General features: G+C 43.2%; 53 protein-coding genes and 6 pseudogenes (2 of these 59 running past the window's edge). 25 read left to right on the top strand and 34 right to left on the bottom strand.

Annotated features, from left to right (window positions below; genetic code table 11):
- Positions 1 to 392 carry the beginning of an ABC transporter ATP-binding protein gene (locus BLT29_RS02785; RefSeq protein WP_090774796.1) on the bottom strand. It extends 631 nt beyond the left edge of the window, so 392 of the gene's 1,023 nt are visible here — the first part of the coding sequence; the start codon lies at positions 390 to 392; its stop codon lies off the left edge, out of view.
- Positions 393 to 881: 489 nt separating this feature from the next.
- Here BLT29_RS02785 and BLT29_RS02780 point away from each other — a divergent pair, with 489 nt between their 5' ends.
- Positions 882 to 1,895 carry an LCP family protein gene (locus tag BLT29_RS02780; RefSeq protein WP_090774795.1) on the top strand — a complete coding sequence of 338 codons (1,014 nt, stop codon included), beginning with the start codon at positions 882 to 884 and terminating at the stop codon, positions 1,893 to 1,895.
- 111 nt (positions 1,896 to 2,006) lie between these two features.
- On the opposite strand, the pseudogene BLT29_RS02775 reads toward BLT29_RS02780, so the two are convergent.
- Positions 2,007 to 2,233 (bottom strand): annotated as a pseudogene (locus BLT29_RS02775) (IS3 family transposase); the annotation flags it as partial.
- A gap of 75 nt (positions 2,234 to 2,308) precedes the next feature.
- Between BLT29_RS02775 and tnpA the strand changes: the two are divergent.
- Both tnpA and BLT29_RS02765 read left to right on the top strand, forming a co-directional pair.
- Positions 2,309 to 2,563 (top strand): annotated as a pseudogene (gene tnpA, locus BLT29_RS02770) (IS200/IS605 family transposase); the annotation flags it as partial.
- Between the two features lie 228 nt (positions 2,564 to 2,791).
- Positions 2,792 to 4,530: pseudogene (locus BLT29_RS02765) on the top strand (IS1182 family transposase).
- 198 nt (positions 4,531 to 4,728) lie between these two features.
- On the opposite strand, the gene yqgA reads toward BLT29_RS02765, so the two are convergent.
- Complete coding sequence (gene yqgA, locus BLT29_RS02760) at positions 4,729 to 5,172, bottom strand: cell wall-binding protein YqgA (protein WP_090774794.1); 444 nt, start codon at positions 5,170 to 5,172, stop codon at positions 4,729 to 4,731.
- 483 nt (positions 5,173 to 5,655) lie between these two features.
- On the opposite strand from yqgA, the gene BLT29_RS02755 reads away from it, so the two are divergent.
- The gene (locus BLT29_RS02755; protein WP_090774793.1) at positions 5,656 to 6,471 is read left to right on the top strand and encodes a polysaccharide deacetylase family protein; all 816 of its coding nucleotides are present in this window, start codon (positions 5,656 to 5,658) and stop codon (positions 6,469 to 6,471) included.
- A gap of 184 nt (positions 6,472 to 6,655) precedes the next feature.
- Here BLT29_RS02755 and galU read toward each other — a convergent pair whose 3' ends face one another.
- The 8 genes from galU to BLT29_RS02715 all read right to left on the bottom strand — a co-directional run bounded on the left by galU (position 6,656) and on the right by BLT29_RS02715 (position 16,630).
- Positions 6,656 to 7,543 (bottom strand): UTP--glucose-1-phosphate uridylyltransferase GalU, encoded by an 888-nt coding sequence (galU, locus tag BLT29_RS02750; protein ID WP_090774792.1) that lies wholly within the window; start codon positions 7,541 to 7,543, stop codon positions 6,656 to 6,658.
- Between the two features lie 22 nt (positions 7,544 to 7,565).
- Positions 7,566 to 9,128: a glycosyltransferase family 2 protein gene (locus tag BLT29_RS02745; protein ID WP_176763767.1), complete on the bottom strand. Its 1,563-nt coding sequence runs from the start codon at positions 9,126 to 9,128 to the stop codon at positions 7,566 to 7,568.
- A gap of 108 nt (positions 9,129 to 9,236) precedes the next feature.
- A complete protein-coding gene (locus tag BLT29_RS02740) occupies positions 9,237 to 11,390 on the bottom strand; it encodes a bifunctional glycosyltransferase/CDP-glycerol:glycerophosphate glycerophosphotransferase (RefSeq protein ID WP_090774790.1) in 2,154 nt (717 codons plus the stop codon).
- Between the two features lie 63 nt (positions 11,391 to 11,453).
- A complete protein-coding gene (tagD, locus tag BLT29_RS02735; RefSeq protein WP_090774789.1) occupies positions 11,454 to 11,849 on the bottom strand; it encodes a glycerol-3-phosphate cytidylyltransferase in 396 nt (131 codons plus the stop codon).
- Positions 11,850 to 12,086: 237 nt separating this feature from the next.
- Complete coding sequence (locus BLT29_RS02730) at positions 12,087 to 12,836, bottom strand: CDP-alcohol phosphatidyltransferase family protein (protein WP_090774788.1); 750 nt, start codon at positions 12,834 to 12,836, stop codon at positions 12,087 to 12,089.
- Between the two features lie 2 nt (positions 12,837 to 12,838).
- A complete protein-coding gene (locus BLT29_RS02725) occupies positions 12,839 to 14,035 on the bottom strand; it encodes a CDP-glycerol glycerophosphotransferase family protein (protein ID WP_090774787.1) in 1,197 nt (398 codons plus the stop codon).
- A gap of 73 nt (positions 14,036 to 14,108) precedes the next feature.
- The gene (locus tag BLT29_RS02720) at positions 14,109 to 15,485 is read right to left on the bottom strand and encodes a sugar transferase (RefSeq protein ID WP_245701010.1); all 1,377 of its coding nucleotides are present in this window, start codon (positions 15,483 to 15,485) and stop codon (positions 14,109 to 14,111) included.
- Between the two features lie 143 nt (positions 15,486 to 15,628).
- Entirely contained in the window at positions 15,629 to 16,630 is a 1,002-nt protein-coding gene (locus tag BLT29_RS02715) for a glycosyltransferase family 2 protein (protein ID WP_090774786.1), read from the bottom strand.
- Positions 16,631 to 16,912: 282 nt separating this feature from the next.
- Between BLT29_RS02715 and nrdI the strand changes: the two genes are divergently transcribed.
- The 5 genes and pseudogenes from nrdI (at position 16,913) to BLT29_RS02690 (ending at position 21,613) form a co-directional block, all read left to right on the top strand.
- Positions 16,913 to 17,299 carry a class Ib ribonucleoside-diphosphate reductase assembly flavoprotein NrdI gene (gene nrdI, locus BLT29_RS02710; protein ID WP_090774785.1) on the top strand — a complete coding sequence of 129 codons (387 nt, stop codon included), beginning with the start codon at positions 16,913 to 16,915 and terminating at the stop codon, positions 17,297 to 17,299.
- Entirely contained in the window at positions 17,262 to 19,364 is a 2,103-nt protein-coding gene (gene nrdE, locus BLT29_RS02705; protein ID WP_090774784.1) for a class 1b ribonucleoside-diphosphate reductase subunit alpha, read from the top strand. Before nrdI ends, nrdE begins: the two co-directional genes overlap by 38 nt.
- A 57-nt stretch (positions 19,365 to 19,421) precedes the next feature.
- The gene (gene nrdF / locus BLT29_RS02700) at positions 19,422 to 20,414 is read left to right on the top strand and encodes a class 1b ribonucleoside-diphosphate reductase subunit beta (protein WP_090774783.1); all 993 of its coding nucleotides are present in this window, start codon (positions 19,422 to 19,424) and stop codon (positions 20,412 to 20,414) included.
- Positions 20,411 to 21,034 (top strand): hypothetical protein, encoded by a 624-nt coding sequence (locus tag BLT29_RS02695; RefSeq protein WP_090774782.1) that lies wholly within the window; start codon positions 20,411 to 20,413, stop codon positions 21,032 to 21,034. Before nrdF ends, BLT29_RS02695 begins: the two co-directional genes overlap by 4 nt.
- A gap of 5 nt (positions 21,035 to 21,039) precedes the next feature.
- A pseudogene (locus BLT29_RS02690) lies at positions 21,040 to 21,613 on the top strand (DUF3885 domain-containing protein).
- A 171-nt stretch (positions 21,614 to 21,784) separates the two neighbouring features.
- Here BLT29_RS02690 and BLT29_RS13540 read toward each other — a convergent pair.
- From BLT29_RS13540 to BLT29_RS02675, 4 genes and pseudogenes are all read right to left on the bottom strand, one after another.
- Entirely contained in the window at positions 21,785 to 21,886 is a 102-nt protein-coding gene (locus BLT29_RS13540; protein WP_245701008.1) for a putative holin-like toxin, read from the bottom strand.
- Between the two features lie 191 nt (positions 21,887 to 22,077).
- The gene (locus BLT29_RS02685; protein WP_090774780.1) at positions 22,078 to 22,623 is read right to left on the bottom strand and encodes a GNAT family N-acetyltransferase; all 546 of its coding nucleotides are present in this window, start codon (positions 22,621 to 22,623) and stop codon (positions 22,078 to 22,080) included.
- Positions 22,624 to 22,662: 39 nt separating this feature from the next.
- Positions 22,663 to 23,217, bottom strand: a pseudogene (locus BLT29_RS02680) (GNAT family N-acetyltransferase).
- Positions 23,218 to 23,244: 27 nt separating this feature from the next.
- Positions 23,245 to 23,790 carry a cysteine hydrolase family protein gene (locus BLT29_RS02675; RefSeq protein ID WP_090774779.1) on the bottom strand — a complete coding sequence of 182 codons (546 nt, stop codon included), beginning with the start codon at positions 23,788 to 23,790 and terminating at the stop codon, positions 23,245 to 23,247.
- Positions 23,791 to 23,899: 109 nt separating this feature from the next.
- On the opposite strand from BLT29_RS02675, the gene BLT29_RS13250 reads away from it, so the two are divergent.
- The gene (locus BLT29_RS13250; protein WP_176763766.1) at positions 23,900 to 24,076 is read left to right on the top strand and encodes an SE1832 family protein; all 177 of its coding nucleotides are present in this window, start codon (positions 23,900 to 23,902) and stop codon (positions 24,074 to 24,076) included.
- 148 nt (positions 24,077 to 24,224) lie between these two features.
- On the top strand, positions 24,225 to 25,529 hold the full coding sequence (locus BLT29_RS02670; protein ID WP_090774778.1) for a glycoside hydrolase family 18 protein: 1,305 nt from the start codon (positions 24,225 to 24,227) through the stop codon (positions 25,527 to 25,529).
- Positions 25,530 to 25,531: 2 nt separating this feature from the next.
- Here the strand turns inward: BLT29_RS02670 and BLT29_RS02665 are convergent, their stop codons facing one another.
- From BLT29_RS02665 to BLT29_RS02640, 6 genes are all read right to left on the bottom strand, one after another.
- Entirely contained in the window at positions 25,532 to 26,533 is a 1,002-nt protein-coding gene (locus BLT29_RS02665; protein ID WP_090774777.1) for an agmatinase family protein, read from the bottom strand.
- Positions 26,524 to 27,795, bottom strand: coding sequence for an imidazolonepropionase (gene hutI, locus BLT29_RS02660; protein WP_090774776.1), 1,272 nt, complete (start codon positions 27,793 to 27,795; stop codon positions 26,524 to 26,526). The genes BLT29_RS02665 and hutI overlap by 10 nt, the downstream gene beginning before the upstream one ends.
- The gene (gene hutU, locus BLT29_RS02655; RefSeq protein ID WP_090774775.1) at positions 27,792 to 29,462 is read right to left on the bottom strand and encodes a urocanate hydratase; all 1,671 of its coding nucleotides are present in this window, start codon (positions 29,460 to 29,462) and stop codon (positions 27,792 to 27,794) included. Before hutU ends, hutI begins: the two co-directional genes overlap by 4 nt.
- 141 nt (positions 29,463 to 29,603) lie before the next feature.
- Positions 29,604 to 31,058 carry a helix-turn-helix domain-containing protein gene (locus tag BLT29_RS02650; RefSeq protein ID WP_176763765.1) on the bottom strand — a complete coding sequence of 485 codons (1,455 nt, stop codon included), beginning with the start codon at positions 31,056 to 31,058 and terminating at the stop codon, positions 29,604 to 29,606.
- Positions 31,059 to 31,118: 60 nt separating this feature from the next.
- Positions 31,119 to 31,649, bottom strand: coding sequence for a GNAT family N-acetyltransferase (locus BLT29_RS02645; protein WP_176763777.1), 531 nt, complete (start codon positions 31,647 to 31,649; stop codon positions 31,119 to 31,121).
- A gap of 384 nt (positions 31,650 to 32,033) precedes the next feature.
- Entirely contained in the window at positions 32,034 to 32,879 is an 846-nt protein-coding gene (locus BLT29_RS02640) for an NYN domain-containing protein (protein WP_245701004.1), read from the bottom strand.
- Between the two features lie 240 nt (positions 32,880 to 33,119).
- Between BLT29_RS02640 and BLT29_RS02635 the strand changes: the two genes are divergently transcribed.
- The 7 genes from BLT29_RS02635 to BLT29_RS02605 all read left to right on the top strand — a co-directional run bounded on the left by BLT29_RS02635 (position 33,120) and on the right by BLT29_RS02605 (position 38,988).
- Positions 33,120 to 33,944: a hypothetical protein gene (locus tag BLT29_RS02635; protein ID WP_090774772.1), complete on the top strand. Its 825-nt coding sequence runs from the start codon at positions 33,120 to 33,122 to the stop codon at positions 33,942 to 33,944.
- Positions 33,945 to 35,126 carry a hypothetical protein gene (locus tag BLT29_RS02630; protein ID WP_090774771.1) on the top strand — a complete coding sequence of 394 codons (1,182 nt, stop codon included), beginning with the start codon at positions 33,945 to 33,947 and terminating at the stop codon, positions 35,124 to 35,126.
- Between the two features lie 28 nt (positions 35,127 to 35,154).
- Positions 35,155 to 35,535 (top strand): GntR family transcriptional regulator, encoded by a 381-nt coding sequence (locus BLT29_RS02625; protein ID WP_090774770.1) that lies wholly within the window; start codon positions 35,155 to 35,157, stop codon positions 35,533 to 35,535.
- The gene (locus BLT29_RS02620; RefSeq protein WP_090774769.1) at positions 35,528 to 36,217 is read left to right on the top strand and encodes an ABC transporter ATP-binding protein; all 690 of its coding nucleotides are present in this window, start codon (positions 35,528 to 35,530) and stop codon (positions 36,215 to 36,217) included. The genes BLT29_RS02625 and BLT29_RS02620 overlap by 8 nt, the downstream gene beginning before the upstream one ends.
- A complete protein-coding gene (locus BLT29_RS02615; RefSeq protein ID WP_090774768.1) occupies positions 36,214 to 37,032 on the top strand; it encodes a hypothetical protein in 819 nt (272 codons plus the stop codon). Before BLT29_RS02620 ends, BLT29_RS02615 begins: the two co-directional genes overlap by 4 nt.
- Before the next feature lie 188 nt (positions 37,033 to 37,220).
- Entirely contained in the window at positions 37,221 to 38,360 is a 1,140-nt protein-coding gene (locus BLT29_RS02610; RefSeq protein WP_090774767.1) for a GAF domain-containing sensor histidine kinase, read from the top strand.
- Positions 38,341 to 38,988 (top strand): response regulator, encoded by a 648-nt coding sequence (locus BLT29_RS02605; RefSeq protein ID WP_090774766.1) that lies wholly within the window; start codon positions 38,341 to 38,343, stop codon positions 38,986 to 38,988. The genes BLT29_RS02610 and BLT29_RS02605 overlap by 20 nt, the downstream gene beginning before the upstream one ends.
- On the opposite strand, the gene BLT29_RS02600 is transcribed toward BLT29_RS02605, so the two are convergent.
- The 3 genes from BLT29_RS02600 to BLT29_RS02590 are packed head-to-tail and all read right to left on the bottom strand — an operon-like array spanning position 38,985 to position 41,065.
- Positions 38,985 to 39,338 (bottom strand): hypothetical protein, encoded by a 354-nt coding sequence (locus tag BLT29_RS02600; protein WP_090774765.1) that lies wholly within the window; start codon positions 39,336 to 39,338, stop codon positions 38,985 to 38,987. The genes BLT29_RS02605 and BLT29_RS02600 overlap by 4 nt on opposite strands.
- A 3-nt stretch (positions 39,339 to 39,341) precedes the next feature.
- Positions 39,342 to 40,334, bottom strand: coding sequence for an S-adenosylmethionine:tRNA ribosyltransferase-isomerase (locus BLT29_RS02595; protein WP_218123995.1), 993 nt, complete (start codon positions 40,332 to 40,334; stop codon positions 39,342 to 39,344).
- Positions 40,334 to 41,065: an SDR family NAD(P)-dependent oxidoreductase gene (locus BLT29_RS02590; protein ID WP_090774763.1), complete on the bottom strand. Its 732-nt coding sequence runs from the start codon at positions 41,063 to 41,065 to the stop codon at positions 40,334 to 40,336. The genes BLT29_RS02595 and BLT29_RS02590 overlap by 1 nt, the downstream gene beginning before the upstream one ends.
- Positions 41,066 to 41,348: 283 nt before the next feature.
- Between BLT29_RS02590 and BLT29_RS02585 the strand changes: the two genes are divergently transcribed.
- The 4 genes from BLT29_RS02585 to BLT29_RS02570 all read left to right on the top strand — a co-directional run bounded on the left by BLT29_RS02585 (position 41,349) and on the right by BLT29_RS02570 (position 45,938).
- A complete protein-coding gene (locus BLT29_RS02585) occupies positions 41,349 to 42,614 on the top strand; it encodes a sugar ABC transporter substrate-binding protein (protein ID WP_090774762.1) in 1,266 nt (421 codons plus the stop codon).
- Between the two features lie 94 nt (positions 42,615 to 42,708).
- Complete coding sequence (locus BLT29_RS02580; RefSeq protein ID WP_090774761.1) at positions 42,709 to 44,004, top strand: carbohydrate ABC transporter permease; 1,296 nt, start codon at positions 42,709 to 42,711, stop codon at positions 44,002 to 44,004.
- Positions 44,004 to 44,846 (top strand): sugar ABC transporter permease, encoded by an 843-nt coding sequence (locus tag BLT29_RS02575; RefSeq protein ID WP_090774760.1) that lies wholly within the window; start codon positions 44,004 to 44,006, stop codon positions 44,844 to 44,846. The genes BLT29_RS02580 and BLT29_RS02575 overlap by 1 nt, the downstream gene beginning before the upstream one ends.
- Positions 44,847 to 44,894: 48 nt before the next feature.
- Positions 44,895 to 45,938 carry a LacI family DNA-binding transcriptional regulator gene (locus BLT29_RS02570; protein ID WP_090774759.1) on the top strand — a complete coding sequence of 348 codons (1,044 nt, stop codon included), beginning with the start codon at positions 44,895 to 44,897 and terminating at the stop codon, positions 45,936 to 45,938.
- 42 nt (positions 45,939 to 45,980) lie between these two features.
- Here the strand turns inward: BLT29_RS02570 and BLT29_RS02565 are convergent.
- Positions 45,981 to 46,184: pseudogene (locus tag BLT29_RS02565) on the bottom strand (N-acetyltransferase); the annotation flags it as partial.
- Between the two features lie 12 nt (positions 46,185 to 46,196).
- Positions 46,197 to 46,469: a hypothetical protein gene (locus BLT29_RS02560; RefSeq protein WP_090774757.1), complete on the bottom strand. Its 273-nt coding sequence runs from the start codon at positions 46,467 to 46,469 to the stop codon at positions 46,197 to 46,199.
- Positions 46,470 to 46,586: 117 nt separating this feature from the next.
- Between BLT29_RS02560 and BLT29_RS02555 the strand changes: the two genes are divergently transcribed.
- Positions 46,587 to 46,916 (top strand): SCP2 sterol-binding domain-containing protein, encoded by a 330-nt coding sequence (locus BLT29_RS02555; protein ID WP_176763764.1) that lies wholly within the window; start codon positions 46,587 to 46,589, stop codon positions 46,914 to 46,916.
- A gap of 559 nt (positions 46,917 to 47,475) precedes the next feature.
- Here the strand turns inward: BLT29_RS02555 and BLT29_RS02550 are convergent.
- The 4 genes from BLT29_RS02550 to BLT29_RS02535 form a co-directional block, all read right to left on the bottom strand.
- Positions 47,476 to 47,988: a hypothetical protein gene (locus BLT29_RS02550; RefSeq protein WP_090774755.1), complete on the bottom strand. Its 513-nt coding sequence runs from the start codon at positions 47,986 to 47,988 to the stop codon at positions 47,476 to 47,478.
- A 96-nt stretch (positions 47,989 to 48,084) separates the two neighbouring features.
- Positions 48,085 to 48,879: an alpha-helical endospore appendage domain-containing protein gene (locus BLT29_RS13245; RefSeq protein WP_176763763.1), complete on the bottom strand. Its 795-nt coding sequence runs from the start codon at positions 48,877 to 48,879 to the stop codon at positions 48,085 to 48,087.
- Between the two features lie 348 nt (positions 48,880 to 49,227).
- On the bottom strand, positions 49,228 to 50,046 hold the full coding sequence (locus BLT29_RS02540; protein ID WP_090774754.1) for a DUF8832 domain-containing protein: 819 nt from the start codon (positions 50,044 to 50,046) through the stop codon (positions 49,228 to 49,230).
- Between the two features lie 21 nt (positions 50,047 to 50,067).
- Positions 50,068 to 52,491 (bottom strand): heavy metal translocating P-type ATPase, encoded by a 2,424-nt coding sequence (locus BLT29_RS02535; RefSeq protein ID WP_090774753.1) that lies wholly within the window; start codon positions 52,489 to 52,491, stop codon positions 50,068 to 50,070.
- Positions 52,492 to 52,653: 162 nt separating this feature from the next.
- On the opposite strand from BLT29_RS02535, the gene BLT29_RS02530 reads away from it, so the two are divergent.
- Complete coding sequence (locus BLT29_RS02530) at positions 52,654 to 53,328, top strand: hypothetical protein (RefSeq protein WP_090774752.1); 675 nt, start codon at positions 52,654 to 52,656, stop codon at positions 53,326 to 53,328.
- A gap of 10 nt (positions 53,329 to 53,338) precedes the next feature.
- On the opposite strand, the gene rfbD is transcribed toward BLT29_RS02530, so the two are convergent.
- Genes rfbD through rfbA form a run of 4 tightly spaced genes read right to left on the bottom strand, consistent with a single transcriptional unit; the run spans position 53,339 to position 56,606 of the window.
- A complete protein-coding gene (gene rfbD / locus BLT29_RS02525; protein ID WP_090774751.1) occupies positions 53,339 to 54,181 on the bottom strand; it encodes a dTDP-4-dehydrorhamnose reductase in 843 nt (280 codons plus the stop codon).
- On the bottom strand, positions 54,178 to 55,173 hold the full coding sequence (gene rfbB / locus BLT29_RS02520) for a dTDP-glucose 4,6-dehydratase (RefSeq protein WP_090774750.1): 996 nt from the start codon (positions 55,171 to 55,173) through the stop codon (positions 54,178 to 54,180). The genes rfbD and rfbB overlap by 4 nt, the downstream gene beginning before the upstream one ends.
- The gene (gene rfbC / locus BLT29_RS02515) at positions 55,170 to 55,730 is read right to left on the bottom strand and encodes a dTDP-4-dehydrorhamnose 3,5-epimerase (protein WP_090774749.1); all 561 of its coding nucleotides are present in this window, start codon (positions 55,728 to 55,730) and stop codon (positions 55,170 to 55,172) included. The genes rfbB and rfbC overlap by 4 nt, the downstream gene beginning before the upstream one ends.
- Positions 55,731 to 55,733: 3 nt before the next feature.
- Positions 55,734 to 56,606 carry a glucose-1-phosphate thymidylyltransferase RfbA gene (gene rfbA, locus BLT29_RS02510; protein ID WP_090774748.1) on the bottom strand — a complete coding sequence of 291 codons (873 nt, stop codon included), beginning with the start codon at positions 56,604 to 56,606 and terminating at the stop codon, positions 55,734 to 55,736.
- A 346-nt stretch (positions 56,607 to 56,952) separates the two neighbouring features.
- On the opposite strand from rfbA, the gene BLT29_RS02505 reads away from it, so the two are divergent.
- Positions 56,953 to 57,671, top strand: the 5' portion of a protein-coding gene (locus BLT29_RS02505; protein ID WP_090774747.1) for an ABC transporter permease. It continues 94 nt past the right edge of the window; 719 of the gene's 813 nt are visible here — the first part of the coding sequence; its start codon is at positions 56,953 to 56,955; its stop codon lies off the right edge, out of view.

Here is a 57,671-nt window from a genome sequence, read left to right as displayed (position 1 = left end):
TTCCGCTCATGCTGGTTTAAGCTCGTGTGCAGGTAGAGTGTTTCACTAATTTGATCCCCCACCCGGTGTAACGGATTCAACGCTGACATCGGGTCTTGAAAGATCATTCCGAGATCGCCACCTCGAAGTTTTTGCATCTTTCTCTCTGATGCACCAGCAATGTCGTCACCTTTGTAATAAATGTGACCTTCAATCTTTGAATTCAGTTTCGGGTGCAAGCCCATAATCGAAAAAGCAAGTGCGCTTTTTCCAGAACCGGACTCCCCTACAATGCCGAGAACTTCATTTTTACGTACATCGAGTGTAACATCATCAACCGCCGCATAATATTGATCGTTAATACGAAACGACGTTTTTAAGTTCTCTATTCGTAGTAATTTGTTCTCCTCCATGGCAGCTCCACCTCTATTCCATCATCAACTTAACTACAGATCCCGTTCATTCATTAACTATGTATTTACATATGCATCGCACTTAAGTACACACAGCGTAAAGACTTGTTATGAATTTACAAAAATATATTGTGTGTTTATGGGATACTTTGAAAATGATACTAAGAATAAGTATAAAAGACGGCCCTTCAAATTGCAACATAAAATTTATAAATGCACGCTTGACTTTCCTATTATTCGACATCCATACTTTACGAGCGTAACCTCTCCGTAAAGAACATGTAACATCTTTTACCATATCCATACGCTACCTTCGCATATCATTTTGTGTTATAATTTGAATTTGAACATCACCGTTGTAGAGGATGCTTTGCTAAATCTACCGAATGATGCCCGTTCAAATAAACGGTATTGCTTTTCATATGCTTAGAGTCTATTATCCCATTACCCATTTACAATATTTTTTTCTTAATGTAGGAGGAACATCTTATGACCGATTATACACGGAATGACCGACGGAAGAAGCGTCGCTCTAAAAAAATCTTAAAAACCATCCTGATCACAATTATTGTCGCTTTTCTCGCGCTCGGTGGCGGGATCGTTTATTTTGTCAAACAACTGCAAGACACTGCTGCCGGGTCTTACAATGAGCTTAAGCGCGGAGACAAATCTGCCATGCGCGCAGAACCTATTGATATTGATAAAGATAACTTTTCGGTATTGTTACTCGGCAGTGACGCCCGCGAAGGCGAGGACATGGAAAATACGCGAACAGATTCCATTATTGTTGCTACATTTAACAAATCCGCGCATTCAGTTATTTTAACAAGTATCCCGCGTGATTCTTATGTAGAGCTTTCAGGACTTGGTATTATGGACAAAATTAACCACGCGAGCGCCAAAGGTGATGGCATTGATTCAACCATTGAAACAGTCGAGAACTTACTAGGCATTCCCATTGATTACCATGCGCTAATTAATTTTGCCGGCTTAGAACGAGTTGTTGATGAACTTGGAGGCATTGATGTTGATGTCACATACACATTTGACTTCACAGAAGGTGGTCGGACGTTACACTTCAAAGAAGGTCCAGCAACATTAGACGGTGAACATGCATTAGCATACTCACGCGAACGGAAATCCGATTTAAAAGGGGATCTTGGACGTGGACAGCGCCAACAACAAGTCATTAAAGCGATCATTCAAAAAGCCACTTCATTTTCTAGTATTACGCGCTTTCAAGGTGTAATGGATGCGATTGGGGATAACTTGAGAACTGATTTACAATTTGGTCATCTTCTTTCTCTACACGGTTATGCCGGTTCTCTTGATAACATTGAAATGCTTCAGTTAGAGGGAGACGATTGGTGGGATACTTCTACCGGCAAACGTATTTATTACTTTAAAGTTTTAGATGAATCTCTTGCTGAGGTGAAGCAACGTTTGTGGGAGCATTTGGAGTGGGTACCAACAAATTCGCCTGCAAATGCGGCAGGGTTTTAAACAACGTTTTATTAATCCATAGATTTAATATGTTCTCCATAGTAATATGGAACAAAAGACAGCATCGCAAATGAGGTATTCCATGTTGTTTGCGGTGTTTTTTGTGATATTCGCAGCTTCTAAGGTGTGGATACGGTATTGTACCGGATTCATGCCTTTTAATCTTGCTTTAATGCGTTTGTTGTTGTAGTAATGGGTATGTTGTTCCAGTTATTGCTTGAAATGAGAGATACTCTCAATTTTTTTAGGTAAAGAAATTCCGTCTTCATGATTCCGAAAAAGTTTTTGATGACAGCGTTGTCATAACTGTTCCCATTTCGTGACATGCTCTGTGTAATCCCGCATTATGAGCTAAGGCATGAAATTCCGGTGAAAGCTCTTTTACGGATCGCTAATTAAACAGTGTTGAATCAGAAGGGAGTGTAGGGAAAGACCATATTCATTTGTTATTGTCGTGCCCTCCAAGTTTGGCACCAAGTAAAATCATGCAGTATTTGAAAGGTAGATCATCAAGATTGCTTCAAGAAGAATTTTCTTGGGGGCAGCATTTATGGGCGAGAGGCTATTTTTGTGCAACCGTAGGAAGTGTAACGGAAGAGGTAATACGGAATTATATAGAGAACCAATCTGGTAAAAAGAGAGACGACATTTTCAAGATTGAGGAATGAGTTTAGTCATGTGGAGTGTGCTTAAGCACAGGGGCTTTGAGAAGACTTTAGTCTTGAATGTGACTTTCAGTCGCGGACATTTATGTCCAAATCAGGGCTGTCCCAAAAGGTCATAAAAAATGACCTTTAGGACAGCTTTTTCTGTTTTTAAGCCAAAAAAGCACAAAAAAATCGCCCACTCTGTTAAAATGGAGTTACCCAACAACCATTAGAAAAGAGGCGATTTTTTTGAGCAACCAAAAGGCTACTTTCCAACAGTATAACATAAATCAACTGAATCTTCCTATGGATTTCTCAGATCTTATCCCAGAAAATCATATTGCCCGTGTGATAAACGATATGGTCAACCAACTGGATGATCAACTTTTTTATGAAGTGTATAGAGGAGGGGGACGCCCGGCGTACCACCCAAAAATGATGACAAAGATTGTTTTGTATGGTTACACGCAAAAGTGGTTCTCCTGCCGTGACATTGCGAAATCACTGACAGAGCAACTGCCGATGATGTGGCTAGCTGCTATGCAGACTCCGGATTACCGGACAATCAACCGATTTCGCTCTGAAAGATTGAAACCACTTATTCATACATTGTTTTCGAAACTTACACAGCTACTCATCACCGAAGGTTATGTAGATGGGTCGACTTACTTTCTCGATGGAACGAAAATCGAAGAGAATGCCAATAAATATACGTTTGTCTGGAAAAAGAGTGTGCAAAGTTATGAAGAAAAACTTCAGGTGAAGATCCACAAGATGATTGAAGAAATTGAAAAACACGTTGAACTTGATCACACTCAAATCCAACAATATGACGAGAAAGATACAAAACAGATATCCAGCGCAGCACTTCAACGCGTGGTCGAGTCTACAGAAAAGGAACTCTCTACAAAAGAACAACAACTTGAAAAAACGACAAACAAAGAAAAAAAGAAAGAACAAAAGCAAGCAATCAAACCACTTCGAAAACTTCATTGAAAGATGAAAACAGATGCATTGCCACGTTTAAAAAAGTATGAAACATCTTTTCGCTTATTTGATGGACGCAATAGTTATTTCCAAGACCGATACTGACGCTACATTTATGCGTATGAAAGATGATCACATGAGGAACGGACAATAAAAAGCGGGATACAACTGGCAAGTTGGCACACAAGATCAATTTATTCTTTTTTACACAGTACACCCGAATCCTACGGATACAAGGTGTCTTCTTCCGCATGTCGAAGCGTTGAAAGAAAGCGGTCTTCCACTCCCTGAAACACTCATCGCCGATGCTGGTTATGGCAGCGAATCCAATTATGTAGCGATGGAAGACGAGCCCTTTGACACATTAATTCCTTTAAATACGTTCCGTCAAGAACAAAAGCGTTCTTTTGCGAAGAAGCAGTTCCATCCATATAACTGGACGTACGATGAATATAATGATGTGTATTGGTGTCCAAACAAACGGAAAGTAATGTTCCAACGGTACGCGAGACGAACCGATACATACGGCTATACACGAGACTTTAAGATCTATGAGTGTGAGTCATGCACAGAATGTCCGTTCAAAAGTGCGTGCACGAAAGCGCGCGGAAACCGGCAGATTCATTATAATCCCGTGTACGAGGAACTAAAAGCGAAGCAACATCGAAAATTGAACACAGAAGATGGACGAACACTCTACCAAAAAAGAAAAACAGATGTGGAGAGTGTATTTGGTCATGTCAAACAAAACCTCGTCTTCCGAAGACTTTATCCCCGAGGCAAAGAAAAGGTACACATCGAGCTCGGGCTTGTCGCCCTCGCACATAATTTAAGGAAAATAGCGGCGCGGAACCGTCTCTCCAAGAAAATTCCTGACAATAAAAACAAAAACTCACTGATCAGACGTCAAAAGCGTCAATCAGTGAGTTTGTTTTTCATGGGGCTTTTGGGACAGCCCCTCGTTTAAGTACCTTGTCACCACTTGTAAATCTAGTCAATGAAAAAGCACCTCCAAACTTTAGACTGTGTCTAAGATTTGGGGTGCAGTTCATGAAATGTGAAGGTTCCTTCATTTTGTTTAATAAGGACCTTATCAGTGGCTGGACGACCTGAAAAAAAGATATCCGTGATTTGTGCTTGGAAAAAAGAAAAACCTTCTCAAAAATCATATGACTTTTGGGACAGCTCTTCATCATATTTTATCTGTAAATCGTAAGGCGATCAGAGTTAAGCCAAGCTACCTGGCCCTTGCCTTTTTTATTCACCCCAACACTTACAATACCAGTTGCCTTACCACTCACTCCAAGTGCGCTTATCTTAATTTTCTTAACTGGAGTCTTTTTCTTAAAAGAACCCTTTACATACCCGTAATACTTTCCACCACGCTTTCCGTCATGTTCAAAAGCACCCCAGTAAGTCACTTCTCCGCATTTCCCATTTTGCTCAACCGTAAAATCTATAGTTGTTGCTCTTTTCGTGTATGTAGTAGCATCTGTCCACAATCTTACCTTACAACCTGAGCCTGCTCCAGGAGCACTAATCCATGGTCCTGTAGACGCCTCAGCAGTATCAGGAACTAGAGATGCTGACAAAGCTAGTGTTAACACCGAAATAACCGAAAATCTCTTAATCCTTTTCATCATAATGAAATCTCTCCTTTAAAATTTAAAATAGGACGCTGTTTCACATAAATAACTTAATACCTGTGTCAGCGACACAATTAATCTTACATCATTTTAATAGTGCTGTCAACCTACATTATTGACAGGCTCTCCTAGAAAAAGACACACCTCACTGCAATACAAGCTTTTCAGCTCATGAGTTGAAAGTATGCACAAAATAGATCCGTCTGGTTGTTTAAGTTGGTACCAAAACAAATTTGTTTTCAGTTTTGAAAGGGCATCCTGAATTTGAACCAGAAAGACAAATACCGAGATTCTAGTAATCGTTCTCTCGTGTAAGATAAATCTCGCCTACTAATTTAAAGTAAGTACTTTCTGTTGCTAAGTGAAAATAATATTTGTCTATGAAATTACTTGCCCTTCTCCTCCAAAACATCTACAATACAATTAGTGGAACTTCGACACTAAACAACAAAATGTCCACACATTTTAGGAGGAATTTTCTTGAAAAAGATATTTATTATTTTGACCTGTCTAAGCTTCCTTATCGGTTGTAATCAAGCCCAGAGCGATTCCGGTTCTGACTCCACTAAACCTACAGCTCCACAGCCGAAAGCGCCCGTAGAGCAAAAAAAGCTCGTATCCAATGAAAAAAGCGCAAAAATATTATATGAAGTAAATCCAGACAACAGTTATGTGCTCGAGCCAATTGCAGGCTCAGGCATAGAAGCTGATGAGAAAGCCGTCTTATTAACATTTGACGACCCTTTTCGCTTCAATGATCCAGACCAAAATAATGTCCTTGAAATGGCAAAGACACTAAAAGAACTGGATGTCCCTGCGATTTTCTTTGTAAATGGCACTTATCTTCATACCAAAGAAGGAAGACAAACACTCAAAACAGTCGCTGACCTTGGGTTTGAAATTGGTAACCATACGATGACACATGTAAAATTAGAGCCACTACGAGAAGAAGACCAAACTGGGAACATTTTATCATTAAACAATTTAGTTGAAGACATCATTGGGAAGCGTCCACGCTTCTTCCGTGCTCCTTATGGTAAACACACCGAGCATGCACAGAAAGTAGCTGAAGAAGAAGGTATGACGTTAATGAATTGGACATATGGACGTGATTGGAAAGAGGGCTACGATACACCAGAGGCCATTACAGATTACATGGTCAATAGTAAACACCTGCAGCCCGGAGCAAACTTACTTATGCATGATTTAAAGTGGACTTCTGATGCGCTTAAAGATATTGTTACTGGATTACGTGAAAAAGGCTACGGTTTTATTGATCCCGCTACAATAAAATGATCTATTTATTGTTTGGTCATCACACACCCTCTATCTTAAAGTTAGATTGAGACTAACTGGTGGATGCTTAGGTGCGCCACCAGGTTCCATCAATGTCAAAACACTGTTGTTACGATCATAGATTCTTTCCTTATAAATCATCATCAACAAGAGCTATGAGGATTCCTCATAGCTCTTGTTGATTTTAATTCTTCAACATCTCTTCTAGTTCCACATACTGTTTCATCTTCTTCAGCAATGCTGGTTTCAAGTCTTCTCGCTCCAGCGCAAATGCGAGCGTCGTTAACACAAATCCGATCTTCTCACCCACATCATAGCGCTGTCCTTCGAAATCATATGCATAGACATCTTGCGTCTCATTTAACGCACTGATCGCATCCGTCAGTTGAATCTCGCCACCAGCACCCGTTTCTTGCTTATCAAGGAAGTGAAAGATCTCCGGAGTCAGAATATAGCGACCGAGAATCGCCAAATTTGATGGTGCTTCTGCTACTTTTGGTTTCTCAACAAAGCGATTGACACCGTAAAGACGACCCTCTTGCACTTTTGGATCAATAATGCCGTACCGATTTGTTTCTTCATGCGGCACTTGTTGCACACCAATAATGCTCGCATGTTTCTGCTCATATTGCTCAATTAACTGTTGTAAGCATGGATTTTCATGCCGAACAATATCATCTCCAAGCAAGACAGCGAATGGTTCATTTCCGATAAATTTCCGCGCACACCAAACTGCATGTCCTAAACCCTTAGGTTCTTTTTGACGGATATAATGGATATCAACTTTCCCCGCCTCCTGCACAGCTTCAAGCAACTCGTATTTTTCTTTCTGAGCTAAATTTTGTTCTAACTCATGCGCATGATCAAAATGGTCTTCAATCGCACGCTTTCCTTTTCCTGTCACAATAATAATGTCTTCAATTCCTGAATGCACAGCCTCTTCGACAATGTATTGAATCGTCGGCTTATCAACAATCGGTAACATTTCTTTCGGCATTGCTTTTGTCGCTGGCAAAAACCTTGTTCCAAGCCCAGCAGCTGGGATGATCGCTTTCTTTATCTTTTTATTCATACACTAGAGCCCCTTGTCACCATCATTTTTCTGCAATGATTTTTAAGGATAGATTTCCATTGATGGTCTGATAAAATTGATATTTTTTGCCGTTAGCAATCCACTCAACCTTCTTTTCATCGACCTTCTTTAACATCGTCTTCTCATACCCATTGTATATGGCATACATCACATATCCACCTTCTGGGAGAAGTTCTATCTTTTCTTTCTTGAGTATCATCTGCAAACCTTTGTTGTCACTTACGCATTCTCCGTCCAGATAAACAGTATCGGGGGCAGCGCGACTTGCAAATTGAATCGTCTCAAGCCCTTTAGCAACACTCTTTTCTGGATCTAAAGAAATGTGGATATTTCCGCCATGCATTGACACATCCTTAGTTTCAACATGAAGAAGTACTTTTAACCATGAAAAAGCTGTATTTTCTAACGAGGTCTTACAATAAAGCGTGCCATCTTTCATCATGAAAGTCGCTTCTTCATTGCTTTTCGACCATTTTGCTAGCTCAACTAATTGATCATACTCTTTTTGCATGAAGAGACGAAAGTACGCTTGGGCCAATGGCTTTATCAGAATATCTTCTAGTTCATAACTTCGGCGATAGCCTTTGAAAATTTTTATAGCTTTTTTAAGTTTGCTGTAATATGCAGATTTATTTTTGCTCTTGATAAAATGCTTACGGTCAAATAAGCGCGCAATACAGTCAAACTCGATTAACCGGTTTACAATCATTTTCTCTTGTTCGACTGGTAAGTTTTTGTCAAGCACATGACGTAATACAGTTAAGTTTGTGTCCATCTTCTCCAGCACATTTGTTTTCGTTGTTAGCGAAACATTGTCTTCTCGCCTATTCACATAATAAATGGTCTTTGTTGTTGTCGAAATTTTTCCCGCAACAGAAAGGACATCAATAAAAAATTGTTTGTCCTCAGCAAATTTCATCTCTGGGAAAAAAATCTTATGTTGTCGCAACAAATCTAATTTAACCATACGTGAAGGCGGTCCCAAGTGATAAAACATATGTCTGATAGAAAAAGGCGACACGCCTTCTCTGTCCGCGCACGATGTATAAGGCGCAACAATCTTTTGACGTTTACTTTCTACTTTCATTGTTTTTCCAGCCGCATAGTTCACACCCGTTTTTTCCATTAAATCGTACAAGGTCTTTAATCCTTGACGAGAAAGCCAATCATCCGCGTCTAAAAACAGCACATAAGAGGAGTTTGCTAAGTAGATACCTAAGTTTCGCGGAAATGCGGGTGTTCCTGTATTTTCTTCTAAGAAAATGGCAACGATATTCGGGTAAAGCTGAGCGTACTCTCTCATAATCTGTTTTGAACGATCGGTTGATGCATCATCTACTAGAATAAGTGTTACGTTTTGAAAACCAATATGTTGCACGACAACAGAATCAATCGTCTGTGACAAATATTTCTCGGCGTTATATACAGGCACGATTACTGTTACCGCCGTTTTTGTGTTCAATGCATCCTCGTTTACCACATTGTAATCAATCTTAGAAAAGTATTCCTCTTCAGTACTTTCGTCCTTATTTTTAAGCCTCAGTTTCTCCAACAGATTTCGCATCATGACCCTCTTCTCTGTTTTTTATAAAAGGTTGGTTGGATCCCATCCGTCTTACAATGATGGTGCGTGAGCAGTACAAAAAAGATTGCCTGCTCTGGCACCTGCTACTTACTTTTTAAATACGCGTTCAACCACATGACGAGATGCTTGTCCATTGTCCAGATGGCAGTATTGGTTATAAAAGTCATCTCTTTTTTGTTCGAATTCGGCCGAAACCGACTCAATGTTTTCTAAAGCATCCATCACTTGCTCGGATGTCTCTAGTAATGGCCCTGGTGCCTCAGCGGCAAAGTCAATATAAAATCCCCTCAAGTCATCGCGATATTTATCAAGGTCATACGTATAAAAAACAATCGGACGCTTTAAATTGGCATAATCGAAAAAGACAGAGGAGTAATCTGTAATTAAAACATCCGAGATCAAATATAACTCCGCAATATCGTCATAATCAGAAACATTATAGACAAATCCCTCTAACCCATCTACATCTAGATTGTCGGCAATTAAATAATGCATCCGTAACAACACCACATACTCATCTGCAAAACGTGCCTGCATTTCTCGAAGATCCAATTTCACTTCAAATTTATATCGACCTCTAGCATAAAACTCATCATCTCGCCAAGTCGGTGCATAAAGGACCACTTTTTTATTTGAGGGAATGTTTAAACGCTGTTTCAATCGTTGGATATTGCTCATGTCTGTCTTAGCAGGATCATAAAACAAATCATTACGCGGATACCCAATATCTAGCATCTCTTTTGTAAAGTTAAAGGCCCGTCGAAAAATCTTCGAGGAGTACATATTTGGAGAGATCAAATAATCCCAACTCTGCGTTTCCTCGTAAAAGTTTCGCTTATACGCCGTTGTTGACGTTCCAGGCATTTTCACTTCCTTCATATCTGCTGCCAAACGTTTTAATGGCGTCCCATGCCAAGTTTGCACATAGATCGTATCCGCACGCTTATCTAATGTCTTCTCTTTTCGCGCGTTCATCACCCAATATTGAGATGTCGCTGCGTAGTAATAATACTTTAAACTTAGTCGCTTTACTTTTCGATGCTTTCCTGGGATGTCCTTATCCTTTGGCTGATTGAATGCCCAAATACATTCGTACGAATCATCGTTTTTTTGCAGTTCCTCATAAATATAACGCGGGTTACAAGCATACGTCTTACCACCAAAGCTTTCAAACAACACGCGCTTTTTCTTAAGCGGACGTCGGTGAAACCATACCCTTGAAATTTGCTGATATAATTTTGTGCGGCTTTTAAAGCCATTGCGCCATTGATTCGCGTTCAATCGTCGATCGATCCATTTGCATGCTGATGCTTGACTCCCTTTGAGGTGTGTCGCAATCTGTTTTCGCCCCAGCCAGCCTCTCTTACGAATCGTGTCCTCACGCACTAACGCTAAACCAGATTGAATTTGCGTAAAGTATTGTTTAAATAATACATGGTTTCGGTAATCAGCAAGTTCCTGGAAATATACTTTTAAAAACCATTCTTCTAGTTCAGTGCGTAGCCAGCCATTTTTTTCCAAACATCCATCTTCCATCACCTGCTTGAAAAAGCGAAGCCACTCCTCAATCTTATTGGAAAATGGTTCTATATTTAATGATGGTTGCTGAATTGGGTCGTAACATTCCCCTTTGATGTAGAGGGGAAGATTGATATAGGATACTTGTGAAGCTACTTTTAATGCATCTATTGTAAACCCATCATCAGCATAATAATGGCGTGATTCCTTAAAACTGAGTTCGAAGCAGTCTATAAAATCTTTTCGGTACAGCACCCCTGCAACAGAGTGTCGTTTCATTGCCTTTACTAAGTTTTCAGCTGTCCATCGACTTGTGCGTAAATTCAATTCCTCTAAAGGCTTAACATTATGTGATTTTTGCATGCGGCTCATCATAATAGGTGAATCGGTCATCTCAGCAAGTACACCCCATAAACGAAGTGCATGTTCCTGAATATAATCATCACCGTCTAAGAAGAGACACCAATCTCCAGTGACCTTCTCTAAACCGGCATTGCGCGATACACTTACATTCTTAGAAACGTCGCACGTAACTAACGCTACATCGTGTATCTCATGCGTTTGTATTGTCTCTTTTATGATACGTAAGCTATCATCTGTTGATCCATTATCAACAATGATTAGCTGTTTATGCTTATAGTCTTGTTTTGCATAAGAAATTAAACACCGTTCAATGTAGTCTTGCTTATTGTATACTGTCACAATGACACTAAATTTAACCATTGATGCTACGATTCACCCCTTTCGACTCGCTTGCCTCTAAAACAATACGCACTTTTATTTAGTTCATTGATTCACAGCACTTAATCCTTCTTTAATCTTCGTCGTTGAAATGCCCGCTGTTCGCGGTAAATACACAACCTCACAGTGTTCTTTGAGGAAATCGAACTTTCCTTCCCAATCGTCTCCCATCACAAATACATCAATATCATGTTTCTTCACATCTTCAACTTTTTGTTCCCAATTATCCTCTGCAATCACTTCATCCACATACCGAATCGCTTCCAGAATCATTTTTCGGTTTTCAAAGCTATGGAAAGACTTCTTCCCCTTTAAATCATTAAACTCATCCGATGAAATGGCAACAACTAAATAGTCGCCTAAATCTTTTGCTCGTTTCAATAAATTAATATGACCCCAATGTAATAAATCAAATGTACCGTACGTAATCACTTTTTTCATCGCGTGTTTCTCCTCTCTTATGATTTTTATCAAATAAATTCGTTGTCATTTTCATACTCGTATTCTACAGCCGTGCTTCGTCTGTCTTCAACGTTCATTTATGTTTATATACAACACGCTACGCGCCATTGAATTTCCCTCGACAGTCATTTTCCTATTATAACATAAATCTTCATCTTTACATAGTCTTTACATAACGACACAGCCTCATTATAGTACAATTATCAAACACTTCCCTCATTGAAACGTACGCAAAGTCACGACAAAACGTGCTCCTACTTTACATACCATCAACAATAAAAATCCCACCAAATACCAGCCTGTCAACAACATTCCTACACTCACTGACAAAAGAGCGCTAGTGACAAAAAAACCAGGGAGACCGAGCAACACACCAACAAATTGCCATAATAACGCCTTCGTCCGAATTTGATTAACTGGATCGCGCTGGTCAGCATGTGTGGCATGTGTTAATTGGTAAGAGATTGGAATGAATAATGCCATAATGATACACGTAACGACACCGTAAACTATGACGGATTCAGACGATGACAATTGTAAACGATCGGCCATCGTTAAGATCGCAAGCAAAATCGATAAATAAACAGGCAACGTAGCTCCTTGAATAAGCAAATCGATAAAATAACCTTTTCTGGACGTTTTTCCCGTCAAACGTGCCATTTCACCATCTACACAGTCGAATAAATAGCCGATGTTATAACAAAAAAAGGCAATCACAAAACTGAGCGGTGTGGCTTGCATTACCCAAACCCCTGATGCAACAACGAAAAAAGCACTGAGCCAACTAACGGCATTCGGTGTTAAGCGGCATTTCAAAAATACGATGGTGACAAAGATAGATAACCGCCGCAGCACATACCATGACCATAAGTCTTCTTTTGTACTATATGCTTGTGATTGCGCACGCAACGTGCGAACTTTCGCTGTATCAAACCACGTCGTCGCTAACTTTTGCTCCGTTGTCATTACTACTCGGCTCCTTTATATGGAAACACGCGCTCGACGACGCGCTTTGTCGCTTGCCCATCTTCTAGCGCACAAAACTTCTCTTGAAAGCGCGTATACGCGTCCTCGTATAATCCTAATCCTTCTTCCTCAAACCGACCAATCGCAGCAAGCAATGCTTCTGTTGTCCGCACAATCGGTCCCGGCGCTTCTTCTTCCAAAGAAAAATAAAATCCCCGTACTTCATCACGATAACGCTCTAAGTCATACGTAAAAAATATGATCGGCCGTCCTAAATTCGCGTAATCGAAAAACACAGACGAGTAATCGGTAATGAGCATGTCTGAAACCAAATAAAGCTCATTAATATCGTAATAGGTAGAAACATCCTTTACACAATCATTATAGGACGAAAGATCCAGTTTCTCACTTATAAACGAATGAAGTTTGACGAGCAACACTGCGCGGGCGCCATATGTTTCCCTAAAAGTGTCTAAATCTATTTGCAACTGAAATGTATAGGCACCTGGTCCAGCATGTTCATCATCACGCCATGTTGGGGCATATAAAAACACTTTCTTGTCTGTTGAGATGGCAAACTTTTTCTTTAACGCCGCAATGGCGTCAGGATGGCTTTTCGTCGTTAAAACATCGTTACGTGGATACCCTGTCTCAAGCATCTCTTTTTTAAATTGAAACGCCCTCCGAAAAATATCGCTTGAATAACGGTTGGGTGAGATCAAGTAATCCCAATGGCTTGACTCCGCATGAAAATGCTTTACATACGCTTGTTTTGTGACGCCTGGCATTTTGACATCTGTCATGTCAGCGACAAGTTTTTTTAAGGGCGTCCCGTGCCATGTTTGCACGTACACCGTATGAACTGGTTTTGGGACCCAATTTGGCATACGGCTATTTATCACCCAAAACTTCGCTCGTGCCATGAGCAAAAACCACTGCAAACTCAACCTTCGCACATAACGAACCCCATTCTCCTCAAATAAACGTTCGTGTTGCTTTTTCACACTCCAAATCAGTGTATAATCCATCTTCTGCTCGCGCATATATTCATAAATTGCCCGGGGATTGCAACTATATTGCTTACCCGAATAACTTTCGAACATGACTAATCGCTCATTCACTGGCAACTTTGCAACTAGCCAAAAAACAAAGCGCGTCAGCATTTGAACCGCATTGATTCGTTTTAATCGTTTCAGCATGGATCCATCTCCTTACAATCAAACAGCGAACCCCACAACCATAATCATTTGTGGGGCAACTTTATACTAACTTCTACTGTGTCTTACGTGCAACATAAGGCATCTGCTGACTGCTTTTTGTCTTTGGTAGCTCTGCTCCTTCTGATTTCGCTTTATTAATGACAACCAAGATCGTTTGCATCAAAATAATGAAATCAAGCCAAAGTGAGTAATTACGAATGTAGTGTAGGTCAAACGTTAATTTTTTATCGACGCTCGTCGTATATTTACCCATCACTTGTGCGTAACCAGTAATGCCCGGTTTGACAGCATGGCGGTAGTTAAACCATTTGTTTTGCCGTTGAAACTGTGTCGCAAAGAAAGCACGTTCCGGTCGTGGACCGACTAAAGACATATCACCTTTTAACACATTTATTAGTTGTGGTAATTCGTCAATCCGCGTTTTACGAATAAATTTACCCATTTTCGTGATCCGAGCGTCATTCGTTGTCGCAAGCGTTGGTCCCGTCTTCGCTTCTGCATCAATGACCATGGAACGAAATTTTAATATATGAAATGGACGATGGTTTTTCCCGAGCCGCTCTTGTTTAAAAAAGATTGGTCCACCATCTCCGCACTTGATCGCAATCGCACAAATCACCGTCACCGGCAAAGTGAAAAGCAATAACACGAAGGAAACAGCTACGTCAATCATTCGCTTTAAGCCAGCTTGGAAAAGTGTTAACGTAAACGGCTTTACTTGCATGACCATCGTATCATCGACCGTCGTCACTGACGTATTCATTAGCAACATATCATTCACTTTCGGCACGACATAAACGAGTTTTTCATTTTTCATCGCACAAAACATGAGCCGTTCTTTTTTCGCTTCTTCAATTCCTGAGCCAAGAAAGATGACATCATATTGCATGACATGTGCCTGCAAGGCGGCAAGTGATTCATTTTTATCGTACCAACGTACGTAACTATTTTTAGACAGAAAGGTGGATAGGCTTCTTTCCATACGGTCAAATTCTTCTTCAGTCCCGATGAACATGACACGACCTTCACGGGTAAATTGGCTATACTTTGTATACAACCATTTCCAACCAAGTAACAAGAAAAAAGCATTCGTATGCGCCACAAGTAATAATGAGCGCGGTAATGCAAATTCACGAAAAAAGAACGAAGCTGTCATCGTAAGCAACATAATAAGCGTAAGGGCAATGGCCAACTTCCTGACAATGTCCCAAAAATCATGTTGTACGAGGCGATCTAATTCGTAAATACCTAAAAATAATATACTGATCAGTAAAATCCATGGCACCACGGAGCTGAATGCTTCCATGTTGCGTGGATCCATCTGATCACGTAGCAGCGTGAACGCCAAACCGTATGCAAGAAAAATGAGCACAAGGTCAATGAACATCGTCACACCGCGGATCATTTTGTTTGGGATCATATTTGGCATATGCATGACTCCTAGTTTCATAGTTTTATCTTCAGCACATTTTAACATAGTCAATGAAAAAAATCTTCCCTATGGGAGAATTTCCATTAATTTTTAGCACCTTTTTGACATTCCGAGACAAGAAAGGACACAACATCCTCTACTCACAACCGCCAGTAATCACGGCTAAAATACGCCGAAAATGAACCCCATCCTCGGAAGAAATGTAAACAAAAAAAGGTCACCATGCACGGGAACAAAGCGCGCCATCCTTTTTTACGTGCAATCCCAACACTAGCGTAAGCATTGACGCCAACGTATAGTGACACCATCAGCAGAAACGCCGCGAATAGATATAAATGAAAAAATGATAAAATCGTGAACAACAACCCAAGCACAAATGCGACAAGCGGTGCCTTTTGCCTGACACCTGAAGCACCTGGTGTCCGCTTATTCGCGATGACCGTCCATTTCCCGTCCCCTAAAGACTTTTTAATTAATGTCCGTAACGTTGGTCGCACAAAATAAGTAGAAGTGATCGTTGTCGATAAAAAAAATCGCTTTCCCGCATCTTTCATTCGTTTATGAAATTCAATGTCTTCATTTCGTTTTAATGTCTCATTAAAAAAACCGACTTCAGCAAAAATCTCACGTTTATAAGCACCATAAGGAACAGTATCGACATACCCTTCCCATGAAGTATTTTTTAATGTCCGAAACTTTGAGTTGCCAACACCAAATGGATGAGCGTACACATACGCATTGATTTCCCCTTGGAAGCCGCGCCCTTTTGAATCAATCACACCACCGACAACATCTGCTTCGGGATGCGCTTCGATCGTCTTTGTGTAGCGTAAAAGGAAGTCATCAGGGATGGCCGTATGACCATCAATCCGCAAAATGTAATCGCCTTGCGCTGCACGAATCCCGATATTCCATCCTGCAGGCAATGTTTGTCGTGGATTTTCAAGTAATTTAATCTGCGGATATGTCGCTTGATAACGCATGACGATCGCTTTCGTTTGATCGGTTGACATGCCGTCAATAACAATTAACTCCATCAAAAACTGCTCACTTTGTTGCTTTAACAATTGTGTCAATAACCCTTCGATATCACGTTCCTCATTGCGCACAACGAGCAACACTGAAAAAAAAGGTTTCTTCATTACTTTCCACCTCACTCACTTCACGCTACTCATCGTAACGTAAACATGCGTAGATGTAAACAAACAGGCTATCCACGATAAATATTTATCCATATTTACATTAAAATGGAAAATCATCTGTCGAAAAAAGAGGATAAATACTTATCCACAAGTCTCATGTCGCACCACATGCAGTATTTAATGCATTTGTGCACAGGTTGGGGATAAAATCAATATATAGACCCCGTTGCGCTTTTGTGGTACTATATGTAGTGTAGACATGACGAAAGGGCTGTGATACTCATGAAGATGATCTTCGCTTCAAAAACGGGGAATGTGCGCCGATTCGTGGACAAGCTTTCCTTTTTAGACTGCCAACCACTGCAGTCCACCCTACAAGTGGACAAGCCTTTTATACTCATTACGTATACAACCGGCTTTGGTGATATTCCACTTGAGGTCCGCCACTTTCTCAAAAACAATCATCATTTCCTTCGTGGCGTCGCCGCAAGCGGAAACCGCATTTGGGGTAATCGCTTTGCGAAAAGCGCGGACACGATCAGTCAAATGTATCATGTGCCTGTCTTGCATAAATTTGAACTAAGTGGCACACCAAATGATGTGGCCATTTTCTCACAGGAGGTTGAAGCCCTTGTCACAAAATCAAGTACCAAAGTGGGTACAGCTTAATAATGAACTGATGATTAAAGCAGATGGTGCTTATCAGTTCGAAAAAGACAAACAAGCTGTACATAGTTATTTTGTTGACCATATTAACCAAAACACCGTGTTCTTCCACGATTTAGAGGAGAAAATCGATTACTTGATCAAGCATGACTACTACGAGTCAGAGCTGCTCGAAAAGTATTCGATGGCAGAGATAAAAGAAGTGATGAACATCGCCTATGAAAAGAAATTCCGTTTTCCTTCTTTTATGAGTGCGTTCAAGTTTTACAATGATTATGCACTAAAAACAAACGACGGACAGAAAATTTTAGAACGCTATGAAGACCGCATCGCCATTGTTGCGCTTTTCTTTGCTGATGGCGATATTAACCATGCCAAAGCGCTCGTTTCCGCAATGATTGCGCAAGAATTCCAGCCGGCAACACCGACTTTTTTAAATGCCGGAAGAAAAAGGCGTGGTGAACTCGTCTCTTGCTTCCTACTTGAAGTAGGCGATTCACTCAATGATATTAGCCGTGCCGTTGATATTTCCATGCAACTGTCTAAACTCGGTGGCGGTGTCTCGCTCAATTTATCGAAGTTACGGGCAAAAGGAGAAGCGATTAAAGACGTGGAGAACGCAACAAAAGGGGTTGTCGGCGTGATGAAGCTGCTTGACAATGCTTTTCGTTATGCCGACCAAATGGGACAGCGTCAAGGATCAGGTGCCGCTTATTTGAATATTTTCCATGCGGACATTCACGACTTTCTCGATACACGAAAAATTTCTGCTGATGAAGACGTGCGTGTCAAAACGCTATCCATTGGCGTTGTCATCCCTGACAAATTCATTGAACTGGCCCGTGAAGATAAGGATGCTTATCTATTCTATCCACATACGGTATACAAAGCGTATGGCCAGCACTTAGACGAAATGAACTTCGATGAGATGTATGACATATTGGTAGAAGATCCACGCGTTCGAAAAGAGAAAACAAACGCCCGCCGTCTCATGCAAAAGCTCGCTTTACTACGTTCAGAATCAGGCTATCCATATATCGTGTTTGCCGACAATGTCAATCGTGTTCATGCGAATAATCATATTAGCCATGTGAAATTTTCCAACCTTTGTTCAGAAATTTTACAGGCCTCACAAGTATCGACCTACACCGATTACAACGAGCCCGATGACATCGGTTTAGACATTTCTTGTAATCTTGGCTCCATTAACATGATGAACGTCATGCACAACAAATCATTACGACAAACGGTGCGACTAGCGACAGACGCATTAACCCGTGTCTCTGAGTCGACAAACATCACGAATGCCCCCGCGGTTCGGCGCGCGAATAAATTAATGCGCTCCATCGGGCTTGGCGCCATGAACTTACATGGATACCTTGCAAGCGAGCAAATCGCATATGAAAGTGAAGATGCGCGCGACTTCGCCAACACCTTTTTTATGATGATGAACTTCTACTCGCTCGAGCGCTCTGCCGAAATGGCGCGGGACGAAGGTACCACATACTACGGCTACGAAGAAAGCACATATGCCGATGGCACGTATTTTGAGCGCTATTTAACCGAGGATTTCGCACCCACATCCGCACGCATTGCGGCACTATTTGAAGGCATGCATGTACCGACAAAAGAAGATTGGCGCGACCTAAAAGACTTCGTTGCCAAACATGGCCTGTATCATAGCTACCGTCTTGCCATTGCCCCAACAGGTTCCATCTCTTACGTACAATCGGCCACCGCTAGTGTCATGCCAATTATGGAGCGGATTGAAGAGCGCACATATGGCAACTCAAAGACGTACTACCCGATGCCGGGGCTATCTGAGAAAACATGGTTCTTGTTCAAAGAGGCGTACGACATGGACATGTTTAAAGTCGTTGATATGGTGGCGACGATTCAACAACATGTCGACCAAGGTATTAGTTTTACGTTGTTCTTAAAAGACACGATGACGACTCGCGATTTAAATCGCATTGACTTATATGCCCACCATCGTGGCATTAAAACGATTTACTACGCCCGCACGAAGGACACTGGACAAGACACATGCTTAAGCTGTGTCGTTTAAATAACTATGAGGCGGGAGCACCGAGCTTCCGCCGATGCAGAAGGAGACGAGCACGTGATGGCACATATATACGATGCAGCCAATTGGTCACAACACGAAGATGATTTTACGCAAATGTTCTATAATCAAAATGTGAAACAATTTTGGCTTCCTGAAGAAGTTTCTTTAAACGGCGACCTACTCACATGGAAGTATTTATCTCCCGCCGAAAAAGATACGTACATGAAAGTTTTGGGCGGCTTAACTTTACTTGATACAGAACAAGGCAATACAGGAATGCCAATTATTGCCGAACACATTAACGGACATCAACGTAAAGCGGTACTAAATTTTATGGCGATGATGGAGAATGCGGTTCATGCGAAGTCATACTCGAATATTTTTATGACCTTAGCAGCAACAGAAGAAATCCACGATGTGTTTGAATGGGTCAAACAAAATAAACGTTTGCAGTTTAAAGCAGACCGGATCGTTTCAAAATATAAAGCGATCACACCTGGTGACGACCATTCTCTCTTTTTTGCATTGGTTGCATCTGTCTACTTAGAGAGCTTCTTGTTTTACAGCGGTTTTTATTATCCACTTTATTTTTACGGGCAAGGGAAGTTGATGCAAAGTGGTGAGATTATCAACCTCATTTTGCGTGATGAAGCGATTCATGGTGTGTACGTTGGCCTGCTCGCCCAAGAAGTTTACAACAAACAAACGCCAGAAGTACAACGTACCTGGTACGATAAAGCGATTGCGTTTTTAGAAGAGCTTTATGAAAATGAACTCACTTATACAGAGGAACTTTATGACCCGGTTGGCTTATCTGCCGATGTGAAAAAGTTTATTCGCTACAATGCCAACAAGGCATTAATGAACCTCGGATTTGACGCTCATTTTGAGGAAGAAGAAATTAACCCAATTGTATTGAATGGTTTAGATACGAAAACAAAATCACATGATTTCTTCTCCATGAAAGGCAACGGGTACAAAAAAGCAACGGTTGAGCCGTTGCGCGATGAAGACTTTGTTTTTCCAGAGAAGGAGGCACCTGTGCGATGAACAAGATGGATGAACAAATTGTTGTTGCCCCGCGTAAAAATATTTTTCAAGAAGAAACACTCACTTTCCAAGGAGTCACAAGCAACCAAGCACAAATTGAACCAATTATGGCAGCATTAAGCACCTATTTCGACGAGATGCGCCGCGGTGATGCCGAAGAAAACGAAGCGTACAAACAACCAATTCCTTATGTTGTCATCCGTCGTGGCTCACAAGTTTATTTGTATGAACGACTACAAAAAGGTGGCGAGGCACGGCTCCATAACAAGTTTTCGATTGGTTTTGGTGGTCACATGAATACAGGCAGCGCCAACACATTTTCTGACCTCATTACAGAAAACATGATGCGTGAACTGCAAGAAGAACTGTATATTGAGCGCGATATGATGGAGAACGTAGATACAATCGGTTTGATTAACGATGACGACACCGATGTCGGTCGGGTTCATATCGGCATTTTAACGGTGATCGACGTCGTAAAAGATGCGATCATCTCCATTAAAGAAACCGATCAACTCTCTGGACGGTGGATTTCGATTACCGCATTAAATGAAGATGCGACGTTCAATCGACTTGAACGTTGGTCGCAATATGTAGCGCGGATTTTGCAAAGAAGTTAAGCGCGATGCAGCTACAGTCTTTCTTGGCAATTCATTTTCCTGATCTTATCTTGCGTCCACCGTTATTTTATAACTGGACGCCAAGCTTGCGGTTCGAGATTGGGTCGCCTGCAATCTGTTTCCGTACGCAACAGGAATTGTATATAAACGAAGCATTCAAGCGAGCGAACACGTTGTTTCAACATGTTTTTCAACCAGAAGATGACATCTTGCTCGTCACTACTGTGTACACGGGTACCAATCCCAGCTGATGACGGTGAAGGAACGTACCCGTGGTTTGTACTTGCCTGTCAAACAAAGCACCTTCGCGCTGCAGCATTGTTAAAAGCCATTCTACATGAAGACTTCCGCCACCACTCTACACTTTTAAAAAGAGATCGTTACAGTGGCTGTGAAGTATATGTGGTCAACGTCACGAAGCAAATGATTTTCCACCTTTATGATGATCGTGGTTGCGACATGATCGCGGCTGAAAAAGAAAATCTTCGCTCTCTGTATAAGAACTTCAATCACTGGTTATTAGACTATGATCGAGCGCAAATGGATAAGGTGTTTGCGGATTTGCGAAAGTCGACTTGACGGCTCTCGTACGGCACGTGTATACTTAAATTAAGTAAAAGCATACACTAAAAACAACCGCGAGTGCTTGAGAAACACTCACGGCTTTCAGTAACAGGGTTCCCTTTAAGAGGGACGGCCGATTGATAAGGTACTGATAACCACCCTACCGCGTGGCATGCTTAAGGGTGGTTACTTGTTGTTATCGCTATCTTTCTTTTGCGACAAGCTGATGATCGATACAATCAAACCGCCAAATGCTACCATAAGCATAAACGCCTCAAATATCGTCATCTTGCGACACCCCCTTTCGATAGGGAGTACCGCCCACCCTTAAAGACCCTTTCGTTACTGCACTGTCATTGTAACATGATGTGCCTTTATATGACAGCGCTTTCATTAAAGATGCGCGGGGACACTCAAATTTTTTAAGGATAACCAGCCATCAGCGCTGACAACAACGCCAATGGCTGGTGGTACTTGTGTTACGAACCTTGCAAATACTCCTCCCTCAGTAACCCATAACATTTCGAGTCGATGTACATCCCATCTCTCATAAAGTGTTGCCGCATCAGACCTTCTTCTTTCAATCCGATCTTCTCCATGACACGCCACGAAGCGGGGTTATGAGCAAATGCTCGCGCCATGCATTTATGAAGCTTCAATTCGTTGAAACAATACGCCAACATCGCACGCGCCGCTTCTGTCGCATACCCTTTCCCCCAGTGTGACTTACCGATCCAATAACCAAGTTCCCCACGGTTGTGGGCGGGCTCGATCCGAACACTCATTGCACCAATACAATCATCTATTCCTTGTTCCGTGATCGCAAACACAACATTATTGCCTTCTTCTACCCGCAGTTGTACAGACCGAATAAAGGTTAATGCTTCTCCTTCTGGATACGGATGGGGGATATTCAACGTCATTTTCGCAATATCCGGATCACTCACATATCGTTCCACACGTGCTGCGTCTGTTTCAGCAAGCGGTCGTAGTATGAGACGTGCTGTTGTTAATGTCGTCGTCATCTCATCTCCTCCACCCTTCTGTATGTCAGTCCAAACAAATTACAACAATGATGACGTCATTTCTTGGAACTCATCTCGCAACAAACCGTAATATTTTGCATCCATGTACACACCATTTTTCTTAATGTCCTGCCGCAATATCCCCTCTTCTTTCATCCCGATTTTTTCCATGATCCGCCATGAAGCTGGGTTATGAAGAAAAGCAACCGCCATACATTTATTAAGCCCACATTCATTGAAACAATGCACCATCACCGCACGCGCTGCTTCTGTCCCGTATCCTTTTCTCCAGTATGGTTTTGCGATCTAATAACCGAGTTCCCCACGGTTATGCGCAGTTGCTAAACTGACACTGATAATCCCTATACAATCACCTACACCTTTTTCTGTCATAGCGAAAAAGAGAGCGCTGCCTTCCTCCACCTGCTGTTGTGCCGACTGAATAAAGGTTAACGCACCTCCTTCTGGATAAGGGTGCGGGATATTGAGCGCTGTTTTCGCCACATCGGGGTCGCTCGCATATCGTTCTACAAGTGGGGCATCTGTTTCAGAAAATGGTCTTAATACGAGACGTTCTGTTGTTAATGTTGTCATCCTAGTTTCCCCACTCTCTCCCTTAAATTAGCGTATCTCTGCACCGAGCACACCTTTAAAGTGGCGTAATGCCCATTCATGACCGGCAGGATCAAAACTGGCAACCGCGTCTTTGTAAATGACTAGTTTATATCCAAGTGAATAAGCGTAAATGGCTGTGTGTAATACACAAATATCAGTAACATCGCCTGTCAAATGCACTTCTGTGACCCCGTTCTCACGCAACAACAAATCCAAATTCGTGCCAACAAACGCAGAATAACGTGTTTTATCAAGCCAGTGTACGTGATTTTTGTCTTTGATTTGATCATAAAGTGTGCCAACTTCACCGAACAGCGCACGTCCCTTAGTACCACGAATATTGTGGGGTGGAAACAACTTCGCCTCCGGGTGATTTGCATCATTTTTCTCGTGGACATCAGTCGCAAACACAATCATCGCTTTTGCTGCATCAAACTCACGTATACGCGATACAATCGCTTGTTCAATCGCTCGACCCGGCTCACCAACAGGTAACGCGCCGTCTTCAGCAATAAAATCATTCGTATAATCAATCACGAGCAGCGCTTTCATCTTCGTCACCTCTTTTTCTTTTCATGTATATTACCATCATTTCGACTACACGGCTATACAAAAGACACATTTTTTGCTATGGTTCTTAAAAAGGGGCTGAACTCGTACAATGGAACAAAAACTTGCTGAATTAAAAAGTGATTTCGTCCGCCTCCAAGGCGATATTGAAAAGATTGAATCGATCGGCGGCGATGTGACGCAATCAGTGAAACAACTCGACGCATTAGAGAAAGAAATTGCGGTTGTAAGGGCCGAGCTAGCAAAAGCGAGAAACCGGAAGGACTGATTTCCGGCTTCTCGCTTTTTATGTTTATCTGATTCTCGAATCGCACCCAACTAGGCCATGGTGCATAAGATACGAGAGATCCAAAGTCGGTTTGAAATCCGACCTCCGGCTTCTGATTTCTGTATTCCGGGTTAGGAGGTGACAAAGTATGCAACTGCACGTCATCCAAACAGGAGAAACACTCTCTGGCATTGCTGGAGCGTATGACACGACCATTCCTGCCATCACAACAGCCAATCAAATAGATGAAAATGACGCGCTCGTCGTTGGACAAACGCTCGTCATCCCGGTCACCGGACGCTTTTACTGGGTGGAACCAGGTGATACATGGGGAACCATCGCGAGACGTTATCATCTAAGCGCAAGCGCCATCGCGGCACTCAATCAACTGAGTCTCGCTACGCCACCCCCAGTCGGTACCCGACTCCACTTGCCAGCAGCGGAAAAAATAGAAATTGAAACCAATGCCTACCTAGAGCCGATGGCAGGCGTCGTGAGCCCGCACTTACAAGCCGCAGCCCAAGAAGCGAGTCCCTTTCTCACTTATTTAGCGCCTTTTAGTTACCACATGAACGCCGACGGCACATTGACACTCGTTCCTCTCGACAATTTGCCCGCAATCGCGAGCGCGCATGGCACATCACTAATGATGGTTGTGACCAACTTAGAAGAAGGAGCGTTTAGTGGTGAGCTTGGGAAAGCGATTCTCTCTGACGAGACAAAGCAAGACGCATTGCTCGATGCGATTTTAGCAGAAGTCGCTCGCGTTGGACATTTCACTGATGTTCATTTCGATTTCGAATTCCTCCCCCCTGAGGAGCGCGAAAATTATAATCAGTTTTTACGAAAAGCGGTTGATCGCCTGCACCCCGCTGGCCTGCTCGTTTCCACCGCGCTCGCACCAAAAACGAGTGCCGAGCAAGTCGGACAATGGTACGAAGCCCACGACTACCGCGCTCATGGCGACATTGTCGATTTCGTCGTGCTCATGACGTACGAATGGGGCTATTCCGGTGGGCCGGCAATGGCTGTATCGCCGATTGGTCCAGTGAGCGAAGTCGTCGACTACGCATTAACAGAAATGCCAGCACAAAAAATTATGCTCGGGCAAAATTTATACGGCTATGACTGGACACTGCCATTCGAACCAGGAGGTGAGTATGCCCGCGCCATTAGCCCGCAGCAAGCAATCGACCTTGCCCGTACCCACAATGTCCCAATTCAATACGATGAAACCGCACAAGCACCGTTCTTTTTCTATACAGACGACCAAAACAATGAACACGAAGTTTGGTTCGAAGACGGACGCTCAATCCAAGCAAAATTCGATTTGATTAAAGACCGTGGTTTACGCGGGATTAGTTACTGGAAGTTAGGGCTGGATTTCCCGCAAAACTGGCTACTTTTAAACGACCAATTTACAATCCGAAAACATACACGAACGCGGCGCTAACATCATGCGCCGCTTGTTCGTTTATATAAACCAACGAGTGCATTCAACCATGTGTGCACGGCGACTTTCACCGTTGCATCATGCACATCTTTACGTGGATCAAGGCAAACAATATCAAGCGCTGCCACTTTCGGGTGGGCACCGAGCTGCAAAACGGCATCGAGCAACTCATCCGTGTACATACCACCCGGCGTCGAGGCGGGCACACCAGGAGCATGACTAATATCAAGGACATCCATATCGACGGTCACATAAATGGAGTCGACTTCTGTTGTGAGTGCTGCTAGTGCATCGGCGATCGTTGCTTCTAAGCCACGTTTACGTGTTTGCTTCATCGTATAGTAATGAATCCCGTGTCTGTCTGCGACTTCTTTTAACGGCTCACCGTTAAAAAAGCCATGTAAACCGATGGTGTGGACATGCTGCCCCGAAACGACACCTTCTTCAACCAATTGCCTGATCGGTGTTCCGTTTGCTTTTCCGAGTTCCGCAGGATCACGTAAATCAAAATGCGTATCTAATTGGATGATGCCTATTTTTTTGCTTGGTTCAGCTTTCTGCATTCCCCGCACCACACATGCAGTAATCGAATGATCACCACCGATCGTTGTCAAAAATGGTTCCGGATAGTGCGTCCGTAAAAAACATGCCGTTTGCTCAATCGCTTCATGCGTCACCGCCGAATCTGTCACATGCTCGACCACATCACCGACATCGACGACACGTAACCCCGCAAGATTGACATCCTCATCGATGTTATATGTCGCAAATCCACGCCATAAGCGCCGGAATGCCATGGGATGTTCAGATGCCGCCGACGCACTAATGGACGTACGTGACAACGGCACCCCCCACACGAGCACATCAACCTGCTCTTCGCACGCCGGAAGCGCTTCTCCAGCTACTTCAACCCACTCGGATACAAAGCGAGGAGCCGCGTCTCCAGTAGGACGCTGCCACGAGAAAGGTGCACACCTTAATTCGGCTGGGCGTCTCACACGCATCCACCTCGTTGATAAACGACCTTACCCGCTTTCATCACTGTGTCGGTATGATTCATCCCGTAGTGATACACAAGCTGACGGTAATCAGGGATATCATGAACAACAATATCTGCTTGTTTGCCGACTTCAATACTACCCACACGCGTTGCTTGGTCAATCGCATGCGCCGCATTGATTGTCACGGCCGTAAGCGCTTCTGCTGGCGTCATCCCCATGTTTAAACAAGCTAAGCTTAAAATAAGCCCCGTTGATACCGTCGGTGAAGAACCTGGATTACAATCAGTTGACAACGCCACTGGCACGCCAGCGTCAACCATCTTCCGACCATCGGCCGCGTCTGTCATTAAAAAGAACGCCGTCCCCGGCAACAATACACCAACCACTTTTTTCTCGGCCATCGCTTGAATACCCGCATCAGAAATGCGCAGCAAGTGATCTGCGGATATCGCACCAACTTGCGCCGCGAGCTCTGCCCCTTCATATGGCTCGATCTCATCGGCATGAATTTTCGCTTTTAAGCCATGCGCTTGCCCTACTTTTAGCACACGTTCTGCTTGAGCAGGTGTAAACACACCGCGCTCACAAAATACGTCGTTAAATGTTGCTAAACCGAGCCGCGCCACTTCGGGAATCATTTTTTCACACACAATATCAACAAACGCATCTTCATTCCCTTTATACTCAGCTGGTACTGCATGCGCGCCCATAAACGTGTGAACGATATCGAGTGGATGATCACGGTCGAGCGCATGCGCAACTTCTAATTGGCGCTTTTCCACTTCCCAATCGAGTCCATAACCACTTTTCGCTTCCACCGTTGTGACACCATGTTGCATAAACTGGTTCAAACGCCGTTTACTTTGCGTATATAGCTCTTCAAATGAAGCTGCCCGCGTCGCCCGCGTTGTCGCATGAATCCCGCCACCGGCATTCATGATGGCCATATAACTTTCGCCTTGTAAACGCATCGCAAATTCTTGCTCGCGACTGCCTGCGTATACTAAGTGCGTATGCGGCTCGACAAAGCCCGGCGTGACCACTTTCCCTGTGGCATCAATGACTTCTGCTGACGCAATCTCTTCCGGAAATGCAACCAGCAATGCCTCATGCGTATCCACACCAATAATCTCATCATCACGTAGCAACACATTCGCATCCGTCCGCACGTCAATCTCACTCATGTCTGTACCGACTTTAGGCGTATCACTCGCGCCAGCCATCGTGATGACTTGGTTTGCTCCTTTAATATAACGATACGTCATTTTGCATCCTCCTTTGCCAACATTGGCATATCCATCCCCGTTCGTCTCGCTGTCTCTTGTGCCAGCTCATATCCGGCATCCGCATGACGCACAACGCCCATACCAGGATCCGTTGTCAGCACACGCTCAAGTCGTTTTTCTGCTTCTTTTGTTCCATCGGCAACAATGACCATGCCCGAGTGGAGCGAGTAACCCATACCGACACCGCCACCGTGATGCAACGACACCCAACTTGCCCCACCAACACTATTGATCAACGCATTCAAAATCGGCCAGTCTGCCACTGCGTCACTTCCATCTTTCATCGCTTCTGTTTCGCGGTTTGGTGAAGCAACAGAACCGGAATCAAGATGATCACGACCAATGACAATCGGTGCTTTTAATTCTCCAGCCGCAACCATGTCATTTAAACGCTTTCCAAAACGAGCGCGATCACCGTAGCCTAACCAACAAATACGCGACGGCAAACCTTGGAACGCAATTTTCTCTTGCGCCATCCGAATCCACTTGCACAATCCTTCGTTATCCGCAAACATCTCCAAAATTGCTTCATCTGTTTTGCGAATATCTTCTGGATCCCCAGACAACGCGACCCAGCGGAACGGCCCTTTCCCTTCACAAAATTGTGGACGAATATACGCTGGGACAAAGCCAGGGAAAGCAAACGCATCTTTTACCCCTTCATCGAGGGCAACTTGGCGAATATTGTTACCGTAGTCAAAAGTAATCGCACCTTTTTCCTGCATCACAAGCATGGCTTTTACATGGGTTGCCATGCTTTGCTTCGCTTTGGCAATGAGCACATCCGGCTCATTTTGCCGAGCCGCTGCGGCCTCCGTAAGTGTCATTCCCACAGGAAGGTAGCCATTTAATGGATCGTGCGCCGACGTTTGGTCTGTTAATACATCTGGCTGGAAACCGACATCAATCATTTGCGGCAATATTTCGGCTGCATTGCCAAGCAAACCAATGGATAGCGCACGTTTTTCGGCTTTTGCCGCCTCTGCTTTTTCAATCGCTTCCGCTAACGTATATACTTTACAATCTAAATACTTTGTTTCAATGCGACGGTCAATCCGCTCCTCGTCCACCTCAATTGCCATGCAAACGCCTTCATTCATTGTCACCGCCAGCGGTTGCGCGCCACCCATACCACCGAGACCCGCAGTGACGGTAATTGTCCCGGATAATGAGCCGTTAAAATGCTGGCGCCCGAGCTCCGCGAATGTCTCATACGTCCCTTGGACAATGCCTTGACTACCAATATAAATCCAGCTTCCTGCCGTCATTTGCCCGTACATCATCAGCCCTTTTTGATCAAGTTCATGAAAATGGTCCCAATTCGCCCAAGCTGGTACTAAATTTGAGTTCGCCAAAAGTACACGTGGCGCATCTGCATGTGTTTTAAATACGACAACGGGCTTCCCCGATTGCACAAGTAATGTTTCATCGTTTTCAAGTCGCTTCAATGTCTTGACAATCGCTTCATAGCTCTCCCAGTTTCGTGCTGCTTTCCCGATGCCACCATAAACGACCAAATCGGCTGGATTTTCCGCGACATCGTCTTGCAAGTTATTGGCTAACATCCGTAACGCTGCCTCTTGGACCCAGCCTTTCGTGTTTAGTTCACTTCCTTTATACAATGTCACTTTCTTTTTTGTGGTCATAAAAAAATCCCCTCCTCCTATATGTTAGCTTTAGTATAGAAGAAGGGGAGTGACCCGCATAGACGGTTCCTATTTTGATTTTGATGATTCATTTTGTTTTTCCTGAGCAAAACAATACCAAAATAGCATTTTATATCGCAATTAAGCTTTTAATTTGATCCTCTGTTGCTGCCGGAATGCACTCGGTGTGAGACCTACTTCTTTTTTGAAGATACGACTTAAATAATTTGCCTCTTTTAAACCGCTACGTAAAGCAACTTCACGAATAGAACACGGTTCATTCGCCAACAGTTCCTTCGCTTTTTCAATCCGACGTTGAACGACCAGGTCACGAAAAGACTGCCGATTTGCTGAGAGGAGCGCACTCAAATAACTCGGGTTGCGCCCGACATACTGAGCCACATCTTTTAACGACAGGTCACTTTGCGTATACGACCGATCAATAAATGCAACCGCTTGCTCGATCACATCTGTCATCGATGGCTTTTCTGCTTGCGCTTCCAGTAGTTGTGAAATAAATAAAATAAACGCTTGTACAATCCTCGATAAAACCTTCCCATGCAAAATATGCTCAAACATTTCATGGTAAGCCCGTTCTAACCGTGCTTCGTCCATGCGTTGTTGGATCATAAACCGTCGAACTTGCGCGAGCACACTTGTCAGTTGAATACGTACAAGCTCTGGATGAATATCTCCGTCAGAGGACGGCAAAAACGTTTCATACAACCATGCTTTGATCGGGGCTAACGCACCTTCGTCAAGCATTTCAACCCATTCTCGTTGCGCTTCAGCTGATAACAATGGGTCAATCTTACGAAATTTAAGTGTTCTCCTCACAGAAATGACTTGCTGAAAGCCTTGATAAAACGTTTGCATGCAATGCGCTTTCGCTTGCACATACATTTCATCCAATGACGTGCCTTCAGGTGGATCTTCATAAAGAATGACACTTAGTTGTGACTGATGGCACTGTCCCCAATCAAACACAAATCGTTGTCCCAATTGATCCAATGGCGCCACAGGTTTATCAGAAAATAACAACACGACATGATCTTGTTGCGCAATCACCGTTGCCAATGCGCCTTCTCCATATTGACGCAAAAAAACAACAATCCGATCCACATCGCCATGATCTGTTGATAATAATAACAATGCATGCACTGGCAGTGCATCTTTTTTAAACACATCATCTTTTTCGATGACACGTGCATGTACAGGCTGCTTTTGACGTGCCACCTCCTGTAACTGATGGAATCTCCGCTGAAATTGCTCAAATGACAGCGGCTTGATAAACAAATCAATTGCTTGAATATCTAACGCGCGCATCGCAGTTGCATATGTTGCTTCCGCAGATAGTGCCAATACAATTGGCTCGTAATGCGCAAGCACCTTTTTCACATGAGACCAATCATCTGAAGACAGCATATCAAACTCTAAACATACGATTGTCGGTTGCTCATTTTCTAACAATGATAAAAGCGATGCGACATCACCAGCTTCGTGCACAGATTGGCACACGAGTGGTGAGCGCCCAAACAACCACTTTAAACCTGATCTTTCTAATGGATCGCGATCCGCAATTAAAACAGTATGCATATCCCACCTTCCTTTCATTAGTCGTCAAAAATCAGATTAGGAAACGCGCGACACTGACTTTTACAACCATTCTTCCCGTAATACCCCATAACGAATTGAGTCATAATATACACCATTGTAAAAACGGCATTTCCGCATCCGGCCTTCCAGCGTCATCCCAAGTTTTTCCCCTACACGCATCATCGGTTTATTGCCAGACCACGTTGTAAACCCAACCCGTTCCACCACCGGTACTGCTTTAAATACATAGTCAATCCATGCACGCAAGGCACGTAACCCAATGCCACTTCCACGGTTAACTGGATCATAAATCAAAATGCCTGTTTCCAGCCACCGAGAAGGCTCATATTCCCAGTAATAAGAAACGATACCGATCAGCACATCATCGACAAAAATCCCGTAAAAGTCGTCTTGGTCAACATAAGTTTCTTTCTTTTCCAGTAGTTGTTCATAAGACATCGTACGATGGGGGAAGTATGGCGCGTCCCACTGTTTCCATTCCGGTGCCTCTTCTTTATACCCAAGTTCCCAAAAGCGTTTTAAATCATCAGACATCAATTTGCGTAAATACAATCGTTCATCAACAACAATCACAAACATTCCCCTCTCCACAGGTCCCCATTCGCACACTTTTTGCGCCTTTGATTCTCTTATCCTAGACGCACTAGCACGTAATCGCTTTCAAGAGAACATACACGAAAGAGAGGTGAGGACGTTTCTCCCCCACTCTAACAATACATAGAAAAGGTCAAGGTATTTCCTTGGCCTTATAACGAATTTGTCTAACGCATTCATTTTTTAGCGAATAGTAGCGAATAGGTTACTTACCTATATCATAAAGAAAGACATAACAACAAGTCAACCCTTAAAATTCGACAATACGAGAATAAAAAAAGATGCCACACAAAAAAGTCTACATACATAAGGTGTTCTCCACCCGTTTCTTGTTGGAAAACACCTTATGTGATCATCAACTTAGACGTTCTGTAAGGGCGCGATCCATGCACGTCCTAATTCCGTCAGTGCCAAACTCGGTTTCACATCACCATTTCGTAACTCTTTATTTTCCGTTCCAATGAGCCGCTCAACTTTCAATAAATCAATGAGCTCACTCGCAGCATTGGCAGGCATCGCAAATTTAAGAGAAAATTGATTCCGAAGCCACGGTGCACCTAAGTACAATTCGTTCCCTGCACCAAAACGACTTTCCCACTCTTCAATAAAACGAAGCGCTTCCATTTTATAAGCAGCTAAGTCATATTCTTTGACCTCAAGCTGTAAAAATTCCCTTAAATCCTCGCTGTAATGGGAGTAATTTGTTATATCTGTATGCTTTGGTGCTGCTTCAGATAAATAATATAGCTCGACCCGTTTTCCTTTAAACATCAATCGACTCATAATTGGCACCATATCACTATCAGCTGTCACAAATACATAACAAGAAATATTCTCATCTTTATACGTACTCTCAATGGCATCAATACAAAGCTCAATGTCAGATGAGTTTTTACGAGAGTCGCCTTCCTTGTCATTAGAGTATACATGACGAATCTGTACCCGCTGTTTCTGTAAATCAGTTAAATTCGAACGAATCCGCTGAAAGTCTGCATAAGCCCGAAACGCGCGCACTTGGTCTTGTCCATAACGTTCCCACAAGCGATAAAATAAATTCTTTTCTAGTTCTTCATGATTCGGATTATGATTATAACGATTCATCAACGTCCAGTACACATTATCATAGTCAAGAAAAATTGCGACATTCCGATGTTCTGATGTCCTAAACGTAACCTCCTTATGCATTCCATGTCCTTGATTCACCATTGAACCGCCTCCCTAACACAAAATAAAGTCTCCTTACTATATATTCTACGACAAAAAACTAAAAAACCCTATGTGATGTTGTAGAATTTCTAAAAAAAATATATTTGACGTCTTTCATTTCCCACGTTTTATCATTTTTATATTAAAAAAGGGTTGACATGACGTCTGTATGAACTTTATAATACAGATTATCGTGTATGAATCGTTTAATACATACATTTTGTGATAGAGGTGATCTTTTTGTCCTATTTTAAACTTGTTCATTTCGAATTAAGTCGTGTTTGGAAAATATATGTTGGTCTTATGGGGCTCGTACTCATTGGACAATTGAGCGCGATCTGGTTTGGCGCAAATCAGTTTATGAAAGAACTTACACAGTTTGCACGAGAAAAAAGCATTAGCTTGAAAGCCGCAAGCACACACGAAGAATTCTATATGAGTAGTCCAAATGGATTTCTACGTGAGCCATGGTTTTACTACCCAATTATGGTCTCCATTGCTGTTTTGCTTCTTTATATGATTTTAATTTGGTACCGGGATTGGTTTGGTAAACACGCCTTCATTCATCGGCTTCTGCTCCTACCGACAACGCGCGCACCGATCTATTTTGCGAAGTTATCGACGATCATGCTCCTTGTTTTCGGACTGTTGGCATTGCAAATTGTCATTTTCTTTATTGGTGCAAAAATGATCGCTGTGATGGTTCCAGAAACCCTGTATGATACTGTGTCTTTAGCAAGTTTTACTGAAGAAGGCGTTTTCCCATTGTTATTACCAGCAGAAGCCCTCCTCTTTTTCGCTTATTATACCCTTGGGTTCACTTTCGTCACCGTTGTTTTTAGTATCATTTTGTTCGAACGGTGTTTTCGTTTAAAAGGCTTTTTCTTTGGCGCCATCCTGGCAGTTTGTTTCATCTTCTTACACGTTGCACCTTACTTAGTGGCAAATCAGTTTTCCTTGTATCCTTCAGAATCTGTATTGATCCACCTAGGTGTGACGATCTTCACATTAATTTTTTATACACCACTCAATCTCTATCTTTTGAAAAGGAAGGTGACGGTATAGATGAAACCTTTTGCATTGAAACGCTACTGGCCGAGTTTTCTTCTCGTTGCCTTTGCTTCAATTGTCATTACAATTTTATATGTCACAGTGAGCGACAAGCAAGTGCTTGACGCGAAGAAACTACAATTTGAAACAGTTGCTGGAGATAACAGCCTGCTGAAAGACCTTCAGCTAAACGTGGAATCACACGAAGATACTAGTAACGGTACAATCGCTTTTAACGACGGTACACTCACTTTTTCAGAGAATCCTATTTCTTGGCAAGAAAAATTAGACCAGCAATACGATTCGCACATGCAATCACTGCAAAACCGTTATCGCAACTTCATGCGCCCTTTCCAGTATGGAGGAGCCAATGCGACACCTCTTGAAACAGATGATGCGGTAGTTATTGCTAACATAACAGAAGGATGGTTTGATGAATTTGATAACAGCAGTGCACAAATTGACTTGGCTTTGCTGCAAAAAGAGACTGAGGCAGAGACACATTTTTCAGTGACTGTTGATTTACCTGGTGATACCAGTCTTTCGTATGTCCAAAACTTAGAGATGGTAAACAACCATCTTTACGCTATCTTAGATGTATACGACCATCAAACAGACATGAACAGTAACGTCTTATTAAATATTGACATGGATAAACAAGTGCTTACTTCCTCGACAACAATGTTAGATGACATCGCGGAAACACAAGGAACAGACAGTTACATTTCGTTACATGGGCTTTCACCTACCCCGACACCAACTGCCTGGTTTTTGATTGATCAGGAAGAAACAAGTCGTATTGCAGGTTATGACGCCACCGCAAACACGTCGTTCTTTCTCGAACAAGAAGGAGAGAACGGCATTATTGACCGCCTTCTCACCTTTAACGACATGCTCTATGCCGTCTCAACAGAAGATCAATTCCAAGTAGACGTATACAACATCGTGAATAAAACATTTCATGAAAGCATCACAACCGACATTACACTCTCAGAGGCATACAATACGGACTTCCTCATCAAAGATGGATTGATGTATGTATTAAATCTTGATTCGTACGAAAACAACACATCAAATGACGTTGGGGACGGTCATCTATATGTGATCGATGTCAATACAGGCGCCGTGCGCTACCACGGAAAACTCTCGAATGTGTCTTTGGGCTTATCCATTACTTTTGGAGAAGACGAACTATAGTCACATACAAGACAGGAAGGAGATCGAGATGAGCATATCATTCAACACGAGAGAGCCTGTGTATGTACAAGTCATTCGCCACTTCAAAGAGCAAATTGCTACGGGACAACTTCAAGCTGGACAAGAGATCCCCTCCCGACGTGAACTTGGCGCGACCTTGAAAATTAATCCAAATACAGCCCAACGCGCGTACAAAGAAATGGAGGAGCAACAGTTGATTTATACAGAGCGTAATCGCCCGAGCCGGGTCACAGAGGACGAGCGTGTATTACATGCTGTTAGACAAGAGCTCATTGAAGAGGCAATCGACGCTTTTATCGCCTCCATCCGCCCCATTCAAGTGCCATTTAATGAATTAATGAACATGACGAAAGAACGTTATTACAAGGAGGATACCTCTCATGATTGAAGTGAAAAACGTCTCAAAGAAATATGGTCGGAAAAAAGTACTTCATGACGTTTCCTTTACCGCACACCCTGGGGAAATGACTTGTCTCATTGGGATTAACGGTGTCGGCAAAACAACGATGCTGAAAATCATTACAAACTTAACACCAAAAAGTAGCGGCACCGTTACAATTGACGGACAACCATTACAAGCTAAAAGTTATGAAGTCATTACGTTCATTCCAGATGCGATTCCGATGCCACCCTCAATGACGATTGATCAAGCGATCACCTTCATGCGTGATTTTTATAAAAGCTGGAATGATACACGCGCAAATGAGTTGCTGTCGTTTTTCAAATTAGACCGGAGAACGAAAATCTCCGACCTATCAAAAGGAAATACAGCAAAAGTAAATTTGTTACTCGGTTTATCACTTGATGTAAAATATATTTTAATGGATGAACCGTTTTCCGGGATTGACATTTTTAGCCGTGAACAAATTTCTAACTTATTTTCTAGTGGCTTCCTTGAAGATCGTGGTGTGATTATTACAACACATGAAATTAAAGACATTGAACATTTAATTGACAAAGTGATCTTTCTTGATGACGGTCGTGTGTTGAAAACATTTGATACAGAGGAAATGCGTATTTCTGAAGGCAAGTCGATTGAGGATGTGATGCGCGAGGTTTATTTACCATGATGACGTATTTAAGGCTGACTCACTTCGAACTGCGCCGCTTCTTGCCTACTTATGTTGGGCTGCTCTTGTTTCTACTTGTCGGGCAACTCCTCGTTGTTTTCCGTAACCAACAAATTGAGTTAGGTGGTATAGCGGCGTTTATAAAAGAAGGTAAAACAGTTGATCACTTCCTTGCAGAACACGGACCTTTTACAATGGCTCCAGTCGGTTTATCCATCATCTACCAAGGCGCATTCATCATCGTGTTGACAATCATTACACTCTATTCCTTATTTATTTGGTATCGCGACTGGTATGGGAAAAACACAATCATTTATCGCTTACTTACATTGCCCCACGCCCGACTAAGCTTATTTTGGGCGAAATTCACAACGATTGCGCTTTTGTGGCTTGGAGCGATCACGTGGCAAATCTCAATTATTCCAATTCAACAATTATTTTACGAAATGCGATTTCCAACTGAAGCAGTTACGTCTGTCCCGATATACAGTGTGCTAAAAAATATCAATCCATCATTGTTTATTCATCCAGCTAATACGGTAGAGATGATCACACTTTTTCAAGGAGGCATTCTGTTCTTGCTAACATTGTTTACAATGATTGTCATTGAACGTGCTTATCATTTTACAGGCATTGTTCCCGCAATTATTTACGGCGTATGTATCTATGCCATCACGACATTCCCGTCTCAATGGTTCCATAGCTATATGTATCCTTCAGAACGTTTCTTTCTGGACAGTACTATTTTTCTTCTTGTCATGGCAATGAATCTACTCATTGCACATCGATTGATGAAAACACGAATTACAGTTTAAGCGCAAGGAAAAAGAGGCTTCCACCACCCGGAGGACATTCACTTACGTATGGTAGGTGGGTGTCCTTATTTTTATAGAGAAATAACACTTACGGTTCCCCAAAGCATTTTCTTCGCCCCTTCGCCCGTTATCCTATATAATCAAACAAAAGAAACCGCTCCCTCACTCTATCAAAAGGAGCCACCACCATGCACACCTTACATACGCTTAAACAAATCTCACAAACATTGAATCAGGAAACAGATCGGAAGACAATGTTAGCGCGCGTGCTCACCCATCTTTTACACGAAACAGGCTTACAAAGTGGCTGGATTTTTTTAATTACGAAAGACGGTGCGCATGAACTTGCTGCTGCGCACGGACTCCCACCCGCTTTAGCCAAGTGTGACTGCGCACCGTTAAGAGACGGTGGCTGTGCGTGCAAGAGCAAGTTTTTACAAGGATCGCTTGCCAGTGCCGTGAACATGATTGAATGTCAACGGATCGAACGCGTGCAATCACAACCGAACAAAGGTGTCGACGGAATCACCCATCACGCCACCATCCCCATCTACACAGGTGACGAAAAACTCGGTATTTTAAATGTCGCACATCCTCATAAAATCCATTACAACGAAGAAGAGCTACAATTGCTTGAATTGATTGCTTTACAAATCGGTACGGCTTTAAAACGGATTTCCCTCGTTGAGGAAGAAGCAGCACGTGCTTGGATATATGAACGACATCGGCTTGCACGCGATTTACACGACTCTGTGAATCAACTTGTATTCTCAATGCAATTAACCGCCCAAGGGTTGGCATTACGGGTGACAGACGAAGCAATACAAGGAAAGTTGCAAGAGCTGACAGCGCTCGCACAAGCAGCCCTAAAGCAGCTAAAAACGATCGTTTATGCATTGCGTGACGAAACCATTCGACACGACTTTATGACCGCAGTCACTACATACGGCCAGCAAATTGGAATGAACATTTCTTGGAAGAACACGGCAACACCATCCTTATCTGAGACACAAGCGATAAACCTTTACCGGATTGCTCAAGAGGTGTTAAATAACACGAAGAAACATAGCGGGGCAACTGGAGTACGCATGCACTTTGAGCATGAACATCATCGTTATCTCTTCCATTTGCACGATGACGGTTGTGGTTTTGACGAAAAAACCGCCCCGTCCCGCTCATCTTACGGCTTACAAACGATTCGCGAACGAACGCAAGCATTGAGCGGGCAAGCCACACTCGTAACAGCACCTGGTCGCGGAACAACATGGCGTATTTCTTTTCCAAAATTAAAAGGCGAGGTGAAAAATCATGAAGCTCATCTTAGCTGATGACCACCGCGTCGTCCGGCAAGGACTGATCTATTTTTTAGAAGCACATCCACATATTGAAATCATCGCTGAAGCAAGTAACGGGCAAGAAGCTGTTGACGCATATATTACACATCGACCTGACATGATCATTATGGACATTGATATGCCCATTCTCGATGGTGTCGCGGCAACAGAAGCGATCCTTGCACACGATCCAAAGGCGCACGTCTTTATTTTAACGAGCTTTTCCGCTAAAGACTTCGTCATCAACGCTTTACGCGCAGGCGCTTGCGGCTACCAATTAAAAGATGTCGAACCAAGTGTCTTAGTAGAAACATTAGAGGCGGCACTTAGGGGAGAAGCTCCACTACACCCTCGTGTGTTAAAACATGTCCGCGCCCACGTTGCGACACCCAAAAGCGGTCACGAACAAAAACTCGCACATTTGACACGCCGCGAGCGCGAAGTCTTACAAGAAATTTGTGCCGGCAAAAGCAACAAAGAAATTGCTGCCACGCTCGTTATCTCAGAGCCGACTGTGAAAACGCACGTGTCCAATATTATTGACAAACTTGAGGTCCAAGACCGGACACAAGCGGCTTTATTTGCCATTCAAGCAGGACTGGTGGAACCAAACCTTTTTTAACATGGCGCCATAACCACCAACTCCACCTCTAGCCCTTCCCCTGAGATAAAATAATACGCTTGCTCCCCTGAGGGCAACATCATCTCATCCGTTTGGACAAAACCCACATGTTTTAATGCCGCGCTTGTCTCAGTTACTTGCGTCTTGATTCCTACAAACGCTAGATGAAAAGATGCGCCCTCCTCCACTGTTTCTACCAACTCAACGCGCACCTCCCCTTTTTTCAAACACACACACCTTTCTACTGCTGTTCCAAAAAGCCACTCTAACGTGAATCCCCATGTACACATCCAGTCTATCAATACGTCCTCCAAATCATCTACACGAACACCAATATGATGTATATGCATCCTTTAGCGATCCTTCAACAATAAATTCATATCGCCAAATTCATGCCAATGATAATTGTGTGCGACAGCCTCATCATAAACCGCTCGTACGCCTCTATCGCCAATGAATGCTTCTAACAATTGCATATGGCTCGCTTCCCGCTCATGAAATCCTGTCAATAAACCGTCTATAACGGTAAACTGTTCTGGGTGCTGTACATGTAACGTCGTTTCTCCAGCCCCTGCGCACACACGCCCACGATGCGCAACTGTCTCTAACGTACGCACCACCGTTGTCCCAACAGCAATGATCCGTCCACCTGCTGCTTTTGCTTTGTTGATGATTGCTGCATTCTCTTTCGTTACCGTAAATAACTCTGGATGTAAAGACGGCTGTGGCCACCTGTCATCTTCGTAATAACTTAAACCCGCATGCAGTGTAATTGTCGCAAATGAAACACCGTGCGCGCGCAAAGACGCTAGTAAGCGCCATGTAAAAGCCCGTCCCGCTGACGCCATTTCCACTGAACCTGGCATCGTCCCATATACTGTTTGATAATCAGCAAGCGGCCACGGTTCTTTCACATATTCATAACGAATGACTTCACCATATTTATACAGATAATTGACCACCTCAAGCGCCGATGCATGGAATTTTAGCCGCTTTAGCGGTCGCTCACTCCCTTCACCTAGAAGCGTTGCTGTCAGGCTTCCTACAAATGTGAGCATCTTCCCTACCACAGCACTTTCATCTTCCATAATTAATACATCCCACACCTGCTCGCTTACGTGACGGGAAAGGCGGACTTCTCCGCCTCCTTGCAACCGTAACCGTGCCGGGATCGTGCGACTATTATTGAATACGAGCACATCATCAGGGCGTAGAAATTGCGGCAGTGAGGTAAACAAATCGTGCCACATGTTATTTGTGTTCGCTCCATACACGAGCATGCGCACGGCATCGCGTGTCTTTCCGAGGCGTTCCATCGGTGTCGTCGCTTCAATGATCGTGGCCATCATAAGCCCACTCCCCACTCATTTAATCCGTCGCGAAACGCGGCCGCTTCAAATCGTGTACCTGTAGGCGCTTCTCCCGTTGCTAAATAGTGAAAAATCGGCAGGCGTTCCTCCGGTTCGGCCAGTGGATAATCACAGTCTGGCACCGCAATCGCATGCATATCCGTATTCATTTCCCCGGGATCAACTAAATACATTTGTACACCAGTGCCATCCAGTTCATCGGCCCACGTTTCGATCATCCCTTCAACCGCAAACTTTGAAATGCCATACGCACCCCACTCCGCAAATCCCGTTTTCCCCGCTTCTGATGTTAACGTGATCACAACACCACGCTTGTTCTCTAGCATCGCGGGCAACACTTTTTTCGTGACTAAGAAAGGTAGCATCGTGTTCATGTGCATGACACGTGTCATCTCTTCTTGTGCGTAATCAAGCAACAGCGTTGGTCCTGGTCCAAAAATCGACGCATTATTAATAAGTACATCAATTCTCCCAAACTCAGCAAGTGCGAGTGACACAAACCGTTCAACATCTTCTTCCTTAGACAAATCACCGGGCATAACCAAAGTGGTTGCCCCCTCCTTTTTCAGTTCTCTTTCCAACTGATACAATTGATCTGCGCCCCGTGCAGCCAGTACAAGCGCATACCCTTTCTTCGCAAAATCCAACGCTAATGCTCTCCCTAATCCTTTTGACGCACCACTAATCATGACAACTTTTTGACTCATTTTCTCTCCCCCTCATTAGATTAAAGCTACTACTAGCATAAGCAAGAACATGAGAAGGGGCATCGCTCAAAAGGTTGTTCTTCGTTTCACCTCTTTGGATGACGCCATGCTCATTCAAAAGTTGTAGTCCATAAATAGCGCAAACGATTTCACTAACCGATATTTTCCTCTTGCCAAATAACGACAAGCATAATATACTAATAGAGAAATAGACAAGTGATATGTTTGCGCATATTAGTGCAAACGTTTGCTTTTACACATAGTGACTAGGAGGAATCATCCCATGAAAAAACATACCTTTCTTTTATGCACCTCGGTGGCAGCGCTTTCACTTGTGTTAAGTGCATGTGGACCAGATCGCGATGAAGCAACCACAAGCAAAGAAACGAATAAAGGCGACGCCACAAAACCAGACAGCTTAACGATTTGGGTCGACGACGAAGAATCTCAACTGAAAGCATACAAAGAAATTACGGAACGGTTCACTGACGAAACAGGCATTGACATCAAGATCACGCCATTTGAAATGCTTGAACAAGTCGATGCGCTCTCGCTTGATGCGCCTGCTGGAAATGGTCCCGACTTATTCTTCTTACCTAACGACCGTACAGGCGATGTCTCTTTACAAGGGCTTGCAAAAGAACTTACATTGACAGATGAACAACAGAAAGCACTTGAAGATTATCATGAGGGTGCTGTCACTGCGCTGAACTACGAAGGCACACAACTCGGGATTCCAGTCGCTTCAGAGACATACGCGCTCTACTATAATAAAGCGATGATTGCTGATGCACCTAAAACACTTGAAGACTTAAATACAGTGATCGAAAAACATACAAATACGGCAGCTGACACGTACGGCTTCTTAATGGAAGCGACAAACTTTTATTATCTTTACCCATTGTTGGCCGCTGATGGCGGTTACGTCTTTAACCAAGACGATACGGGATTATATGATACAGATGACATTGGCTTAAACAATGAGGGTGCGGTGAAAGGGGCAACCATTGTATATGATTGGTTTAATGATGGCGCCATTCCGCGCAGCATTAACGAAGATGTCATGAAAGGACTCTTTAACGATGGCAAAGTTGCCAGCATCATTTCTGGTCCGTGGAACCTCGGAGAATTTTCTGATGCACTTGGTGACGATCTTGGTGTCGCACCATTACCGACCATTGATGGCAATCCGCTCTCTTCCTTCTCTAGTGTCAAAGGCTGGTTTGTCAGCGAGTACAGCGAGCACGCTGATTGGGCAACGGAATTAGCATTTTTCTTAACGAATGAAGAAAATGCCAATCACTTCTTTGACGTCACAAAGCAATCACCTGCTCGCCCAGATGTTGACGTCAATGACGCCCATCAAGCAAGCTTTGCGGAGCAAGCAGCCCATGCCGTACCAATGCCTAACATTCCAGAAATGAGCCGCGTATGGGAACCAATGGAGAACGCTTTTAAGTTTATCGCCGAAGGAACAGAACCAAAAGAAGCGCTTGATGATGCTGTTGGGCAAATCGAAAAAGAAATCGAATTAAGTCGCGGACAATAAAAATAACCTTGAGATCATCGGCTAGAAACAAGTCTCGTTTCTAGTCGATGACATGCTATCTGTATGTTGGAAATTAGAAAGGAGTGAACCGCTCATGGGTACTGCCCAAGATCAGGCTCACACACAAAAACACCGTCCACGACTCGCTTGTGCGCTGTCGCTCATTCCCGGGCTAGGACAACTATACAATCGTCATTGGCTGAAGGGGAGCCTTTTTCTCTTGTTTGCCGCTGCCTTTGTCGTTGTTTTTTATGACTTTTTAAACATTGGTTTCTGGGGGCTTTTTACACTCGGAACGATGCCACGGATTGATGACTCCCGTGTGTTGCTTGGACAAGGCATGATGGCTGTCCTCCTACTCACATTCGCTCTTGCTTTTTACTGGGTCAACTTACGTGATGCATACAAAAGTGCCGAAGCCATTCGCGCTGGTGCATCACGTCTTACATTACGAGAAGGCTTTTGGCATGCGTGGGATAAAGGGTTCCCATATATCCTCGTCGGACCTGGGTTTTTCCTACTTGTATTTACGGTTGTGTTCCCACTTCTTTTTATGGTGGGGCTGTCATTTACAAATTATAGTTTACACAATGCACCACCACGCGCACTTCTTGACTGGATTGGATTCGAAAACCTGAAAAACTTATTCACCGTGCCAATTTGGCGCGAAACGTTTGTTTCTGTCTTTTCATGGACCCTTATTTGGACCTTAGTAGCAACGACATTACAAATTGCACTCGCATTGCTTCTTGCGCTACTTGTCAATGATAAACGGATTAAATTTAAGCGCACCATTCGCACGATCTTAATTTTGCCTTGGGCCGTGCCGGCTTTTGTAACGATCCTGATTTTCGTGGCGTTATTCAACAACGAATTCGGAGCAATCAATCGCGATATCATCTATCCACTGTTTGGCACAAACATTCCGTGGCTAAGTGATGTCCTCTGGTCTCGTTTTGCTTTGGTCATCATTCAAGTATGGCTTGGCTTTCCATTCGTATTCGCATTGTTCACCGGTGTGTTGCAAAGCATTTCGTCTGACTGGTACGAAGCAGCCGATATTGATGGCGCCAGCCGGTTTCAAAAATTGCGTTTCATTACATTGCCTCATATTTTATTTGCGACTGCACCACTACTCATTATGCAGTACGCCGCAAACTTTAATAACTTCAATATTATTTACTTATTTAACCAAGGAGGGCCTCCTGTCCAAGGACAAAACGCCGGTGGCACCGACATTTTAATCTCATGGGTATATAAACTCGCGTTTGAAAATCAGCAGTACAGTATGGCCGCAACGATTTCGATCATTATCGGACTCATTGTTGCAAGTATCGCGATCTTCCAATTCCGACGCAGTCGCTCGTTTAAAGAGGAGGGGCAAATCTAATGAAGCGAAAACATAAATCAGCCTTGGAAGTAACATTCATTTATTTGTTTCTCACCTTTATGGTCGTGATCATTGCTTATCCATTACTATGGACGTTTGGCCTTTCATTAAACCCAGGTACAAGCTTATATGGAGCGGGCATGATTCCTGAAAACGCGTCATTTGTTCATTATATTTGGTTGTTCACCGATCCAAGTAGCCAATATTTAACGTGGTATAAAAACACGTTGATCGTTGCTTTCTCTACGTCGATTTTGGCTACCTTCTTTATTGCATTAACTGCTTATGCATTTTCGCGTTACCGTTTTGTCGGACGAAAATATAGCTTGTATTTGTTTTTAGTACTACAAATGTTCCCAGCTTTAATGGCGATGGTTGCCCTCTACATTTTGCTTAATACAATCGGGTTATTAGACTCTTTACTCGGTTTAATTCTCATTTATGTCGGAACGGCCATCCCAATGAATGCCTTTTTAGTGAAAGGATACTTCGATACAATTCCAATTGAACTAGACGAATCAGCCAAACTAGACGGGGCAGGTCATTTCCGTATTTTCTTTACGATTATGCTCCCACTCGCAAAACCAATTTTAGCTGTCGTGGCGTTATTTAACTTTATGATGCCGTTTATGGACTTCATTTTGCCACGGATTATTTTACGTAGTCCAGAGAATTACACGCTTGCACTCGGTTTGTTCAACTTTGTCAATGATCAATTTGCCAACAACTTTACACGATTTGCAGCCGGGTCCATTCTCATTGCTATTCCAATTGCAACCGTCTTCTTATTTTTACAGCGCTACTTGATTTCCGGTTTGACGTCTGGCGCGACGAAAGGCTAAGATAAATATTATTCTAAGGAAAACACGAGCAAGAGTGGAGGAATCTACATGAAGGTGACGATTAGAGAGGTCGCAAAACAAGCAGGCGTCGCGCCCTCAACTGTCTCGCGCGTCATTGCGAACAGTTCGCGTATTAGTAGTAAGACAAAAGCGCGCGTCCGCGAAACAATGGAAGCGCTAGGCTATCACCCTAACTTTAATGCCCGCAACCTTGTTAATAACCGCACCAATATGCTTGGCGTGATCATCCCTGGCGCATCTGAAGTCGCCTTCCAAAATCCATTTTTTCCAGAAGTATTACGCGGGATTACAACAAAAGCGTATACTGCAGGCTACGGTCTCGCTTTATCGACTGGACAAACGGACGAAGACATATTTAACGAAGTGAAACAAATGGTGCAAAGTTGTCGCGTTGACGGCATCATCTTGCTTTCTTCAAAAATTGACGATCAAATTATTCCTTATTTACTAGAACAACAATTTCCTTTCGTGCTCGTTGGCCGTCCAGACAATATTGCAACAAAAAACATTACGTACGTAAACAATGACAATGTCAAAGCAGCAAAGCTCGTCACCGAGTACCTGCTGTTACTTGGCCACGAAGCGATTGGCTTCATTGGAGGACAACAAGAAGCGATTGTTACTGTTGATCATGCGGCAGGCTACGAGCAAGCTCTTCATAATGCTGCAATTCCAATGAATCGTGATTACAGCGTTTATTACCAAGAAGTACTCGAGGGCGGGCAACAAGCAGTCATTGAGCTTATGTCATTAGAAAAACCACCGACTGCACTCATTGTTGCTGACGACCTAATGGCGCTTGGTGTTTTGCGCATGCTTGACGAGATGCAAGTCTCCGTGCCAGAAGACATCTCCGTCATTAGCTTTAACAATGTCATGCTATCTGAGCTCTCCTCGCCGCCACTGACAACGGTTGACATTCATATTTATGAGCTAGGTCAAAAAGCGACAGATGCATTAGTTGAGAAAATCCAAACACCAGACATAGAAGCTAAAACGATCATTGTACCACACCGCCTTATTAAGCGGCAAAGCTGTAAAAAGCTTGATCATTTGGCGCCTTCTAAGTAAAGAAGCTGACCTTATGTCCCTAATCGGACACAAGGTCAGCTTTTATATATCCTTCAAACAGCGCACCCACTTTTCTTCCTTCACCCACTGTTGAGAAAGAAACGACCGCTTCGTCTCTATCATTTTAAAATTGTAAGCATCATACAGCGCTCTCGCTGCTACTAATTGCGCGTTTGTCCACAACATCAACGACACATATCGGGCTGCCTTGGCATGATCACACGCTATGTCCATGAGTGCACGTCCTAACCCTTTTCCTCATCCACTTGGACGGACGAGAAAAAAACGCAGCTGCGCATTTTGTTCATCCACACGATACACTGCAATCGAACCTAGAAAATCCTCATGCTCATCCGTTGCAAGCCAAATATAATCGTCCTCACTTGCTTCATGTAAGCTACGTTCCACAAATGAAACAAACGTTTGATCAAAACCATACTCATCTTGATAAATGGCCTCATGTGCAGCAACAATCGTTGGATAATCCGCTTTTTTCGCTAGACGAATCACTACTTTTTTGTCTTCCACCATATGTACCGCTCCTCTCTAGTTTATTATACCGTCCACTACTTTAAAAATTCTACTTCCAACTAGCGTCTAAGTGCGTTACAATAAATGAATAACGATTCATTTTAGGGGGGATTTATGATGACAACAATGGATAAATTACAGGCACTTGCAGAGAAAATGACGGCTAATCCAGAAAAAATTGCGTCATTCACACGCAACTATCAATTTGACTTATCCGCTGCTGGTACTTACGGTGTGACATTTTCAGAGGGACATGTCACTGTCGAGGCAGCGCCAGCACCAAATGAAGACGCTTGTACACTGAGAATGAGTGAAGCAAACCTACATAAGCTACTAGAAGGCAATTGGAATCCAACAATGGCTTATATGACAGGCAAATTAAAAATTGATGGTGAAGTTCGCCATGCTCTGAAACTCCATGAAATTGTGAAACATTATACGGCATAAAACAATGATCCCCTACGATGAAGTCTTGTAGGGGGCCATTTCATTTACTACAATTGATCACCAACTCTTTAACAACACTTACATGTGGACTGCCCACACTTCTTTGGAACGTTTGCAAAGAAATCATTTTCCTTCCATTTGTCTGAACAAACATGGCACTTCAAACATTGGCAACGTTTCGGTGGACAACAACTTTTTTTGCAGCACGGTTTCGGGCAGCATGGTTTTGGACAACACTTTTTCGGGGGGCAAATAGACGATGTACTTTTACAACAACATGTATAACGTTCGATTGTCTTTGTCTTTACAACACAGCATTGTTTGACACATGTACACGCCGATCGACATTGATGACTCATTATACAACCCTCCCTATACCCATATCATACCTAGTCAGGCTACATTATCTTATGACAACATGTACGCCCTTGTGTGGGCAACCCCCTATGAGCAGCAATAAACAGGCGCTTCACCATTATAAAGCTTGTCTAACATGAAAGCTTTTTCCACAACAAAAAGGGCATATAAACACATTTCTCTTTTTACCAAGAACTGTGTCTCACCCTTTTGCCTCATGATATGAATACGGATTTAACATGCCTCGATTTAACCACGCTGTCTTTACATGGTTATATGTGTTCATACGTTTTGTATACTCTCGCCTTTCTACGTATAACACCTCTTGACACAATATATAGTGAATACAAAGCTGGACCTTTTTTAAGATGCGATTAGACCCTCTATGACCGACACATTGCTTAATTTCTGTCAAGATGCGGACAATGTTTTGTTTCATACGAATGGTTTCTTCACCCTCAACATTGCACGTAGTATTTTGGATCATCTCTTCACTCAATTTTAGTTGTTCTAAATGATACAAAATCCATTGAAATAAAAATAGGGACTCATAGATGTCTTTCTCTACGTCTAATTGTGTTGATCGAGATTTCTGCGCCTTTGCGGATGTAGATCGGCTTAATATCTCATACAATGTGCAGCAATGTTGTTCAATATAATACAAATACTGATCAAAAAGGGACTGCGTAAAAACCTTTGTATGAACTGTCTCCATTACCCATCCCCCCATGAACCGACCAATAACTCGTTGGAGCGGCTGGCTCTCATCTCGATTCTTTCTCATCTCCTCTCGATCTCGTCCTTCACATGGCTAACGTCCTCTTTGGTGCACACCACCACATGTTGGACAATGGTCATCCTCACGACATACTTCTGATTGAGCAGCATGTTCCTCACCATTCACACGTCTCCCGCCACATTGCTGACAAATTACTTCCTCATCACATGGGTCCTTGTCTACGCGGCGCCCACCACACTTGTCGCAAATCGACACCTCTTCATGCTTATATTGCTCCACGACTTTTTTGTAACCGCCACATTGGTCACAAATGTGTGTTTCCTCGTGCTCGCTATCCTCACTGTACGCTTGTTGTTCGTGGTCTTCGTTATTTGTCGGGTCACCTTTACATTCATGACAATGGTCATTTTCATGGCATTTTCCATGATCACACTCTCCATGGTCACAATCTCTTTCTGGATATACGTCTTCTTGCTTACACTCTTGGCACCCAGCACGCCCTTGACAACAGGCACAATCACAACCATCATGTTGCCCTTGATCTGAACAATCATGAAAACAATCTGGCTCACATTTCGGTCTAGATAAGGAATCCAAGTAAATGGTTTCTTCCAGCTTCGATTGCAATAATATTTGGGATTTAATAATCGTTTTCAAGGTGCTATTTACACTTTTATTTATCTCCATAAAGTCTTTTAATTTTAGACAATCCATTTCCAAAAAGCGCTGTAACTTTTCCCCCTCAGCGTTCAAAATATGTGATAAACCCATTTCCTCCATTGCAATGGAGGATAGGAGCAAATCGATGGTTTCTTCTCGAGTCAAGGAAATACAAGGAGTGATGTTAGGAATACTAGGAAGAGACATGCCGCGCCCCCTTTCCTTCAGAAGTGTCATTTCAAATATTTTTAGTCTTACGGAATGCACTTATATACGTGTGGTAAAATTTTTTAACGATTTAATACCTCGTCACAGTAGACGGATTTATCCCATGTGTATGAATAACCGACCACATTTATTCCCATCTATCTTGTTTGCGCTTCCCCACATCCTTCACGACACACACCAGTTTTTAATATCTTTTAATCATATGACAAATGCGCAAAAAGATGACCACCCATTTCACCAAATCGTACACTATGCCAAACAATATTGCTTTAAAAAAATGAAAGCATATACCGACGCGACGGCACACGCTTTCATCATATTTTTCCCTCACTTTACTTCGATGACATAAGGAAATGCAACAACACCGACATCTTCAAACTGAAACTCCGCCCATAATTTATATAACCCTGGTTGTGAAAAATGTGTTTCAAACACGGGTGTTTGATCAGACGTTGGATGAACATGAATCAACGTTTCTGCTGCTTCATCCAGCATGACGACATGCCCGAGTGCACCTAAATAAGGCACAACTGTCTCTCCGTGTAAGTTAAAATCAAGTAAAGTAGTCTTTCCAACGCTAGCATGAGCAACCTCTAACGTGACACGTTTTCCTTTTATCTCTTGCTCAAACTGTTCTGTTGCCACTAGCTGTGCCTCTTTGGAGGTATGATTGCTACCAACATGTAAATCATTCGCTGTTGGTTTATACATTTTCCCTTTTGGCTTGATATCGACAAAAGCCCGGTAAAAACCGTCATCTAGTGCCAAGGAAACGTTGTAATCACCTGCACCATCTTTTTCAGGATGAACGTGATGAAATTGCTGTAAATCACGACTTACCACAATTACGTGCATCTTTTTTTCATGTGTTTCTAACAGCTCAGGTTGCTTGCCATCATGATCCGCCAATGAAATGTGAAGAACATCATCCTCATAAGATACAGTTTCAAATACTTCTTTCTCGTCATTTGACGCATGTTCATCATGTTTCTTCCCTTCCTCAAATTGGTGCTGATCATGATCCTTCTCTTTATGGTCTTCTTCATGCATACCACCAGCAAATGGATGGGTACCTGTTATGATCCCATACAAGATGACGACCAATGCGACATACGCAAGACCTATCAACACACGCCTCTTTATCATCTTTTCTCCTCCTTCTTAACTTTATTTGGCTGCCTTCACACGTTGTAAACGCAAAGCATTTAACACGACAGATACAGAACTGAAGGCCATTGCTGCTCCCGCCATCCATGGTGCCAGTAATCCCAGCGCTGCGATCGGTAATGCCAACGTGTTATAAAAGAACGCAAAGAATAAATTTTGTTTGATGTTACGCATCGTTTTCTCACTCATCGAAAACGCATCAAGTACACTCAGCAAATCTCCGCGCATAAAGGTGATGTCAGCTGCCTCAATCGCGATATCTGTACCAGTACCCATCGCCATACCGACGTCTGCTTGCGCGAGCGCAGGTGCGTCATTAATGCCATCTCCAACCATCGCCACTTTTTTTCCTGCTTGTTGGAGCTTCACAATTTCATCACTCTTTTGCGCCGGTAAAACTTCCGCAATCACTTCGGTAATGCCTACTTCTGCTGCAATCGCCTGTGCGGTTCGCTCATTATCACCCGTTAACATGACAACATGAAGACCACACGCCTGCATCGCTGCAACAGCTGCCGCAGACGTTTCTTTTACTGTATCTGCCACCGCAATTATCCCGGCCAGTTCTCCGTCTACACCTATGAGCATCGCTGTCTTCCCTTGCTCCTCGAGTGAAGACATTTTTGCTGCAAATATTTCTACATCCATCCCATGTTGTTCCATCAACTTTCTCGTACCAACGTACACCATCTGACCGTTCACATGCGCTTCTATCCCGTAACCTGGTATGGCTTGAAAACCCGTCACCGGTTGTAATGACATCTCCTCTTCTTGTGCTTTTGCAACAATTGCCTGTGCAAGTGGGTGCTCCGATGCTTGTTCTGCAGAAGCAACCAGTTGTAGCAGCGCTGGAACTTCGAAAGATCTGAGTGGAATGACATCGGTGACACTTGGCTCCCCTTTTGTGACCGTGCCTGTTTTATCTAAAACAACTGTATCAACAAGGCGCGTCTGTTCTAAAAACTCTCCACCTTTGAAAAGGACCCCAAACTCTGCTGCGCGACCTGAACCAGCCATAATCGATGTCGGTGTCGCTAGTCCTAACGCACACGGACACGCAATGACAAGCATTGTAATAAATGGGACAAGCGCCGAGCGCACATCTCCCGGTTCAATCAACATATACCAAACGAGAAATGTGATACACGCAAGCGCCACAACAACAGGGACAAACACACCAGATACCCGGTCTGCAATGCGTTGAATATTAGCTTTAGACCCTTGTGCTTCTTCAACGACCTTGACAATTTGCGCAAGTGCTGTTTCTTCGCCAATTTTCGTCGCTTTCATCGTCAGTTGCCCGTTCTTATTGACGGTCGCACCGATGAGTGCATCACCCGTTTCTTTTTGTATCGGGAGTGACTCACCCGTAATCATTGATTCATCGACAGCAGAATAACCGGCTATGACTTCACCATCAACGGGTATTTTCTCACCCGGACGAATGACAACCTCATCCCCTACAACGACTTCCTCAATAGGGACTTCAAGTTCCTGACCATTGCGATGTACCCGTGCTGTTTTCGGTTGCAAATTTAACAACGCTTCAATTGCTTTACCTGTACGACCTTTTGCCCGCGCTTCAAACCATTTTCCAAGTACAATGAGTGTAATAATGACTGCCGCAGCTTCAAAGTACAATGCTGGCATCCCGATTTGCCCCGCTTGATACCATTCCCAACCAAGGAAGATGCTATAGACATAGGCAACTGTTGTCCCAAGCGCAATAAGGACATCCATGTTAGCCCCTTTATGGCGCAATGCCTTGTAAGCACCACGGTAAAATTGCGCGCCTACAAAAAATTGAACAGGTGTTGCCAATGCAAGTTGCACCCACGGATTCATAAACATATCCGGGATATACAACGTACGTGTCCACGTAAAATGGGTCACCATCGTCCATAAAAGCGGCAACGTTAAAATCGCCGAGAACAAAAACATTGAAAACTGCTCTGCGCTCTCTTCATCCCTGTCTTGTTGACGCAAAGTACGGTCTTGTGATAGCACCGCTTTATAACCAAGTTGTTCAACAGCGTCGATAAACGCATCCACGGAAACTTGACTTCCTTCATAAGATACAGTTGCTTGGGCGACTGAAAAATTCACATTTGCTGTTGCTACCCCTGGCACTTTTTTTAAGCGCTTCTCGATTCTAGTCGCACATGCCGAACAAGTCATCCCCTCAATCGCAAAGGTGACCGTTTCTTTTCGTACACCGTAACCAAGCTTTCCTACTTTTCCTTGAATGTCATGAGATGTCACTTCGCCCTCATCATAAACAACTGTTGCTTTTTCCGTCGCAAGATTGACTGTCGCTTGCTTGACACCATCCATTTTATTTAATCCTTTTTCAATTCGCGTTGCACAAGCAGCACAAGTCATCCCTGTAATCGAAAAAGTAGCTTCTTTCTCCGGCACAGACATATTTTCCACCTCCAGCTTCTCACTTCTTGATCTACCATCACTATATCATACCCCTATAAGGTATATCAAGTATTGCATTTTTATTCGTCATCTTCCACTTCTAACTTCTATCCTTACGTCATATGTATCATTAAACATTGCTTACGAAAGGTAGGAATGGACATGCCACAAAAAAAATGGCTCGACCATATTTTGCACATACGTCCTTTTGTTCAAACAGTCGAAGAATGTACCAAAACAAGGATGAAAGCCACAAACACCGCAGCGCAAAAACAAGCGGGTCCACTACGACGCTTGTACCAAATAAAACATATGAATGGGCTCTTTGCCCTTGTCATCATTCCATACCTCTTTTTATTCCATGGCTTGCTCGGGAAACAGCTCATTGCTTTGTTCCAAATGCTTTCTCGTAATATTTTTCCATACAACCTCATCATGTTGTTGCTCATTTTTGTCATGTTACCGTTGGCACTTTATTTTCTCGTCCTCCACTTTGCGAACCATTTCTGGTGTAAACATCAACACTATCAAGAAAAAATTGCTGCAGCTCTAAGTGCACAAATGCAAGCAGAACAGGATGAAGCGCAAACTCGAGCGGCACTACTTGCAAATACAACCCTTCCCACGTGCTACTTGCATTCCTATGCACTGCAAAAATTCGAACAATATTTTCGCTCACATCGCGCGGAAACGTTGAGGGACGCCATCCATTTATTTGAAATCGAAAAGAATCATGCGCTACAACAATATACGCTTTATCGAATGAATGGGGAAAAGCGTATCCCGACATCATTCACACGTGCATACCAATTTGAACAGCACCAACAACCATCATAGCGGAGGGGCACTACATTTCCTCCGCTAAAAAATGTTGCAATGCTGCTTGCCAACTTCTCATCTTCGGAAATCCACGTTTTCGCAATGCCTCATGGGCAAAAGCCGTATAAGCTGGCCGAACTGTAACAATCGGCCATTGTGTTTTTGTGCACGCACGAATCACTACGTTTCCCCTTATGTTTTTAAACATCTCCTCACAAAACGCATATTTGGTACATGCGCCGTGGTTTGAAAGATGATAAACACCGTAATACTCCGTCTTTACAAGCCGTAACACCATTTCCGCCACATCTAGCGTGTAGCTAGGCGAACCAATTTGATCCGTTACTACATGTAACGTCTGTTCCGTTCTCATCGTACGCAACATCGTTTTTACAAAGTTACTCCCAAAACGCCCAAACAACCATGATGTCCGCACAATAAAAAAGCGAGAGTGACACGCGTGTACCATGACCTCTCCAGCTAGTTTTGATTGTCCATATACGTTTTGTGGATCTGGTTTGTCTTCCTCAACCAACGGTCTTGTCAACTTGCCATTGAATACAAAGTCCGTGCTCATATAAACGAGCTTTGCCTGTAATGCTTCCGCTGCTTTTGCTATGTAGCGCGTCCCCATCTCATTTACAAGAAAAGCGCGCGCCGCATTTTTTTCGGCATCATCCACATGCGTATAAGCCGCACAATGAATAATGACATTCGGACGTTCGCGAAAAAACACAGTGCGAACTTGTTGTTCATCGGTAATATCAAGCACTTCCCGCGGATAGCCACACACCTCTATCTCCGCTGCACGAAATACAGCAATCATTTCTAGTCCGAGTTGTCCACCCGCACCCGTTATAACGACCTTCATTGCCAATCACATGACGGTCCGACTTCCTCCACATGTAATCGCTCCCACCAATCACGGTGTGTTTGATACCATGTCATTGTCTGTGCCAACCCTTCTTCAAATGTGTATTTCGGTCGCCACCCGAGTGTACTTTTTAACTTTGTCGCATCGACTGCATAACGCCGGTCATGTCCCGGTCTATCACCCACATATCGAATGAGCGAAGGAGATACACGTAGTGCATTAACAATTTGCTTGACAATGTCATTGTTCGTCCGTTCTTCATGTCCACCAATGTTGTACACTTCACCTTTTTTTCCCTCATGTAACACGAGGTCAATTGCCGCGCAATGGTCTTCTACATGAATCCAATCACGCACATACGCCCCATCACCATAAATGGGGAGCGATCGTCCCGTCAATGCATGCACAATCATGAGTGGAATTAATTTCTCTGGGAACTGATACGGTCCATAATTATTGCCACATCGCGTAATGCTCGCATTAAGCCCATACGTTTCATAGTACGCCCGTACAAGTAAGTCAGCGCTAGCTTTACTCGCCGCATACGGACTGTTCGGTGCGAGTGGGGTATCCTCTGTAAATATCCCTGTCTCCCCAAGTGTCCCATATACTTCATCCGTTGATACTTGTACATACCGTTGTACTCCATATGCCTTAGCCACATCTAACAATACTTGCGTCCCTTCAATGTTTGTCTTCACAAAAATATTTGGTGTCATAATACTCCGATCGACATGTGTCTCTGCTGCAAAATGTACAATGGCTTCAATCTGATGTGACGCCACGAGCGCTTCGATCGCCTCACGATCACACACATCCGCATTCACAAACGTATAGTTTGGATTGTCAACACCGACAAACGGATCTCCACTCCCCGCATACGTCAACTTGTCAACATTGACAATGCTTTTTTCAGGATAACGCGCCATCATATAATGAATAAAATTGCGTCCAATAAATCCTGCTCCACCTGTCACTAATAATTTCACTCATGTTCACCCCCAAATTCTTTTGCCGCCTCTATAAATGAAGGAAGCGCACGATCTTTTTCTGATAAAGTTGGCGTATGATCAGGCCAGTCTATTGCAAGTGACGTATCATTCCAACGAATCCCTCGCTCATACGCTGGCGCATACGGCTGGTCGACTTTGTAAGCCACAATCGCACCATCTGTCAGCGTACAAAATCCATGCGCACACCCTTTTGGCACAACGATTTGTTGTCCAACTTTGGCACAAAGATTTACGCCAACCCAATTTCCATATGTTGGAGAGGATGGTCGAATGTCAACAACAACATCATACACTTCCCCATACACACAACGAACCACTTTTGTTTGACTATATGGTGGCAATTGATAATGGAGCCCGCGCAACGTCCCGGCGATTTTTGAACAGGATTGGTTATCTTGAATGAAATGCGCTGTCACTCCTAACGAAACAAATTGTTCTCGATGATAGGTTTCTACAAATGCGCCACGCTCATCCCGATGCACTTTTGGTGTCAATAAAAGTACATCACAAAGCGGCAACGTTGTTTTTTTCAACGTCTATGCCTCCTCGGTCGCTACACGCAACAAATACTGGCCATATACACGATCTTTGAGGGGTTCAGCTAACTTTAGTAATTCAGCTTTTGAAATATATCCCATCCGAAATGCAACTTCCTCAATACAGCCCACTTTCACACATTGACGCTGCTCAATCATCTCCATGAAAACTGCCGCTGAAAGCATCGATTGTGGTGTGCCTGTATCAAACCAAGCACTGCCTCGCCCAATCTTTACGACACGCAAGCGACCATCTCGCAAATAAGCATTGTTAATATCCGTTATTTCAAGCTCCCCCCGAGCTGAAGGTGTCAATGTCTTTGCCATTTGTACAACGTCTGCATCATATATATACAGCCCCGTTACCGCCCAGTTTGAGTTTGGGTATGCTGGTTTTTCATCAATCGCCTGTACCGATCCATCATTAGAAAAAGTAAGCACGCCAAAGCGCGCCGGGTCATTTACCTCATAACAAAACAAAGTTGCCCCTTGATGATCATTAATGGCTTGCTTGATCATTCTTGGTAATCCTTGACCGTAAAAAATATTGTCACCTAGAATGAGCCCCACATCTTCTGAACCAATAAATGATTCGGCAAGCAAAAAGGCTTGCGCAATTCCCTCTGGTTTTTCTTGCTTCATATAATGCAATTTAATTCCTAACTTCTTGCCGTCTCCTAACACTTGCTCATACTGATGCATATGCGCCGGCGTAGAAATAATGAGAATATCTGTAATCCCAGCAAGCATTAACACCGATAATGGGTAATAAATGAGCGGTTTGTCGTACACGGGGAGCAAGTGCTTTGACGTCACTTCCGTTAGCGGATAAAGCCGTGTACCATACCCGCCCGCTAAAATGATCCCACGCATGACAATCCACACCTTTCTAAGATAGACTTTATTACGTATTTTCTGTTTCACTACGAAGTGTATGCCCACGTAATAAAATCTTTTCCTTTTTTACACATCCAAACCGCGACAAGTGCCTCGTGATCACAAGGCACTGTCTTTATAAGTCTAAAAAATCTTGCTATTAAGCCACTCCATGCTTGCGATATACAACAAGTGAGGCGAGCATGTAGACGACTAAAATGCCGCTTAAACAAAGTAAGGATAAACCACACTGTTTCATCCGTAAAAAATCTCTCCATGCACAGCGCGAAAAAAAATGCTATAATGACATCTGAACGATTTTTTTGTGAGGAGCCTTAATCAGATGCGAGCAATATTACAACTACTGAAAGAACAATACACGTACAGACACTTGATTTTCCGACTTGCTGTGTTTGAGCAACGGAGTAAATTCCAAATGCACTATTTAGGTGGCTTGTGGCAATTTTTTAATCCAGTCATGCAAGCAAGCGTGTTTTTCATTATTTTTGGTCTAGGTATTCGTGGTGGTCAACCAATTGATGGTACGCCGTACTTTATTTGGTTCTTATGCGGATTCATTCCGTGGTTTTTTCTTAGACCAACGATCTTACAAGGGGCAAACAGCATCCATCGGAAAATATGGATGGTTTCTAAAATGAAATTCCCTGTCAGTGTATTACCATCCATTGTCATTGTCGGTAATTCTCTTAGCTTTGTTGTCATGCTAGCCATACTCGCTATTTTCCTTGGCATCTATTCAATCTTTTCTGGTTGGTATTTATTACAACTACCTTATTATTTACTCTGTCTCTATGCTTTCTTATACGTCTTTTCACTTCTGAGCGCAACACTCTCGACGGTTGTTCGTGATTATTATCAGTTGTTAGAGGCAGGAATGCGGATGCTGTTTTTTTTAACACCGATCATTTGGGTGCCGACTACGATGGCTGAGAAGGCTGAATGGTTATTGCCATTCTTACATTTAAACCCTTTCTTCTATCTTCTAGAGGGGTTTCGTGATACTTTTATTGGCCGCGCTTGGTTTTTTTCTGACCTCTCATA

Origin of the sequence: Shouchella lonarensis, from assembly GCF_900096965.1 — a bacterium.
GTDB classification, from domain to species: Bacteria; Bacillota; Bacilli; order Bacillales; family Bacillaceae_D; genus Shouchella; species Shouchella lonarensis.
Note: the sequence above shows the minus strand (reverse complement) of the source record. Positions and strands in the feature narration are given on the sequence as shown.

What these genes read in the sequence shown, in the direction of transcription:
- BLT29_RS02780 (WP_090774795.1), top strand. Translation starts at nt 882, where the DNA reads ATGACCGATTATACACGGAATGACCGACGGAAGAAGCGTCGCTCTAAA.
- yqgA (WP_090774794.1), bottom strand. Translation starts at nt 5,172, where the DNA reads ATGATGAAAAGGATTAAGAGATTTTCGGTTATTTCGGTGTTAACACTA.
- galU (WP_090774792.1), bottom strand. Translation starts at nt 7,543, where the DNA reads ATGAATAAAAAGATAAAGAAAGCGATCATCCCAGCTGCTGGGCTTGGA.
- BLT29_RS02745 (WP_176763767.1), bottom strand. Translation starts at nt 9,128, where the DNA reads ATGCGAAATCTGTTGGAGAAACTGAGGCTTAAAAATAAGGACGAAAGT.
- BLT29_RS02740 (WP_090774790.1), bottom strand. Translation starts at nt 11,390, where the DNA reads ATGGTTAAATTTAGTGTCATTGTGACAGTATACAATAAGCAAGACTAC.
- tagD (WP_090774789.1), bottom strand. Translation starts at nt 11,849, where the DNA reads ATGAAAAAAGTGATTACGTACGGTACATTTGATTTATTACATTGGGGT.
- BLT29_RS02730 (WP_090774788.1), bottom strand. Translation starts at nt 12,836, where the DNA reads ATGACAACGGAGCAAAAGTTAGCGACGACGTGGTTTGATACAGCGAAA.
- BLT29_RS02725 (WP_090774787.1), bottom strand. Translation starts at nt 14,035, where the DNA reads ATGCTGAAACGATTAAAACGAATCAATGCGGTTCAAATGCTGACGCGC.
- BLT29_RS02720 (WP_245701010.1), bottom strand. Translation starts at nt 15,485, where the DNA reads ATGCCAAATATGATCCCAAACAAAATGATCCGCGGTGTGACGATGTTC.
- BLT29_RS02715 (WP_090774786.1), bottom strand. Translation starts at nt 16,630, where the DNA reads ATGAAGAAACCTTTTTTTTCAGTGTTGCTCGTTGTGCGCAATGAGGAA.
- nrdI (WP_090774785.1), top strand. Translation starts at nt 16,913, where the DNA reads ATGAAGATGATCTTCGCTTCAAAAACGGGGAATGTGCGCCGATTCGTG.
- nrdF (WP_090774783.1), top strand. Translation starts at nt 19,422, where the DNA reads ATGGCACATATATACGATGCAGCCAATTGGTCACAACACGAAGATGAT.
- BLT29_RS02695 (WP_090774782.1), top strand. Translation starts at nt 20,411, where the DNA reads ATGAACAAGATGGATGAACAAATTGTTGTTGCCCCGCGTAAAAATATT.
- BLT29_RS13540 (WP_245701008.1), bottom strand. Translation starts at nt 21,886, where the DNA reads ATGACGATATTTGAGGCGTTTATGCTTATGGTAGCATTTGGCGGTTTG.
- BLT29_RS02685 (WP_090774780.1), bottom strand. Translation starts at nt 22,623, where the DNA reads ATGACGACGACATTAACAACAGCACGTCTCATACTACGACCGCTTGCT.
- BLT29_RS02675 (WP_090774779.1), bottom strand. Translation starts at nt 23,790, where the DNA reads ATGAAAGCGCTGCTCGTGATTGATTATACGAATGATTTTATTGCTGAA.
- BLT29_RS13250 (WP_176763766.1), top strand. Translation starts at nt 23,900, where the DNA reads ATGGAACAAAAACTTGCTGAATTAAAAAGTGATTTCGTCCGCCTCCAA.
- BLT29_RS02670 (WP_090774778.1), top strand. Translation starts at nt 24,225, where the DNA reads ATGCAACTGCACGTCATCCAAACAGGAGAAACACTCTCTGGCATTGCT.
- BLT29_RS02665 (WP_090774777.1), bottom strand. Translation starts at nt 26,533, where the DNA reads ATGCGTGTGAGACGCCCAGCCGAATTAAGGTGTGCACCTTTCTCGTGG.
- hutI (WP_090774776.1), bottom strand. Translation starts at nt 27,795, where the DNA reads ATGACGTATCGTTATATTAAAGGAGCAAACCAAGTCATCACGATGGCT.
- hutU (WP_090774775.1), bottom strand. Translation starts at nt 29,462, where the DNA reads ATGACCACAAAAAAGAAAGTGACATTGTATAAAGGAAGTGAACTAAAC.
- BLT29_RS02650 (WP_176763765.1), bottom strand. Translation starts at nt 31,058, where the DNA reads ATGCATACTGTTTTAATTGCGGATCGCGATCCATTAGAAAGATCAGGT.
- BLT29_RS02640 (WP_245701004.1), bottom strand. Translation starts at nt 32,879, where the DNA reads ATGGTGAATCAAGGACATGGAATGCATAAGGAGGTTACGTTTAGGACA.
- BLT29_RS02630 (WP_090774771.1), top strand. Translation starts at nt 33,945, where the DNA reads ATGAAACCTTTTGCATTGAAACGCTACTGGCCGAGTTTTCTTCTCGTT.
- BLT29_RS02625 (WP_090774770.1), top strand. Translation starts at nt 35,155, where the DNA reads ATGAGCATATCATTCAACACGAGAGAGCCTGTGTATGTACAAGTCATT.
- BLT29_RS02620 (WP_090774769.1), top strand. Translation starts at nt 35,528, where the DNA reads ATGATTGAAGTGAAAAACGTCTCAAAGAAATATGGTCGGAAAAAAGTA.
- BLT29_RS02615 (WP_090774768.1), top strand. Translation starts at nt 36,214, where the DNA reads ATGATGACGTATTTAAGGCTGACTCACTTCGAACTGCGCCGCTTCTTG.
- BLT29_RS02610 (WP_090774767.1), top strand. Translation starts at nt 37,221, where the DNA reads ATGCACACCTTACATACGCTTAAACAAATCTCACAAACATTGAATCAG.
- BLT29_RS02605 (WP_090774766.1), top strand. Translation starts at nt 38,341, where the DNA reads ATGAAGCTCATCTTAGCTGATGACCACCGCGTCGTCCGGCAAGGACTG.
- BLT29_RS02600 (WP_090774765.1), bottom strand. Translation starts at nt 39,338, where the DNA reads ATGCATATACATCATATTGGTGTTCGTGTAGATGATTTGGAGGACGTA.
- BLT29_RS02595 (WP_218123995.1), bottom strand. Translation starts at nt 40,334, where the DNA reads ATGGCCACGATCATTGAAGCGACGACACCGATGGAACGCCTCGGAAAG.
- BLT29_RS02590 (WP_090774763.1), bottom strand. Translation starts at nt 41,065, where the DNA reads ATGAGTCAAAAAGTTGTCATGATTAGTGGTGCGTCAAAAGGATTAGGG.
- BLT29_RS02585 (WP_090774762.1), top strand. Translation starts at nt 41,349, where the DNA reads ATGAAAAAACATACCTTTCTTTTATGCACCTCGGTGGCAGCGCTTTCA.
- BLT29_RS02580 (WP_090774761.1), top strand. Translation starts at nt 42,709, where the DNA reads ATGGGTACTGCCCAAGATCAGGCTCACACACAAAAACACCGTCCACGA.
- BLT29_RS02575 (WP_090774760.1), top strand. Translation starts at nt 44,004, where the DNA reads ATGAAGCGAAAACATAAATCAGCCTTGGAAGTAACATTCATTTATTTG.
- BLT29_RS02570 (WP_090774759.1), top strand. Translation starts at nt 44,895, where the DNA reads ATGAAGGTGACGATTAGAGAGGTCGCAAAACAAGCAGGCGTCGCGCCC.
- BLT29_RS02560 (WP_090774757.1), bottom strand. Translation starts at nt 46,469, where the DNA reads ATGGTGGAAGACAAAAAAGTAGTGATTCGTCTAGCGAAAAAAGCGGAT.
- BLT29_RS02555 (WP_176763764.1), top strand. Translation starts at nt 46,587, where the DNA reads ATGACAACAATGGATAAATTACAGGCACTTGCAGAGAAAATGACGGCT.
- BLT29_RS02550 (WP_090774755.1), bottom strand. Translation starts at nt 47,988, where the DNA reads ATGGAGACAGTTCATACAAAGGTTTTTACGCAGTCCCTTTTTGATCAG.
- BLT29_RS13245 (WP_176763763.1), bottom strand. Translation starts at nt 48,879, where the DNA reads ATGTCTCTTCCTAGTATTCCTAACATCACTCCTTGTATTTCCTTGACT.
- BLT29_RS02540 (WP_090774754.1), bottom strand. Translation starts at nt 50,046, where the DNA reads ATGATAAAGAGGCGTGTGTTGATAGGTCTTGCGTATGTCGCATTGGTC.
- BLT29_RS02535 (WP_090774753.1), bottom strand. Translation starts at nt 52,491, where the DNA reads ATGTCTGTGCCGGAGAAAGAAGCTACTTTTTCGATTACAGGGATGACT.
- BLT29_RS02530 (WP_090774752.1), top strand. Translation starts at nt 52,654, where the DNA reads ATGCCACAAAAAAAATGGCTCGACCATATTTTGCACATACGTCCTTTT.
- rfbD (WP_090774751.1), bottom strand. Translation starts at nt 54,181, where the DNA reads ATGAAGGTCGTTATAACGGGTGCGGGTGGACAACTCGGACTAGAAATG.
- rfbA (WP_090774748.1), bottom strand. Translation starts at nt 56,606, where the DNA reads ATGCGTGGGATCATTTTAGCGGGCGGGTATGGTACACGGCTTTATCCG.